Origin of the sequence: Pseudomonas sp. MWU15-20650 (assembly GCF_023242475.1) — a bacterium.
In the GTDB taxonomy this organism is placed as follows: domain Bacteria; phylum Pseudomonadota; class Gammaproteobacteria; order Pseudomonadales; family Pseudomonadaceae; genus Aquipseudomonas.
In genome coordinates this window covers 1-57,671 of the sequence record NZ_JALJFG010000042.1, presented here as the reverse complement: position 1 = coordinate 57,671, position 57,671 = coordinate 1, and the positions used below count along the sequence as shown (strand labels likewise).

Sequence of the window (57,671 nt, the reverse complement as noted above, 5' to 3'; positions counted from 1 at the left end):
CCTCGTGACAGTCTCCGTCGCCCTCGGCATGGTGGGCGGCCTGGCCATCACCCTGCTGCTGGCTACGATCAATAACGCCCTGCATTCGGCGGGCGGCATGACCCAGGGTGTCGTCCTGACCTTTGCCGCCTTGTGCGTGGTGGCGCTGGTCAGCTCGATCGTTTCAGACATCGGTACCAACTACGTCGGGCAACGGATCATTGCCGCCCTGCGCAAGGACCTGGGAGAGAAGGTCCTGTCGGCGCCCATCGGCCAGATCGAACGGTATCGCTCCCACCGCCTGATCCCCGTGCTGACCCATGATGTGGACACCATCAGCGACTTTTCCTTTGCCTTCACGCCGCTGGCTATCGCCGCCACCGTCACCCTCGGTTGCCTGGGCTACCTGGCCTACCTGTCGGTGCCCATGTTCCTGATGATGGTGGTGGCGATCATTATCGGCAGCGCCGTACAGTTCATTGCCGGTGGCAAAGGCATCCAGGGCTTTGACCTGGCGCGCAGCCATGAAGATGAGTTGCAGCGTTACTACAACGCGATCGCCTCCGGTGCCAAGGAGCTGCGCATGCACCGCCCACGGCGGTTTCGCATGAACACCCATCGCATCCAGGAAACCGCCGACCGCATCAGCGACATCCAGGTGCGTTCGGTCAATATTTATATCCTGGCCAAGACCTTTGGCTCGATGCTGTTCTTCGTGGTGATCGGCCTGGCCCTGGCGATGCAGGCGTACACCCCCAACCCCGACCCTACCGTGATGACCGGTTTCGTGCTGGTGCTGCTGTACATGAAAGGCCCGCTGGAACACCTGCTGGGTTACTTGCCCGTGGTCGGCAAGGCCAAGATCGCCTTTGACCGTATCAGCGAATTATCGGAACGCTTTTCTTCCCCTGAACCGCACCTGTTGATGGACGACAGCGAGGCACCGAAGCCGGTGGTCAACCGCCTCGAGTTGCGCGGCGTGAGCTACAGCCCACCCGCGATTGAAGGCAGCGAACCGTTTCACCTGGGGCCGATCAACCTGAGCATCGAGCAAGGCGATATCGTGTTCATCGTCGGCGAGAACGGCAGCGGCAAGACCACCCTGATCAAGCTGCTGCTGGGCCTTTACCCGCCCCAGGCCGGCGAGATCCGCCTCAACGGCGCAGCGGTGACCGACCCCGAGCGCGACGATTATCGCCAGCTGTTCACCACGGTATTTTCCGATTACTACCTGTTCGACGACCTGGTGCAGGGCAGCGCCACGCAGTCCCTGGACAGTGCCAGCAAGTACCTGGAGCGCCTGGAAATCGCGCACAAGGTCAGCGTCAAGGACGGTGTGTTCAGCACCACCGACCTGTCCACCGGGCAGCGCAAGCGCCTGGCGTTGGTCAACGCATGGCTGGAAGAACGCCCGGTGCTGGTGTTCGACGAATGGGCCGCCGACCAGGACCCGGCCTTCCGCCGGATCTTCTACACCGAGCTGCTGCCGGACCTCAAGCGACTGGGCAAGACCATCATCGTGATCAGCCACGACGACCGCTATTTCGACATCGCCGACCAACTGGTGCGCCTGCGTGCCGGCCAGGTGGTGCAAGCCCTTGAACCTGCATGAGCAACCGCCATGCATTTGTTTTCCGGTTTGCGCCGGGAGGAACGTCTCACTAGCAGTAATGAGAACTAACCTCAACTAATACCTAGAACTGCCCACTTAACACATAGAAGAGAAAGCATTCATGCCAGCACGACGTGGTCTCAGCCCCCTGAGTAAAGCGCGATCCATGCGCCGGGCCCTGAACATCAACCTCCTTGCGAGTGCCCTGGCCCTGGCCGTGTCGCTGCCGATTGCAGGCTATGTGCAAGCCCAGGAGATCGCGCTGGATATTCCTGCACAGCCGCTGGGGAGCGCGCTACAGGAGTTTGGCCGCCAGACCAATGTGCAAGTGCTGTACAGCCCAGGCGACGTGCAAGGCAAAAACAGCCGAGCCGTCAAAGGCAAGATGCAGCCACAGCAGGCCATCGACGCGTTGCTGGCCGGCAGTGAGACGACTCACAGCCTGAGCGGCAACACCTTGACGGTGGTCGCCGCCGGCAGCGGTGGCGGGTTGGAACTGAGCCCCACCCAAGTGACCGCCAACACCCTGGGCAACATCACCGAGGGCTCCGGTTCCTATACCCCGGGCACCATCGCCACAGCCACACGGCTGACCCTGACCCCACGGCAAACCCCGCAGTCGATCACCGTCATCACGCGCCAGCACATCGAAGATTTCGCCCTTAATAATGTGGATGACGTGATGCGCCACACCCCGGGCATCACCGTGTCGGCTTATGACACCGACCGTACCAACTACTATTCCCGTGGTTTCTCGGTCAACAGCTTCCAGTACGACGGGATCCCCTCCACCGTGCGTAACGTCGGCTATTCGGCAGGCAACACCCTGAGCGACATGGCCATCTACGACCGCATCGAGATCCTCAAGGGTGCCACCGGCCTACTCAACGGTGCCGGCTCCCTGGGGGCGACCATCAACCTGATTCGCAAGAAGCCCACGTCCGAATTCAAGGGCCATGTCACCCTGGGCGCAGGCTCCTGGGACAACTACCGCAGCGAAGTCGACGTCAGCGGCCCCTTGACGGACAGCGGCAATGTCCGTGGCCGTGCAGTGGCGGCGTACCAGGACAAGAAGTCCTTCATGGACCACTACTCACGCAAGACCGAAACCTACTACGGCATTACCGAATTCGACCTGTCCCCCGACACGATGCTGAGCGTGGGCTTCGACTATCAGGACAGCATTCCCAAAGGTTCCAGCTGGTCCGGTGCCTTCCCGTTGGTCAATTCCAACGGCAGCATCAACAAGATGCCACGCTCCTACAACAACGGCACTACCTGGAGTTCCTGGGAGCAAAACACCCGTACCGCGTTCGCCATGCTGGAACATGACCTGGGTGATGGCTGGGTGACCAAACTGCAGCTCGACCACAAGATCAACAGCTACCATGCTGACCTCGGTTCGATTCAATTCGTCCAGCCGGCAGCCGATGGCACTGCCGAGATCAATGGGCAGAAGTACACCGGCGAAACCAAGAGCACCTCGGCCGACCTCTACGCCACCGGGCCTTTCAGCCTGTTCGGCCGCGAACATGAATTGGTGGTCGGTGGTTCGATCGGCACCTCGCGCTGGCAAGGCAAGGGCTACTGGTCGCCGGAATGGCCAGGGGGTAACAAGGTCGATTTCTATAACTGGAACGGCCATCTCGCCAAGCCGATCTACGGCCCTGCCCAACAGTACATCGATGACACCATCCGTCAAACCGGCTATTACGTGACCACACGCTTGAACGTGATGGAGGACCTGAACGTGATCCTGGGCGGGCGCGTGGCCAACTATCACGTCACCGGTAACAACCCCTCCTACAAGGAAACCGGCCGGTTCATTCCTTACGCGGGCGTGATCTACGACCTCAACGACAACTTCTCGGCCTACGCCAGCTACACCGACATTTTCCAACCCCAGGAAAGCACTTATAAGGACCGCAACCAAAAGCTGCTGGACCCGGACGAAGGGCAAAACTACGAGCTGGGCCTCAAGGGCGAGTTCCTCGACGGTCGCCTCAATACCAGCATTGCTTACTTCGAAGTGCATGAGACCAACCGCCCGATTTCAGACGACGCCTACAACAACCAGACCCCAACCCCGCAGAACTACGCGTTCAAGAGTTCCAAGGCGGTCACCAAGGGCTACGAAGCGGAGATCTCCGGTGAGTTGAGCCCGGGCTGGCAAGTCCAGGGGGGTTATACCCACAAGATCGTGCGCGATGACAACGGCAAGAAGCTCTCCACCTTCGAACCCGAGCACCAGGTCAACCTGAACACCACTTACAAGCTCAAGGGCGACCTGGACAAATTCACCGTCGGCGGTGGCCTGCGCTGGCAGACCAAGGGCTGGAACGAGATCTGGAACGGGCCGCTCAACACCAACCAGGACATCACCCAGGAATCCTACTGGCTGGTGGACCTGATGACCCGCTACCAGGTCACCAAGAACCTGTCGGCCACGGTCAACTTCAACAACATCTTCGACAAGTCCTACTACACCAACGTGGGCTTCTATAACTCGGCCGCCTACGGTGAGCCACGCAACGTGATGGTCAGCACGCGCTGGGACTTCTGACCGAACGCCTTGATCGACCGAACGCCCGGTGAGTGTTGAACGCTCACCGGGCGTTTTTTTGTGCTGCAAAAAAATCGGATACAGGATCAATGCCAGTCAGTTAAGAAGGAACACTATCACTGTGGCGAGCGGGCTTGTTGTGGCGAGCGGGCTTGTCCCGCGTTGGGCTGCGTAGCGGCCCCAAAAGCTATCTGCGCGGAGTATCGGGTACACCGCATTCGTCCTTCTTTGGGGGCGCTACGCGCCCCAACGCGGGACAAGCCCGCTCGCCACCGGTTACCGGTTGCTCGTTCTAGCGCTTAACTGACTGGCATTGGGATACAGGATCCGGTTTTTTAGCGGTGCGTATCGGGTTACCTCATTGCCTCCACCAGGCTGTTGATGAACGCGGCACTGTCGATAATGCCGTCGTGATCGGTTTCGATCATCACCGAACGCTCAATGCGCCCTTGGCCAATCACAGCAGCCATGTGCCGCTCGATCAGGTCCTTGAAGTGCCCTGCCCGGCTCATGGAGGCCCACCAGCAACTGACAGGGGCCTTGATGGGCTTGAAGTCGGCCGCCTGCATCCGCTCACTCAGTGCCCGGTCAACGTCCCAGGCGATCTGCGCTTCATTGCCACGCAGCAATTGCTCCTTGATCACGGTAAAGGTCTCACCCAGGGTCTGTTCAGCCCAGGCCCCGAATGCTTGCCATTGCCCCGCCTCATCCTCGGCCTGCCGTTGGCAGTGCTGCCAGGCAACCTGGATCGCCTCGGCGAATTCAGGGAACATCACCCCCAGCAAGGCGGCGCGGCGCTCGTTGGCCGAGACCTCGCGAGCGTCCTCCACCACCACCGCGTCCCAGTAAGGCTTGAGCCACTGCGGTGGCGCAGAATCGATCCACCCCACAAACTCGACCTCACGCCCCGCTTGCTCCAGGCCGTAGGCCACTTCCATCGCCAGGTTGCCACCCAGCGACCAGCCGGCCAGGCGCAAGGTGCCGTGGGGCTGGGCCGCTAACAACTGCGCGGTGTAGTCGTCCACCATGGCCTGCCACTGCGGTACGGCGGCCCCCTCCTCGGCCAATGCCCGGCATATCACCCCGAACACCGGGCGTTGCTCGCGCAATGCCAGGGCAATCGCGGTGTAGCAATGCACTGAGCCGAAGCTTGGGTGGAACAGGAACAACGGTGTGCCTTCGGTCTGTTGGTTAAGCTTGACGATCAACGATGGCCGCATCTCGCCTTGCAGGCATTTGACCTGCCCGCTCACGGTCGGGTTAAGCATCAATTGGCTGACGGACACGTTGACGCCACTGACCTTCCTGATCCGCTCCTTGAGCATCAGCACGCGCAACGAATGGCCGCCCAGTTCGAAGAAGTTGTCGTTGAGCCCCACACGTTCCACCCCCAGCACTTCACTCCAGATCGCCGCTACCTGCTGCTCGATCCCGCTCTGGGGCGCCTGGTAGTGCTCGGCGCCGTGGGTCTCGGGTTTAGGCAGCGCCTTGCGATCCAACTTGCCATTGGGGCTCAACGGCATCTGCGCCAACAGCACCCACTGCGCGGGCACCATGTAGTCCGGCAACTGCGTGGCCAGGTGCGCAACCACCGCCGTTTTCCAATCCTCCCGTGGCTGTTGCAGCACCAGGTAACCCACCAGGTGCGTGCCGTCGACCGCCAGCACGGCGGCTTCACGGACAGTGTCGAGGGCCAACAGGCGCGCTTCGATTTCCCCCAGTTCGATACGCAGCCCACGCAGTTTTACCTGATGGTCAATGCGCCCGGCATATTCGATCACGCCATCGTCGCGATAACGCGCCAGGTCGCCCGTGCGATACAGGCGCTCGCCGCTGCCGAACGGGTCGGTCACAAAGCGCTCGGCGGTCAGCGCCGCACGGCGGTGATACCCCCGCGCCAGGCCGATGCCGCCCAGGTACAGCTCGCCCAGCACCCCGATCGGCGCCGGTTCCAGGTTGGCGTCCAGCACATAGCAACCCAGGTTGGCGATCGGCCGGCCAATCGGTACGGCGTCGCGGCCTTCTTCGACGCAAGTCCAGTGGGTGACGTCGATGGCCGCCTCGGTCGGGCCATACAAGTTGTACAACCCGGCATGGGGCAACTTGGCAAACACCTGTTGCTGGGTGTCGGCGGGCAATGCCTCACCGCTGCACACAATGCGTTGCAGGCTCTGGCACGAAACGACCGCCGCGTCCTGCAGGAAGGCTTGCAGCATGGACGGCACAAAATGCAGCGTGGTGATCTGTTCAGCATTGATCAAGCGGACCAGCCTGGCCGGGTCACGGTGGTCACCCGGCGCAGCCACCACCAGGCGCGCACCGGTCATCAATGGCCAGAAAAATTCCCACACCGACACGTCAAAGCTGAACGGGGTTTTCTGCAGCACGCTGTCGCGGGCTTGCAGGCCATACGCTTGTTGCATCCAGCACAACCGGTTGGTCAGCGCACCATGATGATTGCCGGCGCCCTTGGGCTGGCCGGTGGAACCGGAGGTGTAGATCACATAGGCGAGGTGCTCGCGGTGCACCGTGACGTCCGGGTTGTGGGCGTCGAAGGTGTCCAGCCAGGCATCACCGGGCTCCAGCACCAGGCTTTGCACAGCCACGGGAACCGGCAGTTGCGCAAGCAGATGCGCCTGGGTCAACAGCAGTTGCACACCGCTGTCTTGCAGCATGTAGGCCAGTCGATCACGCGGGTATTCCGGGTCCAGCGGCACATAAGCACCACCGGCCTTGAGTACCGCCAGCAAGCCGACCACCATTTCGATCGACCGCTCCACGGCCAACCCCACCAGCACATCCGGCCCGACGCCAGCGGCCATCAGTCGATGCGCCAGGCGGTTGGCCCGGGCGTTCAACGCGGTGTAACTCAAGGTTTGCCCGGCAAACACCAACGCGGGTGCAGCGGGCGTACGCAGCACTTGTGCCTCGATCAAGCGGTGTACCGGCGGGTGCAGCGGGTAATCCTCGGCCGTGGCATTCCACGCCTGCAACACGGTGTGGCGCTCGGCTTGCGCCAACGATGGCAGTGCGGCGAGGCACTGGGCCCCATCACTGGCCAGTGCCAGCAGCAACTGCTGGAAGTGTTCGCCCAGGCGCTGGATATGCGCCACGCTGAAGGCTTGGCGGTCGTAGTTGAACTCCAGGCCCAGGGTCTCGCCGATGGCCAGCAACACGGTCAACGGGTAGTGAGTCTGTTCCAGGCTCTGCACCGCACCAAAGCGCAGCCCTGAAGGTGCGCCTTGCTCCAGCGCCTCGGACACCGGGTAGTTTTCGAACACCAGGATACTGTCGAACAGCGCCTCGCCGCCCAACCCCGCCCAACGCTGGATCTCGAACAGCGGCGTGTGTTCCTGCTCACGCAGGCCCACGTTCTGCTGCTGGATCTGCTGCAACCATTGGCTGACCGACATCTGCGCCTGTGGCGTCGCCACCACCGGCAGTGTGTTGATGAACAAGCCGACCTGTTGCTCAATCCCACGCAGTTCTGCCGGGCGCCCCGCCACCGTGGCACCGAACGCGACGGTGGCCTGCCCGGTGTGGTGATGCAGCAGCAACAGCCACGCGCCCTGCACCAACGTATTGAGGGTCACTTTATGGCGTTGAGCGAACACTTTGAGGCGTTCGGTTTGCGCCGTATCAAGGCTCAAGCGATGCTCGCCGTTGACCGCCAGGGCCACATCCGCCTCAACCTGTACGCCACGGGCCAGGCGCGTGGGTTCCTGCAAGTTCACCAGTTGGTCTTTCCAGAACGCTTGGCTGACGGCTTTGTCTTGCGCCTGCAGCCAGGCGATGTAATCGCGATAACGCCCGGTCGGCGCCGGCAGCCGCTCACCGGCATAGTGCTGCAAGACCTCGCCGAACAACTGCGAACCACTCCAGCCATCCATCAGGATGTGGTGATGGGTGTAGATCACGTGATAGCTGGACGCCCCCGTACGGATCACCGTCAGGTTCAACAATGGTGCCTGTTCGAGGACAAATCCCTGGGCCCTTGCCGACTCGGCCAGGCTATCGAGCGCCTGGGTGCAGTCTTTACGCGTCTGCCAATCCAGCACCACAAACGGTAGGCGGGCCTGCTTGTAGACTACCTGCAAGGGTTGCTCAAGCTCGGCCTGCCAGACAAAACCGCTGCGCAGGATCTCATGGCGCTCGACCGCCGCCTGCCACGCCTGGCCGAAGCGCGCGACGTCCAAGCCCTGCACATCAACGCGCATCTGGTTGATGTAGTCACCCGTACCTTCACCGTACAGCGATTGGAACAACATGCCTTGTTGCATCGGCGACAGCGGATACACGTCTTCGACCTGGGCCGCGTCAAGCGCGAGGTCATCCAACTGCCCTTGGGACAAGCGCGCCAACGGGAAGTCCGACGGCGTTACGCCCTGGTAAGCCGACTCACAACAGTGGTCGATCAGCGCCTTGAGCTGCGAGGCGTACTCATCGGCCAGGCGTTGCACCGTCGCTTCGCCGAACATTGCCTGGCTGAAGCTCCAATTCAACTTCAGCTCGCCACCATAGACCTGGCCATTGATTTCCAGCCAGTTACCCAACGGCGCCTCCGGGCTTTGCTCGGCACCGCAGGCATCACCGGAAGGTGTGAACAGCCCTGCCTGTTCAGCGCTGTCGAAACTGGCGTCGAACTGCCCCAGGTAGTTGAAGGTAATGCGCGGACGCGGCAAGGCCGCAAGCGCCTGTTGTGCCTGGGCATTGCCCAGGTAACGCAGCGCGCCAAAGCCCAGGCCCTTGTCCGGCACTGCGCGCAATTGCTCTTTGACCTGTTTGAGGGAGCCGGCCAGAGAAGCGGCCGGCACCAGTTGCAACGGATAAAGGCTGGTGAACCAACCGACGGTGCGGGTCAGGTCGATCTCGTCGAACAGGTCTTCGCGGCCGTGGCCTTCGAGGCGGATCAACATCGAAGCCTCACCGCTCCAGCGTGTGATGACCCGCGCCAGGGCCGTCAGCAGCAGGTCATTGATCTGGGTGCGGTAGGCACTCGGTGCGTCTTGCAGCAAGCGCCGGGTATACCCGGCGTCCAGATGAGTGCTCACACTCAGCGCCAGTTGGTTGCTCAAGCTGGCCTGTGGGTCGGCGCCGGGCAAACCGACCGGGCTGCCCTGCAATTGCGTCTGCCACCAGACCAGCTCCTGCGTCAGTGCCGCGCTGCGGGCATAGGTTTGCAGCCGCTCAGCCCAGGCGCGGGTGGCGCTGGTCTTGGCCGGCAGTGTCACGCGGGCACCTTGGGCCAGTTGCTGGTAAGTGCTTTGCAGGTCTTCAAGCAGGATGCGCCAGGACACACCGTCTACCACCAAATGATGGATCACCAGCAACAGGCGTTGGGAGCCATCGGCCAATTGCGCCAGCACCGCACGCAATAAGGGGCCCGAACTCAGGTCGAGGCTGCGCTGGGCTTCTTCGCCCAAGGCATCCAGTTCTTCGACGCTGTTCAACGAGGTCTGCCACACCACCTGTTCGGCTTGATGCAGCCCGGGCTCACGGTAGACTGCGGTCCAGCCCGTCGGGCCTTGGACAAAAGTGGTACGCAAGGCATCGTGATGCACGATCAGCGCCTGTAGCGCGGCCACCAGCAGCGGCACCTGCAACGGTTGGTGCGGTTGCAGCACTACGGATTGGTTCCAGTGCTGACGCTGGGGAATGTCATCGGCGAAAAACGCTTGTTGCACCGGCAACAGCAATAACGCCCCGGTCAGGGCCGACTGATCCAGCCATACCGCGCCCTCACCTTCGCGCGCCACGGTCGCCAGGCTCTGCACGGTCTGGTGTTGGAACAGGTCTTTGGGCGTGAAGCGCACACCGGCCTGGCGGGCACGGCTGACCACCTGGATCGATATGATCGAGTCGCCACCCAACTCGAAAAAATTGTCATGCAAACCCACTTGCGGCAGGCGCAATACATCGGCCCAGATCGCGGCTATCTGCTGTTCCAGCTCGCTCCGGGGCGCCACATACACCTGCTGCATCTGGCTCACATCCGGCAGCGGCAAGCCCTTGCGGTCGAGCTTGCCGTTGGGGGTCAGCGGCATACGCTCGAGGAACATCAAGTGCGTCGGCACCATGTAGTCGGGCAAGCGGGTTTTCAACGCACGACGCAGCGCTTCACGGCCGTTCGACTGGGCCACGGCGTCGTCCAGCAGGCTCGGGTCCAGCGGCACCACATAGGCCACCAGTTGCTTGCCGCTCGGGCCTTCCTGGGCCACCACCACGGTTTCACCGACGCTGGCCTGTTCACGCAGGCGCGCTTCGATTTCACCCAGCTCAATACGGAAACCGCGGATCTTCACTTGATGGTCGACACGGCCCAGGTAATCCACCACACCGTCCGGCCGCCCGCGGGTCAGGTCGCCGCTGCGATACACGCGGCTGCCCGGCTTGCCGAATGGGTCCGGCACAAAACGCTCGGCGGTCAACGCCGGACGCTCCAGGTAACCCCGGGCCACGCCCTCGCCGCCCAGGTACAACTCGCCGGCCACGCCGATGGGTTGCAGGTTCAGTTGCGAATCGAGCACGTAGCCGCTGCGGTTGCCCAGCAACGTACCGATTGGGGCGTAGACCGCGCCGCACGGGTCGCCTTTGCGCGCCTTCCACAGCAGCGGCGTGACCACGGTTTCGGTCGGGCCGTAGCCGTTGAACAGGTAGGTCGGTTTCAAGGCGCGCCAGGCCAGGTCGTAGCTGGCTTGAGCGACCGCATCACCGCCAAAGCAGTACACGCGCACTGCCGGAGGGTTGCCGTCGCGTTCGGCATGCTCGGCCAATTGCTGCAAGTACACCGGCGGGAACACCGCCATTGTCACGTTGTGGCGGTGCATCTGCGCGTAGGTGTACGCCGGCAACCACAGGCTGTCGTCGCGAATCAGCACGCTGGCGCCGTTGATCAGCGGGTGCATCCAGCCTTCGTGGGAACCGTCGAAGGCGAACGACATGAAGTGCAGTTCGCAATCGGCCGGAGAGGTTTCATAGCGCTCGCCCGTGGCGATGATGTGCGCCACCAACGGCCCGTGGGACACCGCTACGCCCTTGGGCAAACCAGTGGAGCCGGAGGTGTAGATCACGTAGGCAAGGTTGTCACCGTGCAGTGCAACATGCGGCGCGGCATCGCTGCCGTCGGCCCAGGCTTGCACCTGATCCACCGCCAAGGCTTGCAAACCCTCCGGGATCGGCAGCCGGTGTTGCACCGCCGTATGGGTCAGCAGTAACCGGGCACGGCTGTCCTGCAGCATGTACAGCAAGCGGTCACGCGGGTATTCCACATCCAGCGGCACGTACACGCCACCCGACTTCAGCACGGCAAGGAACGCCACCATGATCTCGGCGCTGCGCGGCATGGCGATGGCCACGCGCACTTCCGGGCCGACGCCACGGGCGATCAGCGCGTGGGCCAGGCGGTTGGCCTGGCCGTCGAGCTCAGCGTAGGTCAGGGTTTGCGCGTCGAACTTCACCGCCACCGCATCGGGGGTTTCCTGGGCGCGGTCGGCGATCAATTCATGCACCAGGCGCTGGGCCGAGAAGCCGGAGGCCGTACCGTCCCACAGTTGCAGGATGTGCTGTTGCTCGGCCACATCCAGCAGGTTCAACTGGCTGAGCGGTTGCCGTGGGTTAGCGACCATGCCCTGCAACAGGTTCTGCCAGTGACGCGCCATGCGCTGCACAGTGCTCGCTTCGAACAGGTCCAGGGCATAACCCAACGTGGCCCAAATACCTTCGGTGGACTCCTGGATATCCAGGTCGAGGTCAAAGTGCGCGGTCTTGCTTTCCCACTCCAACCCTTCTACTCGCAAGGCCGGCAGTCGGTGCTGAACCTGGGCCTGGCCAATGTCGGTCTGGTGGTTGAACATCACCTGGAACAAAGGGTTGTGGCTCAGGCAGCGTTCCGGTTGCAGCGCTTCGACCAACTGTTCGAACGGCAGGTCCTGGTGGGCCTGGGCTTCCAGCGCCCGTTGCCGGGTCTGTTGCAGCAACTGCTCGACGCTCATCTGGCCATGCACATCGGCCTTGAGCACCTGGGTGTTGACGAAGAAACCGATCAGGCGCTCGGTCTCGCTGCGATTGCGGTTGGCGATGGGCACGCCGACGCGTATTTCTTCCTGGCCGCTGTAGCGGTGCAACAAGGTCTGGAAGGAGGCCAGCAGCAACATGAACACGGTCACGCCTTGCTGCTGGGCCAAGGCTTTCAGACCGTGGCTCAGCTCGGGCGCCAGCTCGAATGCCAGGCGCGCGCCCCGGTGGCTCTGCACCGCCGGGCGCAGGTGGTCGAACGGCAACTCCAGCACGCTGTGTTCACCGCCCAGCCTTTCACGCCAGTAAGCCAGTTGGCGCTGTTTCTCACCGGCATCCATCCAGTTACGCTGCCACACCGCGTAGTCGGCGTACTGGATCGGCAAGCCCGGCAATGCCACCTCCCGGCCCTGGCTGTAACCGGCGTACAGCTGCACCAGTTCCTCGACCACACACTGCATCGACCAGCCATCGGAGACGATGTGATGCTGCACCAGCACCAGTACATGTTCATCCTCGGCCAGGCGCAACAGGCTGACACGCAGCAACGGGCCTTGTTGCAGGTCGAACGGCTGGGCAATCAGCGCTTCGACCCGCGCCTGGAGTTGGGCCTCATTGACATCGGCCTGGCTGATCGGCAGCGACACCTGCGGTTCAATCACTTGCACCGCACCCTCCGGATCCTGGCGGATATGGGTTCGCAGGCTTTCATGACGGGCCAGCAGGCGATCAAAACTGCGTTGCAGCGCTGCGTGGTCCAACTGCCCTTTCAGGCGTAGCGCGCTGGGGATGTGATACGCCGCACTGTGGGGCTCCAGTTGCCAGAGAAACCACTGGCGTTCCTGAGCATAGGACAGCGGCAACGGCAGCTCGCGCCCCACCGGCAGCAACGCCGGCGCCGTTGGCTGGTCGCTGCCCTGGGCCTGTAATGCCGCGACAAACGCCTCCAGCCGCGGGTGCTCGAACACAGCCTTGAGGGGCACTTCCAGGTTCAGCGTCTGGCGAATGCGCGAGACCACTTGCATGGCCAGCAACGAATGCCCGCCCAGCTCGAAGAAGTGCTGGTTCAGGCCCACCGGCTCGGCACCGAGAATATCGGCCCAGATCGCCGCGACCTGTTGTTGCAGCGGCGTGGCCGGCGCCCGCCAGTCCTGTTGCACCGCGTTGGCATCGGGTTTGGGCAGTGCCTGGCGGTCCAGCTTGCCGTTGGGGTTCAGGGGCATGCGCTCAAGGAAAATCAGGTGCGCCGGCACCATGTAGTCCGGCAGGTGCTCGCGCAAGGTGGCCATCAACTGCTCGCCCGCCTCGGCGCGCTCGCTTTCAGCCAACGGCTGCGCAGGCACCAGGTAAGCCAAGAGTTGGTTGTCGGCGGCCAGCAACAGGGCTTCACGCACACTGTCCTGGGCCAGCAGCACGGCTTCGATCTCCCCCAGTTCAATGCGGAAACCACGGATCTTCACCTGATGGTCAACCCGCCCGACGTACTCCACCACCCCGTCGGCGCGATAACGCGCCAGGTCGCCCGTGCGATACAGGCGCTCGCCTGAGGTGCTGAACGGGTCGGCGACAAAGCGTTCGGCGGTCAGGCCCGGGCGCTGCAAATAAGCACGCGCCAAGCCACGGGCGCCGGCGATATAGAGTTCGCCCACGGCGCCCAGCGCCAGCAGGTTCAGGTCGCGATCCAGCACATACAGGCCACGCCCCGGCAACGCTCGGCCAATCGGGCTGGCACCGGCAGCGCTGACGGCACTCGCATCGGTGCAGTCCAGCACACTGGAGACCACCGTGGCCTCGGTGGGCCCGTAGGTATTGAGCAAGCGTACACGGCCAAGCCCTGCGCGTTGCCAGAGCAGCGGGCCGTCCAGCGGCATGGCTTCGCCACCGATGTGAACCTGGCGCAACGCCGCGTAAGGCCGCGAGCCGGCTGCCAGGCAATCTTGCAGGAACAGCTTCCAGTAGGCCGTGGGCAAGTCTGCCAGGGTAATGCCCTGGGCGATGATCTGCCGGTACAGCTCGGCACCGTCCCACAGTTGCGGGCCGCGCAGCACCACGGTCGCCCCGAGGGTCAAGGCTGGGTACAGCTGCTCGACGAAGCCGTCGAAGTTCAGGGTGGCGAACTGCAACACCCGGTCACTGGGGACCAACTGCGAGTAATCCGCCGCGATACCGGCGAACTCACTCAAGGCCCCATGGCTGATGGCAACGCCCTTGGGTTTACCGGTGGAGCCGGAGGTGTAGATCACATACGCCAGGCTCTGCGGCTCGAAATTCGTATCGGGGTTGTGCTCGGTACACTGCGCCAATTGGGCCTGGGCCAGATCGATGTCCACGACCACCACCGCAGCCGGCAACGGCAGGCGCGCGCGCAGGTGGGATTGGGTGAGCACCAGGCGCACGCCGCTGTCCTCGAGCATATGCACCAAGCGTTCGCGCGGGTACTGCGGGTCAAGCGGCACGTAGGCCGCCCCCGTCTTGAGCACCGCCAGCACGCTGATCACCATGGCAAAGGAGCGCTCCACGGCGATCCCGACCAGTCCTTGCGGGCCGACACCCTCGGCCAGCAGGTAATGCGCCAGGCGGTTGGCCTGACGGTTCAGCTCGCCATAGCTGAGGGCCTGGTCATCCAGGGCCAAGGCTTGACGTTCAGGGTGCTGCTCGGCCTGGGCCTCGAACAGACGGTGTACGGCGTGTGGTGCGGCGGCGCAGGCGGGTGCGTTCCAGTCCTGGAGCATCACCTGCTGTTCCTGGGCGCCCAGCATCGGCAACTCGCAGAGACGGCTGCGCGGTGCACTCACCACCGCCTGCAGCAGGTTTTGCCAGTGTTGCGCAAAACGCTCGATGGTCGCGGCGTCGAACAAATCGGTGGCGTAGGTCAGCGCCGCCCAGAGCCCTTCGGCGGATTCATGGGTGTCCAGGCTCAGGTCGAAATGGGTGGTCTGGCTGGCCCAGTCCAGTTCCACCACGCGCAGGCCCGGCAGCTGCTGACCACCGCGTGTGCCTTGGGCGTCAGTCTGGTGGTTGAACATCACCTGGAACAACGGGTTGTGGCTCAGGCTGCGCTCAGGCTGCAAGGCCACCACCAGTTGTTCGAACGGCAGGTCTTGGTGGGCCTGGGCCTCCAGGGCACGACGCTTGGTCTGTTGCAGCAACTGGGCAAAGCTCATCTGCCCGTCCAGGTCGGCCTTGAGCACCTGGGTGTTGACGAAAAAGCCGATCAACCGCTCGGTTTCGACGCGGTTACGGTTGGCGTTCGGCACGCCCACACGGATGTCTGCCTGCCCACTGTAGCGATACAGCAAGGTCTGGAACGACGCCAGCAAGAGCATGAACGCCGTTACCCCCTCTTGCTGAGCCAGCTGCTTGAGGCCGGCCACCAGCGCCGGTTGCAGATGTACCTGCACACTGGCGCCGCGGTGGCTTTGCTGGGCCGGGCGCGGACGGTCCAGCGGCAGCTCCAGCACCGGTTGTTCACCCCCCAACAGCGCCTGCCAGTAGGCCAACTGACGCGCCTTCTCCCCCGCCTCCATCCAGCCCCGTTGCCACAAGGCGTAGTCGGCGTACTGGATCGGCAACTCAGGCAGTTGCAGGTCATGGCCCTGACTGTAGGCCGCGTAGAGCTGCACCAGTTCTTCGACCATCACTTGCATCGACCAACCATCGGACACGATGTGGTGCTGCACCATCACCAGCACATGCTCATCGTCCGCCAGTTGCAACAGGGTCACGCGCAACAGCGGTGCCTGGTGCAAGTCGAAAGGCTGCGCGACCTGCGCTTCCACCCGCGCCATCAGGTGCGACTCATCGATACGCGCCGGGTGGATGTGCACCCGTGCCTGCGGCATCACTGCTTGCCACACGCGTTCGCCGTCCTCGACCAACTGCGTACGCAGGCTTTCGTGACGGGCCAGCAGGCTGTCGAAACTGCGCTGCAATGCCGCCAGGTCCAGGTGCCCATGCAAACGCAGGGCGCCGGGGATATGGTAAGTGGCGCTGTCGGGGTCCAGTTGCCAGAGAAACCATTGGCGCTCCTGGGCGTAGGACAGCGCGAGTGTGTCGCTATCGTGACGCGTGGGGGCAATCGGCAGTTGAGCGAAACTCATGCCCCGGCTTTGCAGGCGCTGATAAAACTGCTCGCGCTGCTCCAGAGGCAAGCGAAGGAAGCGCGACACCAGGTCGATGTTAGGGTTGGAAAGCATGGTTCAAATCGCCTCTAGTTCGCTCAAAAAGTCACGCAGGTCATCAAAATCTTCCACGCTGCCGACGTGGAAGGTGGCTGCGGCCTGCACGTAGGCACGCAGCGATTCGGTCTGGAACAGCTCCAGCAGCGGCACTTCCAGGCCCAGTTCGGTCTGGACCCGTGACGTGATCTGGATCGCCAACAGGGAATGGCCACCGACTTCAAAGAAGTTGTCGTTCAGGCCCACGTGCGGCACGTGCAGGATGTCGGCCCAGATCGCAGCGATCTGCTGCTCCAGCTCGGTTTGCGGGGCCACGTATTGCGGCTGCATCTGGCGGGCATCCGGCACCGGCAGGCCCTTGCGGTCGAGCTTGCCGTTGGGGGTCAACGGCATTTGCGCCAGGAACACGAAGTGGGCAGGCACCATGTAATCCGGCAAGTGGTTTTTCAGGGCACGCCGCAAGCCATCGCGGAGCTGGGCTTCGTTGGCCTGGGCGGCGTCAGTCGGGACGACGTACGCCACCAGCTGCTTACCGCTCGGGCCTTCCTGGGCCACTACCACGGTTTCACCGACGCTGGCCTGTTCACGCAGGCGCGCTTCGATTTCACCCAGCTCAATACGGAAACCGCGGATCTTCACTTGATGGTCGACCCGGCCCAGGTAATCCACCACACCGTCCGGCCGCCCGCGGGTCAGGTCGCCGCTGCGATACACGCGGCTGCCCGGCTTGCCGAATGGGTCCGGCACAAAACGCTCGGCGGTCAACGCCGGACGTTCCAGGTAACCCCGGGCCACGCCCTCGCCGCCCAGGTACAACTCGCCGGCCACGCCGATGGGTTGCAGGTTCAGTTGCGAATCCAACACATAGCCGCTGCGGTTGCCCAGCAACGTACCGATTGGGGCGTAGACCGCACCGCACGGGTCGCCTTTGCGCGCCTTCCACAGCAGCGGCGTGACCACGGTTTCGGTCGGGCCGTAGCCGTTGAACAGGTAGGTCGGTTTCAAGGCGCGCCAGGCCAGGTCGTAGCTGGCTTGAGCGACCGCATCGCCGCCAAAGCAGTACACGCGCACTGCCGGAGGGTTGCCGTCGCGTTCGGCATGCTCGGCCAATTGCTGCAAGTACACCGGCGGGAACACCGCCATTGTCACGTTGTGGCGGTGCATCTGCGCGTAGGTGTACTCCGGCAACCACAGGCTGTCGTCGCGAATCAGCACGCTGGCGCCGTTGATCAACGGGTGCATCCAGCCTTCGTGGGAACCGTCGAAGGCGAACGACATGAAGTGCAGTTCGCAATCGGCCGGAGAGGTTTCATAGCGCTCGCCCGTGGCGATGATGTGCGCCACCAACGGCCCGTGGGACACCGCTACGCCCTTGGGCAAACCAGTGGAGCCGGAGGTGTAGATCACGTAGGCAAGGTTGTCACCGTGCAGTGCAACATGCGGCGCGGCATCGCTGCCGTCGGCCCAGGCTTGCACCTGATCCACCGCCAAGGCTTGCAAACCCTCCGGGATCGGCAGCCGGTGTTGCACCGCCGTATGGGTCAGCAGTAACCGGGCACGGCTGTCCTGCAGCATGTACAGCAAGCGGTCACGCGGGTATTCCACATCCAGCGGCACGTACACGCCACCCGACTTCAGCACGGCAAGGAACGCCACCATGATCTCGGCGCTGCGCGGCATGGCGATGGCCACGCGCACTTCCGGGCCGACGCCACGGGCGATCAGCGCGTGGGCCAGGCGGTTGGCCTGGCCGTCGAGCTCAGCGTAGGTCAGGGTTTGCGCGTCGAACTTCACCGCCACCGCATCGGGGGTTTCCTGCGCGCGGTCGGCGATCAATTCATGCACCAGGCGCTGGGCCGAGAAGCCGGAGGCCGTACCGTCCCACAGTTGCAGGATGTGCTGTTGCTCGGCCACATCCAGCAGGTTCAACTGGCCGATGCTCTGCTGTTGATCGGCAACCATCGCCCGCAGCAGGTTCTGCCAATGCCCGGCCATGCGCTCGATGGTCGCCGGTGCAAACAAGTCGGTGGCGTAACTCAGGGATGCACGGAGCGCCGTGGGGCTTTCCTCCACGTCCAGCGCAAGGTCGAACTGGGCCATGTCTTCGTCCCAGCTCAACACTTCGACGTGCAGGTCGGTGAGGCGGCGCAGATGGCGGTCGGCGGCGCTCACGCGGTGGTTGAACAGCACCTGGAACAACGGGCTCAGGCTCAAGCTACGTTCCGGTTGCAACGCTTGCACCAGCTGTTCGAACGGCAGGTCCTGGTGGGCCTGGGCCTCCAGGGAACGCTGGCGTACCTGGCGCAGCAACTGCGCCACGCTCATCTGCCCGTGGATATCGGCCTTGAGTACCTGGGTGTTGACGAAGAAGCCAATCAACCCCTCGGTTTCGAGGCGGTTGCGGTTGGCAATCGGCACGCCGACACGCACATCCTCCTGGCCGCTGTAGCGGTGCAACAACGCTTGGTACGACGCCAGCAACACCATCGGCAGCGTGACCCCGGTGCTTTGTGCCAGAGTGCGCAAGCCATCCAACAAGTCGGGGGCCAGCTCGATGCCCAGGCGTGCGCCGCGATGGCTGGGCTGCGCCGGGCGCAGGTGATCGAACGGCAACGCCAGCACCGGTTGCTCGCCACCCAATTGCTCGCGCCAGTACATCAGTTGACGGGCCTGCTCGCCGGCCGCCATCCAGTCGCGCTGCCACACGGCGTAGTCGGCATACTGGATCGGCAAGGCCGGCAATGGCACGTCCTCGCCTTGGCTGTAACCGGCGTACAGCTGCACCAGTTCCTCAACCATCAGTTGCATCGACCAACCATCGGAGACGATGTGGTGCTGCACCAGCACGAGTACATGGTCGTCCTCGGCCAGGCGCAGCAATTTGACCCGCAGCAGCGGCCCGCGCAGCAGGTCGAATGGGTCGGCGATGGCCGCGGCGACGCGCGCCTTGAGGTCGGCGTAATCACTGTCGGCATGCTCGATGTCAACCCGGCCCACGGCTTCAATCACCTGCACCGTGCCCGCGGCGTCCTGGCGAAAATGGGTGCGCAGGCTTTCATGACGGGCCAGCAGGCGATCGAAACTGCGTTGCAGTGCGGCCAGGTCCAACGGGCCTTGCAAGCGCAGGGTGCTGGGGATGTGGTACGCGGCGCTGGTGGCGTCCAGTTGCCACAGGAACCACTGACGTTCCTGGGCGTAGGACAACGGTAACGGTTGCGTGCGGTCGGCCCTGAGCAACGCCGGTGCCTTGACGCCCTCCTCGCCCAGCGCCCGCACGAAATCACCGAGCAAGGGCTGTTCGAACAAGGTTTTGAGCGCGACTTCCAGCGCCAGGGCCTGGCGTACCCGTGACACCACCCGCGTGGCCAGCAACGAATGCCCGCCCAGCTCGAAGAAGTGGTCGTCGAGCCCCACTCGCGGCACCTCCAGCACCTCGGCCCAAATCGCCGCGACCTGTTGTTCGCGTGCGGTAATCGGCGCCACGTGGCCGTTGACTGACAGGCCAGCCTCCGGCTTGGGCAGCGCCTTGCGGTCGAGCTTGCCGTTAGGCGTCAGCGGCAGGCGGTCGAGGAACACCCAGTGCGCCGGCACCATGTAGTCCGGCAGGCGCTCGCGCAGCGCAGCTTTGTACTGCGCCGGCGCCTGCGGTGCAGCGGCCACCAGGTAAGCGATCAAGCGGTCGTTGTCGGCCAGCACCACCGCTTCACGCACACCTTCGTGCTCACGCAGGCAGGCTTCGATTTCGCCCAGTTCGATGCGGAAACCGCGGACCTTGACCTGGTGGTCGGCCCGGCCGATGTACTCCACCACGCCGTCGGCACGGTAGCGCGCCAGGTCGCCCGTGCGGTACAGGCGCTCGCCCGGCGCACCAAACGGGTTGGGCACGAAGCGTTCGGCGGTCAGCGCAGGCCGCGCGTGGTAACCCCGCGCCAGGCCGACCCCGCCGATCAGCAGCTCAGCAGCAGCCCCGACCGGGCATGGGCCCATATCGGTGTTGAGTATGAACAGCGTGGTATTGGCGATGGGCCGCCCGACAAAAGGTTGCGCCTCCAGCAGCCGATGGGCCGCCGACCAGATGGTGGTTTCGGTCGGGCCATAGAGGTTCCACAGCGAGCCTTGCAGGTCGAGCATGCGCCGGGCCAGGTCAGCCGGCAGCGCTTCACCGCCGCACAGGCACTTGACGCCACGCAGCAGCTGCGCCCGTGGGCTGTCGAGCAACATGCGCCAGGTCGACGGCGTGGCTTGCAGCACGCTGGCCGCTTGGCCGTGGGCCAGATCAAGGATGGCTTCCGGGTCGAGGGCCAGTTCCTGGGCACTCAGCAACACTGTGGCGCCAACGCTCAGCGGTACGTAGAGCTCCAGGGCGAAGATGTCGAATGAGAACGTGGTCAGCGACAACAGGCGCGCCTCGCGGCCGATGTCGAGGGTGGCGGCCATGCCCCACGTGAAGCTGCACAACGCTTGGTGGCGAACCATCACGCCTTTGGGCTGGCCGGTGGAACCGGAGGTGTAGATCACGTAGGCCAAGTGTTCCGGTGTCACCGTAACCTGCGGGTTGTGCGCGTCACCGCTGGCGTCATCCACCAGCAGCACCTGAAGACCCGCCGGCTGCGCAAGGCGATCACGCAAATGGGGCTGGGTCAGCAGCACCTGCGCGCGGCTGTCTTCGAGCATGAACGCCAGTCGATCCGCCGGGAATTGCGGATCGAGTGGCACGTAGGCGCCGCCGGCCTTGAGGGTCGCCAGCAGGCCGACCACCATGTCCAGCGAGCGCTCCATATGCACAGCCACCAGCACATCCGGACCGACACCCGCCGCGATCAGTCGATGGGCCAGACGATTGGCGCGGCGGTTGAGTGCGTCGTAGCTCAGGCGTTCTTCATCGAAGTGCAGCGCGACAGCATCCGGCTGTGACAGCGCTTGCGCCTCGAACAGCTGGTGGACACAACGCTCGCGTGGGTAATCGGTATCGCTGCGGTTCCAGTCATACGCCATTTGCTGCCATTGCGCTGCGCTGAGCATGGCCAACGGGTCCAGGGCCTGGGAAGCATCGCGCACCACCGCACGCAACAGGTTTTGCCAATGCCCGGCCAGGCGGTCTACGGTCGCCGGCTCGAACAGGTCGGTGGCGTAGGTCAGCGAAGCCCAGAGGCCATCGGCCGATTCTTCGGTTTCCAGGCTCAGGTCGAACTGGGTGCTGCCGGTGGCCCACTCCACCGGCTGCAACTCAAGGCCGGGCAACTGCACCGGGCCTGCGCGCAGGTTGTCCTGATGGTTGAACATCACCTGGAACAGCGGGTTGTGGCTCAGGCTGCGTTCCGGTTGCAAGGCTTCTACCAACTGTTCGAAGGGCAGGTCCTGATGGGCCTGGGCCTCCAGGGCGCGCCGCTTGACGTGGGCCAGCAACTGCTCGAAGGGCATTTGCCCGTGGAGGTCGGCTTGCAGCACTTGGGTATTGACGAAAAAGCCCACCAGCCGTTCGGTTTCGAGGCGATTACGGTTGGCGATCGGCGCGCCGACACGGATTTCGGACTGGCCGCTGTAGCGATGCAGCAGGGTCTGGAACGACGCCAGCAAGAGCATGAACAAGGTCACGTCCTGACGTTGGGCCAGGGCCTTGAGGTCGGCGACCAGCGCGCTGTCCAGCTGGACCTGCCGGCGCGCGCCGCGATGGCTTTGCACCGCAGGGCGCGGGTGGTCCAGGGGTAATTCCAGCAGCGGATGCTCATTGCCAAGGCTCGCGCGCCAGTAATCGAGTTGGCGCTGTTTTTCTCCGGCGGCCATCCAGCCTCGCTGCCACTGTGCATAGTCGGCGTACTGGATCGGCAACGCCGGCAACTGCGCGTCACCCTGGTAGAGCGCCACCAGTTCGTCGACCATCACCTGCATCGACCAGCCGTCGGAGATGATGTGGTGCTGGGTGACGACCAGCACATGGTGGTCAGGCGCGATCACCAGCAGTTTGACACGCATCAGCGGGCCATTGCGCAGGTCGAACGGGCGCTGGATCTCTTGCGTCACCGCCTGCTCGATGGCCCCGGCGTCGATGGCCTGGTGCTCGATCAGCACGGCCAGGCTTGGGTGGATCACTTGCAGGGTGTGCTCGCCCGCCTCCACAAAGGTGGTGCGCAGCGGTTCATGGCGCGCGACCAGGGCCTGGAAGGCGCGTTGCAAGGCCGCGCTATCCAGTTGGCCGCGCAAGTGCAAGGCGGTGGGCACGTGATAGGCCGCACTGGCAGGATCCAGCTGCCAGAGGAACCACTGGCGCTCCTGGGCAAAGGACAACGCCAATGGCTGATCACGCCCAACCGCCTGCATCACGGCTGCCGTATCGGCCTGCAAGCCTGCGCAAGTGGCCGCGAAGGCTGCCAGCGTCGGCTGTTCGAACAGGGCCCGCAACGGCACTTCCAACTTGAGGTCATGGCGTACCCGGGAGACTACTTGGGTTGCCAGCAACGAATGACCGCCACGCTCGAAGAAATGGTCATCCAGGCCCACGCGCTCAACCTGCAACACCGCCTGCCAGATCGCCGCCAGTTGAATGTGCAGCGGGCTGCGTGGCGCGACGTAGGTGGGTGCCTCCAGGCTCAGGTCCGGCGCCGGCAGCGCGCGGCGGTCGAGCTTGCCGTTAGGGTTCAACGGCAACGCGTCGAGCCTCAGCCAATGCCCCGGCACCATGTAGTCCGGCAAGGAATGGCGCAAGCGCGTCGCCAGCGCAAGCGCGTCCCATGCCTGGCCTTCGGCGGGCACCACGTACGCCACCAACTGCGTGCCGGTGGCGCTCGGCTGGGCGATCACCGCCGCTTCGCGCACCTGGGGCAAGGCTTGCAAGCTGGCTTCGATTTCGCCCATTTCGATACGCAAGCCGCGAATCTTCACTTGCTGGTCGATACGCCCGACGTACTCCAGCGCACCCGCTTCGTTGTAACGGGCCAAGTCGCCACTGCGATAGAGGCGCGCACCGGGCAGGCTGGAAAACGGGTCCGGCAGGAAGCGTTCGGCGGTGAGCGCCGGACGGTCGAAGTAGCGTTGCGCCAGACCGGCCTCGGCGCCGATGCACAACTCGCCGACGCCGTCGGTGACCAGCAGTTCGAAACCGCTGTCGAGCACGTAGAGCGAGCGCCCGGCAATCGCCTGCCCAATCGGCACACCCAACGCATCGCTGGCATCAGCCAGTTGGCAGTCGTGCACACTGGAGACCACGCTGGCCTCGGTCGGCCCGTAGGTGTTGACCAGGCGCACGCCGCCCAGCCCGGCGGCGTGCCAGGCGCGCAAGCCTTCCACCGACATGGCCTCCCCGCCCACATGCACCTGGCGCAGCTTGCCCAAGGGGCGACGGGCCACGGCACACTCTTTGGCCAGCAAATACCAATAGGCGGCCGGCAAGTCGGCCAGCGTCACGCCGTGCGCGACGATTTCCCGGGCCAGTTGGCCGGCATCCCAGAGTTCATCGCCGCGCATGATCAGCGCTGCGCCCACACACAACGGCGGGAAGCACTGCTCGACAAAGCCATCGAAACTGAAGGTGGCAAACTGCAACACACGGTCCTCTGCACACAACCGGCTGTACGCCACGGCGCTGTCGCAGAACTGGCCGAGGGCGGCATGGTCGATGGCCACGCCTTTGGGCTGGCCGGTGGAGCCGGAGGTGTAGATCACATAGACCAGATCAGCGGCAGCTGCGTGGTTGGGCGGATTGGTCGCCGGGTAGCCAGCCAGTTCCTCGCCGTCGGCGGTGAAATCCAGGCGGGTCAACCCAGCAGGCAACGGCAGGTCGACGAGCAAACCGGTTTCGCTGAGCAGCAGATCCAGACGGCTGTCGGCGAGCATGTAGGCCAGGCGGTCGACGGGGTATTTGGGGTCCAGCGGCACATAGGCCGCGCCGCTTTTAAGCACCGCCAGCAGGCTGACGATCAACTGCGGGCCACGCCGCGAAGCCAGGCCCACGCGTTGACCAGGGCCAACACCAAGCGCCAGCAGCCGATGGGCCAGGCGATTGGCCCGCGCGTTGAGCTGGGCGTAGCTCAAGCACTGGTCACCGGCCTGCACTGCGAGAGCCTCCGGCGTGGACTGGGCCTGGGCGGCGATGCGTTGATGCACGCGTTCGGCGCGCGGAGCCGCACCGGGTGAGTGGCTCAGGGCAAGCACGTCACGCTGCGCGCCGTGATCCAGCAGTTGCAGGTTGCCCAGCGCGACACCGGCGTGCGCCACCAGTTGTTGCAACAGGTGCTGCAGGTTGGCGCCAAGCCGCGCGACCTGTTGCGCGCTGAAGCGTGCCCGGTCATAGCTGAACTCCAGGCGCAGGCTGGCGCCCAACTCGATGCCCAGGGTCAAGGGGTAGTGAGTACGCTCATGGTTGTGCAGGCGGCCGAAGGTCAGGCCGGCCGGCGCGCCTTGCTTGAGGGCTTCGGCCACCGGGAAGTTTTCAAACACCAGCAAGGTATCGAACAGCGCACCTTGTTGACCGGCCCATCCCTGGATGTCATAGAGCGGCACATGCTCGTGGTCGCGCAGGCTGAGGTTGAACACTTGCAGCTCAGTGAGCCAGGCGGCGGCCGATTGGGCCGGTGAGGCTGCACTGATGATCGGCAAGGTGTTGATAAACAGGCCCAGCTGTTGCTCGATCCCCGGCAACGGTGCAGAACGCCCGGCCACGGTAGCACCGAACGCCACGCAATCCTGGCCGGTATAGCGTTGTAGCAACAGGCTCCAAGCGCCTTGCAGCACGGTATTAAGGGTGACTTTTTGCTGACGGGCAAACTCACCGAGGGTGCGAGTGAAATTGCTGCCCAGGCTCAGGTGGTGGTCGGCCATGCCGCTGTCGTCGACCGGCGTACGCAGTGCCTGGGCCAACAAGGTGGGCGCCGCCAACGGTGCCAGGGCGACTTTCCAGAACACCTCGCTCGAGGCTTGCTGTTGCAGCCAGCCCAGGTAATCGCGGAACTGCCCAAGCGGCGCGGGTACGGTCTGGCCCGCGTAGTGGGCAATGACCTCGGCGAGCAACTGGGCGTTACTCCAGCCATCCATCAGGATGTGGTGGCTGGTGAAGATCAGGTGCCAGGCCGCACCGGCACCGCGCACCAGCATCAGGCGAAACAACGGCGCGGTATTCAGTGCAAAGCCGCGCTCACGTTCGGCCTGGGCCAGCGCATCCAGATCGGCGTGCGGGTCTTCGATCACTTGCAGTTGCAGGTCGACCTGGCGCTGGATCACTTGGTGAGCGCTGTCCAGGCCCAGCCAGTGGAAGCTGCTGCGCAGGATCTGATGCCGGTCCAGCGCCGCTTGCCAGGCGCGCCCGAAGGTCGGCAGGTCGAGGCCCTCGATGTCCAGGCGCAGCTGGTTGATATACGCCTCGGCCTGCGGCTCCATCAGGCTATGGAACAGCATGCCCTGCTGCATCGGCGACAGTGGATAAACGTCAGCGATGGCCGGCCCGGCCATGGGTAGCGCGTCCAGTTGCTGCTGGCTGAGGCGGGCCAGCGGGAAGTCCGACGGCGTCACCTGCCCGGCCGGGGTGGCGCAGCAATGCTCGATCAGCGCCTTGAGTTCAGCGACGTACTCATCCGCCAGATGCTGGATGGTCGACGCCTGGAACATGGCGCGGCTGAAACCCCATTGCAGCGCCAACTCACCGCCATACACCTGCCCTTCCAGCGTCAGCCAGTTGGCCAACGGCGCCTCGGGGTCCTGGGCCTGGCCGCTGCCTTGGCTGGCCGGTACAAACAGCGCCGTCTCATCGAACTGGCGGTCGAACTGGCCCAGATAGTTGAAGGTGATACGCGGCGCGGCCAGGCCATTCAGGGCGTCACGGGCGTCGGGGCTACCCAGGTAACGCAACAGGCCAAAGCCCAGGCCCTTGTCGGGCACCGCGCGCAGTTGTTCCTTGACCGCCTTGATCGCCCCCGCCAACTCGCCGTCGGCGTGCAGGCGTACCGGGAACAGGCTGGTGAACCAGCCGACGGTGCGGGTCAGGTCGAGGCCCTCGAACAGGTCTTCGCGGCCATGGCCTTCGAGCTGGATCAGCGCGGCGGCGTGGCCACTCCAGCGGCTGACCACGCGTGCCAGGGCGGTGAGCAGCAGGTCGTTGACCTGGGTGCGATAGGCCGCTGGCGCATCCTGCAGCAGTCGTCGGGTGTGCTCGGCGTCAAGGCGTGTTTCGAGTTTGGCACCCAAACGGTTTTGCAGGCCGCCCTCGGGGTTATCGCACGGGAGTTCGGCGTCAACCGATTGCGCCTGCCAGTACGGCAGTTGATCGTTGAGCGTTTGCGCGTGGCTGTGCAGCTTGTGCGCCCAGTGCTGGTAGGCACTGGTTTTCGCTGGCAGCACCTGTTCGCGGTAAGCCTGTTGCAGGTCTTCGAGCAGGATACGCCAGGACACGCCATCGACCACCAGGTGGTGGATCACCAGCAGCAAGCGCTGGCTGCCATCGGCCAGGCTCACCCACACGGCGCGCAGCAGCGGGCCCTGCTCCAGATCGAGGCTGCGTTGGGCGTCATCACACAGCGCCGCCAACTCGGCGTCGGTGCCGGCATGGGACTGCCACAGCACCGATTCGGTGATCGGCGCAGCATGGACTTGCCGCCAGCCATCCGCGTGCTGCACATAGCGCAAGCGCAAGGCGTCGTGATGGTTGATCAATTGCAGCAAGGCCGCTTCAAGCCGTGCAGGCGCCAACGCCTCGCGCGGGGTCAGCAGCAATGACTGGTTCCAATGGTGACGCGCCGGGATCGCCTGGGCGAAAAAGCCCTGCTGTACGGGCGTCAGGATCACCTCGCCGCTGACGGGGCCTTGATCGATCACGCTCGCCTGATCGACGCTCGCCACCAGCGCCAGGCTGCGAATGCTCTGGTACTGGAACAGGTCGCGCGGGCTCAGGCGAATACCGGCCTGGCGCGCACGGCTAACCACTTGGATGGAGATGATCGAGTCGCCACCCCGTTCAAAGAAGTTGTCATCCAGGCCAATGTGCTCGACGCCCAGCACGTCGCTCCAAATCGCCGCCAAGGCTTTTTGCAGGGCACTTTGCGGGGCGACAAACGCCTGTTGCGGCGCAGCCTCCGGTACCGGCAACGCCTTGCGGTCAAGCTTGCCGTTGGCGGTGACCGGCAGCTTGGCCAAGGGGATCAGATGGGTCGGCACCATGTAGTCCGGCAGGCTGCCGAGCAGCCAGGCTTTGAGGTCGCTCGGCGCCTCGCCGTCCACTACCAGATAAGCCACCAGCTGTTTGCCGCCGTGCACCAACACCACCGCTTCGCGCACCTGCGGGTGCTGCATCAGGCGCGCTTCGATTTCGCCCAGTTCGATACGCAAGCCGCGCAGCTTGACCTGATGATCGAGACGGCCGAGGTATTCAATCACGCCATCGCCACGCTGGCGCACGCGGTCACCGGTGCGGTACAGGCGCTCGCCGGCCACGAATGGGCTTGGCACAAAACGCTCGGCGGTCAACGCCGGGCGCCGATGGTAACTGCGCGCCAGGCCGGTGCCGCCCAGGTACAACTCGCCGGATACGCCGGCCGGCACCGGGTTGAGCTGCGCGTCCAGCACGTAAGTGCCGAGGTTGGCGATCGGGCGGCCAATGGGCACGCTGTCGGCGCCTTCGTCGATGCAACGCCAGTGGGTCACATCGATGGCCGCTTCGGTCGGGCCATAGAGGTTGTACAGGCCGGCGTCCGGCAGCTTGGCGAAGACCTGGCGTTGAGCATCCAGCGCCAGTGCTTCGCCACTGCACACGATGCGTGTGAGGCTGGTGCACATCTGCACGCCGGGTTCATGGATGAACGCCTGCAACATCGACGGCACGAAGTGCACAGTGGTGATGGCGTGCCGGCCGATGGTTTCGATCAGGCGCGCCGGCTCGCGGTGTTCGCCGGGGGCCGCGATGACCAGGCGGGCGCCGGTCATCAGCGGCCAGAAGAACTCCCATACCGAGACGTCGAAGCTGAACGGGGTTTTCTGCAAGACCGCGTCGCCGGCTGTCAGGCCGTAGGCCTGTTGCATCCAGCACAGGCGGTTGACCAATGCCCGATGGCTGTTGCCGGCGCCCTTGGGTTTGCCGGTGGAGCCGGAGGTGTAGATCACGTAGGCCAGGTTGAGTGCGTGGATCGCCACGGCGGGCGATTCGCTGCTGTAACCGTCGAGCCACAGCGCAGGCTGATCCAGGGCAACCACCCGAATACCTGCGGCGGGCAGCGACGCCAGCAGGCTCTGCTGGCTGAGCAGCAGTTGAATGCCGCTGTCTTCGATCATGTAGGCCAGGCGTTCCTCAGGATACTCAGGGTCGAGTGGAACGTAGGCGCCACCCGCCTTGAGAATCGCCAACAGACCGATCACCATCTCCAGGGAGCGCTCGACGCAGATCCCCACCAGCACGTCGGGGCCTACGCCCTGCTCGCGCAAAGCATGGGCCAGCGCGTTGGCACGGGCGTCGAGCTGGGCGTAGGTCAACGTGGTCGCGCCGAACACCAGCGCCGGCGCATTCGGGGTGCGTTGCACCTGGTCTTCGATCAGATGATGAATGGCGCGTTCGGTCGGGTACGACTCGGCGGTCTGGTTCCAGGTGTGAACCAGCCGCTGCTGCTCGTCAGCGTCAAGCATCGGCAATTCGCCGATACGCTGTTCGCCGTCCGCGACGATCGCTTGCAGCAGGCTGATCCAGTGCTGGGCCATGCGCGTAATGGAGGGTGCATCGAACAGGTCATTGGCGTAGGTCAGCGCGGCATGCAGGGTTCCGGACTGTTCATAGGTGTCCAGGGTCAGGTCGAACTGGGTGGTGCGGCCTTGCCATTCCACCAGTGCCAGTTCCAGACCTGAAGCGGTGCTGACCGAGGCGATGTCCGCGACGACCGGCTGGTGGTTGTACATCACCTGGAACAGCGGCGTATGACTCAGGCTGCGTTCGATTTTCAAGGCTTCTACCAGGCGCTCGAAGGGCAGCTCCTGATGGGCTTGGGCGCCGAGGGCGTGCTCCTTGATGCCTTGCAGCAACGCTGTAATAGAAGTTTGCCCGGTCAGTTCAGTGCGCATGACCTGGGTGTTGACGAAGAAGCCGATCAGCCCCTCGACTTCCGTGCGGTTGCGGTTGGCAATTGGCACACCGACGCGAATATCGCCCTGCCCGGTGTAACGGTGCAGCAGCACATTGAAAGCACCCAGCAGCAGCATGAACAGCGTGACAGTGTGTTTTTGCGCGCAGCTGCGCAGTTGCGCGGCCAGTGCCTCATCAACCGCGAAGTGATGGCGTGTACCTTGGTAGCTGGGCATGGCCGGACGCGGACGGTCGACCGGCAGCTCCAACACCGGGTGCTCATCGCCCAGGCGGGCCTGCCAGTATTCCAACTGGCGCGCCTGCTCGCCCGCCTCCAGCCAGCGACGCTGCCACAGGGCGTAGTCGCTGTACTGGATCGGCAGCGCCGGCAGTTGTGGCGCTTCGTTACGCTCATGGGCGTCATAGCAACGGATGAACTCGTCGATCAGCACGTTCATCGACCAACCGTCGGAGACGATGTGGTGCAACGTCAGCAGCAGTACGTGCTCCTGCTCACCCAGCCTGAGCAGTTGTACGCGCAGCAGCGGGCCGTTTTCCAGGTCGAATGGCAACAGCGACTGAGCGGTGGCGGCGTCGTTGACAGCCTGTTCGCGGTCGGCGGCAGCCAGGGTGCTGAGGTCAATCTGCTCGACCACCACCGCAGGCTCTACCGCGACTTGCGCCAGACGCTCATCGGCCTGGCGCTGGAACACCGGACGCAGGGTTTCGTGGCGCTCCACCAGACGGGTAAACGCTTGCTTCATCGCCTCCAGGCTCAGCGCACCTTTCAAGCGCACGGCGCCCGGCAAGTTGTAGGCGCCACTGGCCGGGTCCAATTGCCAGAGAAACCACATGCGTTGCTGCGCGTAGGACAACGCCTGGCGATCCTCCACGTCCACGCCTGCCGGAATCGGAAACCGGGAAAAGTCCACGCCCTCTTTGTGCAACGCCTGCAGGAACAGTTGGCGTTTTTCCAGGGGCAGCCCAATAAACCGGCGAGCAAGTTTCAGGGAGTCTTCAGCATTCATTTCTTGGAATCCGGGGCAATAGGCAGGAAGCACAAAGGCACGTCGTCCCTATAAAACGAACCGGAAGGGGAAAAATTAGCGGGGATGGGTGGCTGTTGCCCGCGAGAAATGCGGGCTGCCGGGAAGGGTCCGACGAAAAACCAGTACGCTTATGAAGGCATAGGTATCGACACAACTCTGGGGACAGCGCTCGCCACAGGTTACCGGTTGCTCGTTCTAGCGCTTAACTGACGGGTATTGAGCCTAGCCGCCGGTAACCCAACACCGCCGAGCCCAATACCACCGCCCCCGCCGTCAGCGCCACCCAGAACCCGCTGGTGGCGCCGAAGTGGTCGATCAGCCAACCGGAACTGGCGGCCCCCATGGCCACGCCGATGCTCAGGCCGGTGATCAGCCAGGTCATGCCTTCTGTCAGGCGGCTGGGCGGGACGATCTGCTCCACCAGAGCCATGGAGACGATCAAGGTCGGCGCGAAGAACAGGCCGGAGATAAAGATGGCGGTGGCCAGGCCGGGAATATCGGTCACCAGCAGCAATGGCAAGGTGGTCACCGCCGTGGCCACGCCGCAGCACAGAAACTGGCGAGGCAACGGTGCCTTGAGCTTGAGGGCGCCAAAGGCCAGCCCGGCCAGGCACGAACCAATGGCATACACCGACAACACGATACTCGCGGCCGCCGGCTGGCCCTGATGCTGAGCGAACGCCACGCTGACCACATCCACCACGCCGACAATCACACCCATGGCCAGCAGCAGGATCATCAGGATCAGTACCGAAGGCGAAGCAATCAGCCAGCGGCCGTGCGCATCGTGGTGTTCATGTACGGGAGGTTCGGTTTGCCGTTGCAGTACAAAGGTGGTGACGCCCACCGCCAGCAACAGCGCCGCGACCAGGGGCCCGGCTTCAGGAAACAGCACCACACTCAGGCCCACCGAAATGGGCGGCCCGATGATGAAGCACACCTCATCCAGTACCGACTCCAAGGCGAATGCCGTTTGCAGCTTGGGCTGGCCCCGGTACAACTCGGTCCAGCGCGCTCGCACCATGGCGGACATATTGGGCATGCAACCGGCCAAGGCGGCGAACAGGAACAGTGTCCAGTTCGGCGCCTGCACACGGGTGCACAGCAGCAACAAGAGCAGCGCCCCACCGCCGATCGACGCGGCAATCGGCAGCACCCTGCCCTGGCTGTAGCGGTCCACCCAACGTGACACCTGCGGCGCACAAAATGCCGTGGCCAGGGCAAACACCGCCGCCACCGAACCGGCCAGGCCATAGCCGCCATGCACCTGCGAGAGCATGGTGATCAAGCCGATGCCCGTCATCGATATCGGCATGCGCGCCAACATCCCCGCCAGTACAAACGCCCGAGCGCCAGGGGCCTGGAATAACTCGGCATACGGGTTTGCCATGACTTAAACGCCTTTTAGCCTTAAATTGCGCAACGTTTTATCACACCAGTCGCGTGATCTGTTTATGCCGCCACACCCGTCGGTAATAGGCGGTCTGCAACGCCAGCATCGCCAGGTAAGTCACCGGAAACGCCATCCACACCCCTTCCAGCCCGAAGTGAGCGTTAAACAGGTACGCCATCGGCAGCTCGACACACAACACGCAGAAGATCGAGATCGCCACCGGCATCAGCACCACGCCACTGGCACGCATGATGCCCCCCACCACCGCCTGGAAACCGAACACCAGGATGCTCCAGAGCATGATGTGCAGCAGGTGTTCGGCCTTGGCCCGAGCGACGTCATCGGTGATGAACAGGCCCAGCAACCAGTGCGACAACCCATAACCCAGCACAATCAGGCCACCGGTGAGGCACGTATTGATCAACAGCCCGGTGCGCAGAATCGGCCCGATCCGCTCCAGGCGCCCGGCGCCAATCGCCTGGGCGCCGAGGATCGACGCGGTGATGGCAATCGACAGTGCCGGAAACTGCACGTAGTTGACGATCTGCGTCACCGCGCCATAGGCCGCTGTCGCCTGGGAACCATGACCATTGACCAAGGCCAGGATGACCAATTCCGACAGCGACAACACCACCATCTGCAAGCCCGTCGGCAGGCCGATGCGCAGGACTTTGCCGAGGATGGCACGGTCCAGGCGCAAGGCCGCGAGCAGTTCGCGGTCCGGCGCCATCACGTGGTTTTTGTGCCGCAGGCGCAGGATCAGGAACAGCATCGCCAAGGCGTTCCCCAGCAGCCCGGCGTACACCGCACTCTGGATGCCCATGGCCGGCAGGCCGACCCAGCCGCGAATCAATGCCGGGGTCAGCAGCAAGCCCACCAGGGTCGATACCATCAGCGCCAACAGCGGCGAAACCGTGTCGCTGACGCCGCGCAACAGTTGGGTATAGAGGATGAATACCAGCAACAGCGGCATGATCAACATCATCATCTGGGCATAGCCCACCGCATCGTCGAGGACGTCCACGGGCGTGCCCAACGCCTGCAATGCCGGGCGGGCAAACAGGCTGCCCAGCACGGCGGCGACCAGGCCCACCAGCGCCCCCAGGGTCAGGGTGGCGCCCGTAATCACCTTGACCAACCCGGTCTCCTGGGCGCCCCATGCCTGGCCGATCAACACCGAAGCACCCGCCCCCAAACCGATCACCAGGGCGATAAAGAAAAACACGATGGGGAACATCCCCGACACCGCCGCCAGCGCCTGGGTGCCGAGCATTTGCCCGACATAGATGCCATTGAGGGTGCCGGAAAAACTTTGCAGAAAGTTGGACAGCACCATGGGTGCCAAGAAGATCAAGTAGATCTGCCACAACGGTCGTTGCTGGGTAACGTCCATGAGGGTTCGAGTCCCGGAATAAGTATCAGGCTGGGAAGGCGTTGCGCGACAACCAGGCCAGGTACGTCTGCACGTCCACCGGCCAGTGCGCGATCGTGCCGGCAAAGTGCGCCGCATCCTGGGAAAACAGCGCTCGCGAGGCGTCTTCGAAACCCGGCAAGTCACCGCCGATAGCACTCATGAAACGATAGCTGGCTTCCTTGGCGTGACGCATCTGATCACGGGCGGCATGGGCATTGCGAGCTTCATCCACCAACCGGCGCAAGGCCGCCGAAGCGCCACCGCGCTGTTGACCCAACCACTCCCAGTGCCGGGGCAGCAAAGTGACTTCTCGCGCCACCACACCCAGGCGCGGCCGACCGACTGCGGGCGTTGTCGAGGGCTCTTCGTCCATCACCACTGGCGTAGCGTGTTCAGGCGCATAACCGGCCGGCCACGGGTAATCCACTTGGGTACCGGTGACATCGTCGAACACCAGGAAACTGCCGGCGGGCAGGTCCAGACCTGCCAGGGCCTGGGCTACGTCGGCATAAGCACCGGCCACCAGACGTTGGTGGCCAGTGAAGGCCGTACAGCAAGTGGAATGTTGTGTGCTCATTGTTTTACCCGGGCAATATATGTTTTACCCGGGTGATATTAACCAAAAATTTCTATTGCGCAAGCCTGTTGCAGTGAAACCACGAATTATTCGCCGCTTCGGCATCGGTGGCGGCTGCGCAGGCAGTGGGCAGCCGCCTTATCCTACCAACCCGCCGATGCGCTCATACGGCCAGCAGATACGTTCGCAAAGACTTCGCTTTTCGGGGCAGTCCGTTTTTTAGCGAGCATATAGTCGATATTCTCCCTATCGAACCGACCGTCTTCCGCACCTGGCCCGTTATCGCCAATGCCAATATCCAACTCTTGGAGAAGGCCCGGACGATTGAAAAGTTCAGTGGCTAATTTCGTCGCTTCCGGATTGAACACACGATTCGAAGGTATTTTCCCTGCGGCTTCTTCTAATTCTTTGCGGTTGATGAAACGATCATTCGGACCAGTCGTGAATTGCCGGAAGTTGTTTTTAATACCTTGTAGCAGCGTGTGATCACTCATGTCCTTATAGCCATCCGACGTATCCCCTACGTCTTGCCTGGTGAAAGCTCCGTTCAACTCGCCGGTACGGCCTTGATCAAGTTCCTTGAACAAACCACCTCGATTCAACAGTTCCTGGGCGATATCTCTCGTTTCCTGAGAGACAGGCTGACCATCCAGGCTATGGCCCGAGGCAATCGCGATGAGCGACTTGTCGGTGACCGTACCCGGGCGGCTTGGATCTTCCAGAGCACCGAAATGGGACAATAGCTGGTTGCAAAAGTCGCTCTTGCTCATATTGGCATACGGTGTGTTACCGGACAGCTGGGTTGGCGAACCATAGTTGGGTTGCTGCGGTATGCAAGCTCGCTCGAATACCGGCGACGGCCCTGAATACTGAGGAACATATTGCTGATTGACGCGTTGCTGCTGCATAGCGCCGTTATAACGCCCGGGGTAGTCCTGCCCGCGCGGCGGTTGGTTGCTGGACGCTTCTTGCGCTTCATAGTAATCGATGACCTTGCTGACATCGCCATGGCTGATAAGCCCATCTTCATGGCCATTTTGGGTGATTGCATCGAGCAGGTGTTCCATTTCCGGGCGTTTGAGAATGGTTTCGGCCAACATGATCTTACGATCATAATCGCGGTTTCCCGTGAATGGGCGACCGGCCATATTCTCAATCGAGCCCCGCGAAACAAAATCCGTTCGGCTGTCTCTGAAGACATCAAAATCTTTTGAAAAGGCTCGCGCTACTTGTGAATTTGGAACGTCGGCGTAGACATTTCGAGGATAACTCGGAGCACTTTTGCCTACATCCATCTCAGCATAGGGACGGGCTTGAAAATCACATAATTGACGCAAACTAAGTTCAGCCATGCAACACCTCAGGTCAGGGATTCAATAACGGTCAACCCAAGCAAACCGTACGCCGGATCAACGCCCTTCTGTGGCCGCAAAGTATGGGACGGTTCCCAAAAAATAAAGAAAATAGACAGTTACGTGCAGGAATATCACGACTGTATCGCGAGCACTAACCCATACAACAACGCGAAAAAGAACCGCAAAAATGTAGGACGGATTCTGAAAAAGCCGACTGCCCCCTCTTTTGATCGCAAGCCCGACAGAAACGGATTAGCCACCAACGGTGTGCGAAGGCCGACGCAATCTCGGATCAAATGGGTTGATCCTCGGCCCAATGGCTGCTGCCTCATGTGTTAACAACTCGACCCCCATCGGTAGTTGATCAACCGGGGGCAATCGGCACGCTAGGTGTTCTTCTGCGGTTCACTGTCGGAAGGCCGCGGCAATGACGCAATGATCTGCGTACGGCAAGTCTCCAGTATTTCATCCGCAAGTGGCGAGTCATCCGGACACGCCCGTGACAGCATCACTGCGCCGATTGCGTGGGCCAGCAGGTCGATCATTTTCGCGCGGGCCTCTTGCTGGGTCACATCCAGACTCGCGGTGTACTTTTCTTCGAGTGCCGCCAGCGTATTTTCAACGCCACCGGCAAAGGTCGCCTTCAAATCATCTGACTGACGGGCGGCATCACCACACAGGGCTGCCATGGTGCACCCCGTTGCCCTGCCGTCTCGATGATTCCTGGACACGTACAGATTTACAAATTCAGGCACGTCGAGATTGCAGGTGCTCGAGAGGGATTTCGAAAGGCTATTTTCGGCGGCTTCGGCCATCAGATCGGCCTTGGAACCGAAGTGCTTGTAGAAACCGCCCTGGGTAAAACCAGCCGTCGCCATGAGTTCTGCCACACCCACACCCTCATAGCCTCGCTCACGAAACAGCTCCGACGCCGTCTCTACGATATGAGCCCGGTTGGTGAGTGATTGCGTCTTGGTGATCTTCATTGCGCGTTCCTGTGCCTGTTACACAACGCCCACAGCATACTCTGATGTCGACCATAATCAAAATAATTGACATCTTTGATTATGATCGACATCATAAAACCACGGCCACATTTCTCTACGGCTATACCGCGCAGATCGCCGTCTCTGATCAACGTGTATGGCGGCGGAGCAGCGGGCTACATCGACTACCCGACGCTTGCCAAGTCCAGCTTCGCGCAGGGTTGAGCCGTCGAGAGACTCAGTCGCCTATCAGCATCCATTAAGAGCATCCCATTATGAGCCTCACTGAAACCGTACTGATTACCGGCGCCTCAACAGGCATTGGCGCGACTTACGCCGAGCGTTTTGCCCAGCGTGGGCACAACCTGGTGCTGGTCGCCCGCGATAAAAACCGGTTAGACGCCCTGTCCTCACGGCTGCGTGAGAAACACGCTGTTTGCATTGACGTGATCCAGGCTGACCTGACTCAAACCAGTGACTTGACCACCGTCGAAGCTCGCCTGCGTGATGACACCCGTATTGGCATCCTTGTGAATAATGCGGGCGCCGCCCAATCCGGCAGCTTCGTCGAGCAATCCACAGACAGCGTTAGCAACCTGGTCACGCTCAACACCACGGCACTGGTGCGACTGGCCAGCGCAATCGCTCCACGTCTGGCACAGGCGGGTAATGGCGCGATTATCAACATTGGCTCGGTCGTGGGGCTGGCCCCAGAGTTCGGGATGACCGTCTACGGTGCGACCAAGGCGTTTGTGCTGTTTCTATCGCAAGGGCTGAGCCTTGAGCTCTCGCCTAAAGGCGTCTACGTGCAAGCGGTTCTCCCAGCGGCCACCCGCACAGAAATCTGGGAACGTGCAGGCATCGACATAAACACTTTGAGCGAAATCATGGACGTGGGCGATTTGGTCGATGCTGCGCTGGTGGGTTTTGATCGTCGCGAGCCGGTGACCATTCCGCCGTTACAAGACGCCGCTCGTTGGGATGCTCTGCAGGCTGCCCGCCAAGGTTTGCTGTCAGAGATTCGCCAATCGGTCGTCGCCGAGCGCTATCAAGCCAAGGCGTGATTGCTACGCTGCCGTTGTTCTTGTATTCACTCATCCGCCCCTCACCCGGCACGGTGTACACATGATCGTTGAAGCCACAAATCGTGACCCTGTATCGCCAGCGCAGTTCGTCTGCGCCGCGAACCTGCGGGTGACTGTCGCAGGAACAGCATTTGCCTACCGAGACTTGGGGCCCAGGGACGGGTTACCGCTCGTTCTGTTGAATCATTGGGGCGCAGTCCTGGATAACTTCGACCCACGCATCCTCGACGGGCTGGCCCGCACCCGGCGCGTCATTGCCATGGACTATCGGGGAATTGGCGCATCCGGTGGAACCGCGCCGTTGACCGTCGGGGAGATGGCAGACGATGCCATCGCCGTGATCCGCGCCCTTGGATTCAAACAAGTCGACCTGTTGGGGTTTTCATTGGGTGGGTTCGTTGCACAGGACATTGTGCTCAGGGCCCCAGAGCGGGTGCGCAGACTTATTCTGACCGGTACCGGGCCGGCGGGCGGCCAAGGTATAGATAAGGTGTGGTCAGTGTCGTGGCCATTGATGCTCAAGGGTCTACTGACAAGGCGCGACCCGAAGTTTTACCTTTTTTTCACCGCGACGACCAATGGGCGAAAAGCGGCCAAGGATTTCTTGAATCGCCTGAAGGAGCGCGAGACCGACCGGGACAAAAATCCAACGCCTGGTGCCTTCATGCGACAACTGAAAGCGATTCACGCCTGGGGCCGGCAACCGCCACAGGATCTCAGCCGCATCCAGATACCCACGCTCATCGTAAACGGTGATAACGACATCATGGTTCCCACGGTGAACTCTGCCGAGTTGGCTGACCGTATTCCAAACTCGCAACTGATCCTTTACCCAGACGCAGGTCATGGCGGGATCTTCCAATATCACACCGACTTCGTGACGCGCGCGACGGCTTTTTTGAATGCCTGAAGACCTTTGGCTAGCCTTACAGCAGCACACGGGCGTGGGCATGCTGCCATTCCATTGAACCATGAGAACTGAAACATGAAAGCCTTCCTGATCGACCGTTACGGCAAGCACCAGGGACGTATTGGCGAGGTTCCGGAGCCGGAACCGGGAGTCAATGACGTCCTTGTCAAGGTGTATGCCAGCAGTGTCAACCTGCTGGATTCGAAGATCAGCACAGGTGAATTCAAACTGATCCTGCCGTACACATTCCCGCTGATCATGGGTAACGACTTAGCCGGCGTCGTCGTTCGCGTGGGATCAGGCGTACGTAACTTCAAGCCCGGCGATGAGGTCTATGCCCGCCCGCCCCAGGCGCGCATCGGCGGCTTTGCCGAGCTGATCGCGATTGATGAAAGTGCCCTCGCACTGAAACCCGGAAACACCACCATGGAAGAAGCCGCGTCCCTCCCATTGGTTGCGCTCACTGCCTGGCAGGTGTTGGTTGAAACGGCACGGTTGCAGAAAGGGCAAAAAGTCTTTATCCACGCAGGCTCAGGTGGCGTCGGCACCGTTGCCATCCAGCTTGCAAAACATCTGGGCGCTTACGTTGCGACGACGACCAGCACCAGTAACGTGGAGTGGGTCAAGGCGTTGGGAGCAGACGTCGTCATCGACTATAAGCAGCAAAACTTCGAAGACGTCTTGCGCGACTACGATGTTGTATTGAACAGCCTCGGCCCTGTCGAGCTGGAAAAATCACTCGGTATTCTCAAGCCGGGTGGTCAGCTTATCTCCATCTCTGGGCCACCGACGGCAGCGTTCGCGAAGGAACAGAAGCTGTTCTGGGGGCTGGGCTGGGTAATGCGTCTGTTAAGTAGCGGCATACGCAGAAAAGCTCGCAAGCAAGGCATCCACTATGCGTTCGTATTCATGCGTGCGAGCGGTGATCAATTGAAGAAGATTACTGCGCTTGTCGAGTCCGGCGTTATCACACCGGTCATCGACCGGACCTTCCCTTTCGAGTCAACGGCTGAGGCCTTGCGTTATGTGGAACAGGGCAGAGCCAAAGGCAAGGTAATCGTCAAGCTCATATGACGACAACGTACACCCGATAACTGACCTGGGGTTGGTCCAGTCTTCACCGTTCAATGGCCCTGCCCCATGTGCCTGTCTGGCGGGTGTTCTCACGCGCCGCCCAACACAATGGGCGCGTGAGTTTGCTAAAGTGACTAGGGCATCAAACCATGGGGTTAAAGGGAGTTAACGATGGAAATAGACCACATTTTTATCTGTGTGAAGGATGAGGCACGAGGCGCTGAGGCGCTCAAAGCCCTGGGGCTCACCGAAGGGACGCCAAACGTACACCCTGGCCAAGGCACTGCCAATAGAAGGTTCTTCTTCAGAAATGCTTTCATTGAGCTTTTACACCTTACCGATGAGTCAGAAGCACAAAGTCAGTTAACAGCGCCGACCCAACTCTTTGAGCGCCTCAACGGTACAGATGGCGTCGCCTCGCCGTTTGGAATTTGCTTCAGACCCTCCACCGCAGGCGAGAAGCCAATATTTCCAGTCTGGGAGTATCGACCGGTTTACTTACCCACGACCCTGAAAGTCGACGTGGGACATGCGCCTGTATCCGAACCGATGTGGTTTTTTCTTGCGTTTGCCAAGCGACCCGATGAGGCTCCGATTGAGCGAGCGCAGCCGTTTGAACATCCCAACGGCTTTCGCGACATGACCTCTGTGCGAGTGACCACTCCCAGCCACCAAGCTTTTTCTACCCCCGCCAACGGCGCAAACCTGCTGAACGGATTTGAAATTGTTCACGGTGATGAGCATCTGGTCGAATTGGACGTAGATCGTGGCGCAAGCGGCCAGACATACGATTTGCGTCCAGCGTTGCCGATGATGATGCACGTGTGATGCTTCGGCCTAACCCTTCAGCCAACATCTCGTTCCGACCCCAACGCTGGGGGCGCGTATTCATCCGGCCGACGTCCAACGTCCAAAAGCACTCACTCCAGGATCCTGGCTTGTCAGCTCGTTGCAATATTGCTAGTGTCGATCCATGACTACCTATTGCCTCACCTCGACTACCACCACCACGACCGCTGAAGGCGGAGCGTGCGAGGTGTCGTGAGCCAACAGCAGACGAACTTCAAAGGCCCGCCAGCGATGGACAGGGCCTTTTTTATGCCCTTGTGTCGCTGGCTCAAACGCAAGGAGATGCACCCATGTACGCCCTGTTGATACTCGATATACAAGTCGGACTTGTTCACGGCCCGGAAAAACCATGGCGCTGCGAAGCGTTGTTGGAAACACTCAATACTCTGATGGACAAGGCACGCAGCGCAGGCGCTCCGATTTTCCTCGCGCGGCACATCGGGCCTGCTGGTTCTCCAATCGAACCAGGCAGCCCGCTTACGATGGTTGCACAGGAACTGACGCTGCTGGGTGGAGAAGTGGTGTTCGAAAAACGGCGGCCTAACGCCTTCGAAATGACCGACCTGGCAGACAATTTGCGCTCTCGCGGCGCTACCGGCGTGGTAATCACTGGCATGAAAACTCAATACTGCGTCGACAGCACCTGCCGTGCTGCTCGTGATCTTGGCTTCGATGCAGTACTCATCGCCGAAGGCCATACCTGTTCAGACACGCCAGTGATGAAAGCTAAGGACATCGTCGCTCATCACAATGCAACTCTTGACGGGCCGTTCTGCCAGCTAGTTCGGGCTGAGGAGTGGAGCTTCTAGCGGAGCCCGAAAGATGTATTGCCGGAACGCCTACGGGGGAGCTGCGCAAGTGCTGCCGCCTAGATGGAAATAGGCTCAGTGCCACAGCGTGTTTTTTGGCTCCGTGCGTGCGGTGGCGTAAGATAACAACCTCACTCATTTGGATAGAGAGCGATGTGAATGGAAGCATTAGCCACTTTTACGACCAAGAATTTCAAACCCACAGACCTGAGCCCGTCCCCCGAGATTACTACCGCCTTACCGGTGTCTATCAGCACCATGGAGAAGTACTACTCGGGCGCTATCGACGGTGTGTCCTCTACCGTTTTTACGGCGGCGTTCGATCAGACGACCAGGACAGGCAGCTACATCGCGATTGAGAGTTTCAAAGGTGCGGTGAATGGAAAAGAAGGCACCTTCAATTTCATCCACTCTGCCTCCACCACCGGTACTGATCGGGCAGATGAATTTTTCTGCATCGTCGCCGGCAGTGGTACAGGTGACTTGAGAGGGATATCGGGATCAGGCGGGATCAAGATCGACACCGATGGTACGCACCAGATCTGGATGGATTACCAACTCGGATAGGTTAGAAACAGGACACCCATTGCCCCCTGTTGCGTCAAGGGGGCTTCAACTCCATCGACTGTTAGTCGGGGTCTTTGCTGAAAAAACCGGTTGTTTGAGCAAACTCAACAAACCGGTTGTTTGCGACGGACAGGCCTGTGCCGGTTTGAATGGAATACAGCAGCGTAGAGGCCCGCATTCCATCCAGTACGTGTTGGCCGAACACGCTCAAAGATTAAAACCATGTCTCCATTTGTACACCGTATTGCCATACGCCCCCAGCGCGGAAGTCCGTCATGCCAAAGGCGTCGGAGGTACTGTATCGGTCCAGGTCCGAAGACCAGTTCATGAAGCTTGCGAACACGCGCAACTCCGGGCGTGTGAGAAGATCTCCAACGTCAAGTTTGAATGTCGGAGCGACAGTGAATTTCCAGAAGTTACCGTCGACCGCATTACGTTGTAGATAGCCCTTGGGGTCGAGCTTCATGGTTTGCCAGCTCATTTCGTAGGCCATCTCGAAGTTGCTGTTGATTTGGTTAGCCAATCGCACGTTGAGGGTTAGCCAGCGGTAGTCGTCACCCTTGACGTATCTGTCCTTGCTCTGTTCGGCCAGCAAACTGGGCCCGATGCGCCAGTCAGGCGCAATAGGCGTCTCACCGTAAAGTGCAAGACGCAGAGCGCGGGCGTCGTCAATCAGTTCACCGTCCGAGCCAACGTTCTTGACCTCGGCCCCCAGGCCTTGCCCATAGAGCAGCGCGGTTTTGAAGAAGCCTTCTCTGCCGAAAAAGTTTTTCTGGTGATTGGCCAACATGGTGTGCAAGCCGGAATTCGCAGGCGTCAAGCCCGCCTTATTGGTGCGGGTACCGAAATCGTTTTTCTTTGCACCGATGGCGTTGTACATCCACTGCCATTGACCCTCCTCGAAGAACTGGTTGGAGGTCAGGATGTAGCTTTCCACATTGGCATTAATACCGCCCTGACTGAAATCCCCGTAGCTACGCCCAATCAAGGAGTAATTGGAGCGCCAATTCTTGTTCATCTGCACATCGTAAATACCACCGCCGGTGCCGGCCAGGTAGACGACGTCCGAGTCCAGCCAGTGGATATCGAAATTATCTCTATCAAATCGCTTGCCTGCCCACAGCGTGGCGTTCTCGAACACTGAATTCCCTTTGAACGCCGCCACATGGTCGAGCGCTGTGAACACCTGGCGTACGTTCAGTTTGCTCTCGTCGGCCGTCCAGTCATTGGAGCTTTCCACCCCGTCGGCGATGGAGACCGTGAATTTGGAACGGGTACCGTTTTGCGCATAGATTTCTTTCGACAGGTCTATGCGCATGTAGGTGTCGTCCTCGTTACCGAGTCGCCCGACTGCGCCACCGACCGAGCCGGCCGGCGTTGTATAAGGGCCACCACGGCCACCACCAAGCCCTTCGTCGACCAGCAATCCAGAGCGGGCATAGCCGTGGAAGCTGAACCCATCCGTGAGGTGTCCGGTATTGCCCTCTTTCTCCAGGCTTTGCTGACGAGCTTCGAGCTTCGCCACCCGGGTGTCCAAAGCAGGTTCCGCAATGACTGCCGCTGTAGACGCGGCGGGCTGCAAGGGAGGTGTGGCGAGTTTGATCTGCTGCAGTTCCCTGGCAAGTGCTTGGGTCTGCTGTTCAGCCGCGGCTGCACGCTGTTCTGCTGCGCTGGCACGGGCTTCAAACGCGGCCATGCGCTCTTCCAGAGTCATGGCCTGAGAGGTTGCCGCCGATGTGCCGAGCACACCTGCAAGTAGCCAGCTTGATCCTTTCCGCATGGTGGATTTCCTATTTTTTTTATTGTTTGTTCCCGCGACCGGGCTTTTTTTGCGTGAGTTGCGAGTTGTTCCAATCGACGAAAAAAGGATGCCTTATCGCAAATACGCTGATACATTTGGCCGTGTTAACGTTAACTTCTCTAAAAACAAAAATAAAGGGTGATCAATGAAACATCTGAAATCTCTTCTTCCTGCCGCACTGTTCACCCTCTGTGTCGGACTTGCATCCGTCTCGAACGCAGCCGATTTGACGATCTCGTGCGGCGCGGTGGGTGCGGAGCTGCAACTCTGCAAAGAGGCAGTCGAGGCATGGTCCAAACAGACCGGCCACAACGTCCAAGTGGTTTCCACGCCTAACTCGGCGACCGAGAGGTTGTCGTTCTACCAACAAATTCTCAGCGCGCAGTCCACTGACATCGACATCATTCAAATCGATATGGTGTGGCCCGGGATGCTGGCCAAACATCTGTTGGATTTGCGCGACGTGCTGCCCGCCGATGCGACGCAAGGCTACTTCCAGGCACAGGTGGATAACGCGACGGTGAATGGGCGGCTAGTGACGATGCCGTGGTTCACCGACTCGGGCCTGCTGTATTACCGCAAGGACTTGCTCGAGAAGTACAACAAGCAGGTTCCCCAGACCTGGGAGGAAATGACCACTACCGCCAGGGAGGTTCAACAGGCTGAACGCAACGCCGGGAACGCCAATGCGTGGGGTTATATCTTCCAGGGACGCGCTTACGAGGGGCTGACGTGTAATGCGCTGGAGTGGATCAGCAGCCAACCGGAAGGCGGGCTGGTCAATCCACGCGGAGAGATCGTGGTCAACAGTCAGGCCTCAAGAACTGCTTTGGCCCTGGCGAAAAGCTGGGTAGGCGACATCTCCCCACGCGGCGTACTCAACTACACCGAGGAAGAAGGACGTGGCGTATTCCAGTCGGGAAACGCGTTGTTCATGCGTAACTGGCCTTATGTCTGGGCCCTGGTGCAAAGCCAGGACAGTGTCGTCAAGGACAAGGTTGGGGTTGCTCCCCTGCCCCGAGGTGGCATGACCGGTAGCCATGCGTCCACGCTCGGCGGCTGGGGCCTGGCGGTATCCCGTTACAGCGCTCATCCCAAACTCGCGGCAGAGTTGGTGAGCTACCTCACCAGTGCTCAAGAGCAAAAACACCGTGCCCTGATCGGCGCCTATAACCCGGTTATCGAGTCGCTGTATCAAGACCCCGAATTGCTCGCGTCAATGCCTTATTACAGTCAGCTCCACAGCATTCTCAGCGACGGGGTCATGCGCCCCGCCTCAATCACCGCCGAGCGTTACCCACGGGTCTCCAATGCGTTCTTCGATCGAGTGCATGGCGTGCTGGCGGGCGAGTTGCCTGTCGATCAGGCGCTGGCCGAACTGGAAAGCGAACTCACGCGCATCAAACGCAAGAACTGGTAAGCCACAAGGAAGAAAATCACCATGCCTGCCTCTATTACCCATGCCTGCCCTGATGAGCGCCTGCTCATCAGGGAAACCCCCATAGAGCGTCGCCGAATACGCGCTGCCTGGCTGTTTCTGACACCGATGTTGCTGTGTCTGGCCCTGGTGGCCGCCTGGCCGCTGCTACGGACATTCTGGTTCAGCCTGACCGACGCCGACCTGGCGGACACCGGTGGCGGATCCTTCGTGGGCTTGAGCAATTATCTGTCCCGCGACGGCGCCAACTGGTCGGGCATCCTGGTGGATCCACAATGGTGGAACGCCGTGCGCAACACGTTGCATTTCACCGTGGTGTCGGTGGGACTGGAAGTCGTCCTGGGGCTGCTGGTGGCGTTGCTGCTGAACACCAAGTTCACCGGCCGCTCCCTGGTGCGCGCGCTGATTCTGATTCCGTGGGCGATTCCTACCATTGTCTCGGCGAAGATCTGGTCATGGATGCTCAACGACCAATTCGGCATCATCAATCACATGATGCTGAGCGTCGGCCTGATTGATGCGCCCCTGGCCTGGACAGCAGATGCGGATCTGTCGATGTGGGCGGTCATCATCGTCGACGTCTGGAAGACGGTGCCTTTTGTCACGCTACTGATGCTGGCTGCCTTGCAGATGTTGCCGAGCGATTGTTACGAAGCCGCCAAGGTCGATGGTATTCATCCGCTGAAAGTGTTCTGGCGCGTTACGCTTCCGCTGTTGATGCCAGCCTTGTTGGTGGCCGCGATCTTCCGCATCCTCGATTCCCTGCGGGTATTCGACGTCATCTATGTGCTGACCTCAAACTCTTCCAGCACCATGAGCATGTCGGTCTATGCCCGCCAACACTTGGTGGAGTTCCAGGATGTTGGCTATGGCAGCGCGGCCTCGACTCTGCTGTTTCTGGTCGTTGCGGTAATCGCCATGCTTTACCTCTACCTCGGACGCCGTCAAATGGAGGTTCGAGCATGAGCCTGCGCTTACTCAAAAAAGCGCTGTTGCGCTTCGGGTTCTGGTGCCTGATCGGGGTTTTGTTGCTGTATGCGGTCTTCCCTTTCTATTACGCCATCGTGACGTCACTAAAGCCGTCCAGCGCTTTGTTCGAGGTCAGTTACTGGGTCGACAATCCCGACTTTTCCAACTATGCGACGGTACTCCACCAAGCCTCATTCCTGCGGGCTATCGGTAATTCGCTGACGGTCGCGCTTTGCGTGGTGACGCTGGCGCTGTTCCTCAGTGTGACTGCCGCCTATGCCTTGGGAAGAGTGAAATTCCGTGGGCGTGGCACGGTATTGATGATGGTGCTGGGCGTGTCGATGTTTCCCCAGGTCGCGGTGCTGTCGGGGCTGTTCGAAGTGATCCGCGCTCTGGGCCTGTACAACACGTCTTGGGCGTTGATCCTGAGCTACACCATTTTCACCCTGCCCTTCACCGTCTGGGTGCTGACCACGTTCATGGGTCAACTCCCTCATGAACTGGAAGAAGCGGCAATCATGGATGGCGCTTCGCCCTGGGTCACGCTTACCCGGGTGCTGTTGCCACTGCTATGGCCCGCACTGGTCACCACCGGTTTGTTGGCCTTTATCGCCGCGTGGAACGAGTTCCTGTTCGCCTTGACCTTCACCCTTACAGACTCACAACGCACGGTGCCTGTCGCCATCGCCTTGATTTCCGGCGGGAGCCCCCATGAGCTGCCTTGGGGGCTGTTGATGGCCGCATCGGTACTGGTCACCGTCCCATTGGTGGTCCTGGTGCTGATCTTCCAGCGTCGAATCGTTTCCGGCCTCACTGCGGGCGCGCTAAAGGGTTGATGCCCAACAACTACAAGGAACAGCATCGTGATCAAATTGAAGCTAGATAATGTGAACAAACAATTGGGCGGCGCACGGATTCTTCGCGACGTCAGCCTGGAGATTGCTGCGGGTGAATTCGTGGTCTTCGTTGGCCCTTCGGGTTGCGGAAAGTCGACCCTGCTGCGACTGATCGCCGGGCTGGATTCCATCTGCGGCGGCGACTTGTTGATCGACGGGCGAAGGGTCAACGACCTGGAACCGCGCGAGCGTGGCGTCGGCATGGTGTTTCAGTCTTATGCGCTGTACCCGCATATGAGCGTCTACGACAACATCAGCTTTGGTCTCAAACTGGCCAAGACTGAAAAGACCAGCCTGCGCGAGCGCGTGCTGAAAACTGCGCAAATCCTGCAGTTGGACAAACTGCTGCAACGCAAGCCAAAGGAACTGTCTGGCGGGCAGCGTCAGCGTGTGGCGATGGGTAGGGCCATGGCGCGCGAACCGGACATTTTGTTGTTCGATGAGCCGCTCTCCAATCTGGATGCATCCTTGCGGGTGCAGATGCGCAACGAAATCGCCCGGCTGCATGATCGACTTGGCTCGACAATGGTCTACGTCACCCACGATCAGGTGGAGGCGATGACCCTGGCGGATAAAATTGTTGTGCTCAACGGCGGTCGCGTAGAGCAGGTCGGCTCACCGCGCGAACTCTATGAGCGTCCAGCAAGCCGCTTTGTCGCCGGTTTCCTCGGTTCGCCCAAAATGAATTTTCTGGCGGCACGCCTGCAGGCCCCGGGAGCCACCAGCCTGGTCGACGCCCCCGTGTTGGGCATGACCACCCTGCCCTTCGAGAGCGCCGACCTGGCGGCGGGTACGCTGCTGACCCTGGGGGTTCGCCCCGAGCACATTTCGCTCAAAGCGGCAGAGGCAGACGCCGGAATCGTCGTGACCGGGGTCGAATACCTTGGCAGCGAAACGTATGTGCACCTCGAAACAGGTCATGACGAGCCACTGATCTGTCGTTGTGAGGTCAGCGCCGGCTGGCAGGCTGGCGATCGGGTCGAGCTGCAGCTGGACATCGGCAACCTGCACCTGTTCGGCGAGGACGGCACTGCCTTGAAGCGCCCCCCCCACACCGTTGAAAACCCGCGCAGTGATGCCTCCCTGCACGCAGTCCGAGTACAGGCCCTATGACCATGCCGTCAAATAACATCAGCGATCCAATGTCTTCTTGCCTCGACCTTGCGCAGCGTGCACTGACTGATGGCCTGTCTCGCGTCATCCAGGATTATCGACCCGATTATCATATCGCCCCCCCGGCAGGCTGGATGAATGACCCTAACGGGGTCGTGTACTTTCGTGGCGAATACCACGTGTTCTATCAACATTACCCCTTCGAAGCCAAATGGGGCCCTATGTATTGGGGGCACGCCAAGAGTGCCGACCTGGTTCATTGGCAGCACCTGCCCATCGCGCTGGCACCTGGCGAGGACTTCGACCGTGACGGTTGTTTTTCCGGTAGTGCCGTGGTGTGTGGAGAGACCTTGGCCCTGATCTACACCGGCCACACCTGGCTGGGAGAAGTGGGGGATGAACGCTTGATCCGTCAAGTTCAGTGCCTGGCCACCAGCACTGACGGCATCCAGTTCGTCAAGCATGGTGCCGTCATCGAGACCCCACCGCAAGACACCATCATGCACTTTCGTGACCCCAAGGTATGGAAGGAAAATGGCTGCTGGTACCTCATTGTCGGCGCACGCCTGGGCGATACGCCGCTGCTGCCGTTGTACCGTTCCACCGATCTGCACGCCTGGGAGTTTCTCGACTATGTGGCAAGCGGCAGCGAGGGTGATGGCTATATGTGGGAATGCCCGGACCTGTTTCGGCTAAACGGACACGATGTACTGCTGTACTCCCCTCAAGGTATGCAGTCCGAAGGTTACGAACGGCTCAACAAGTACCAGACGGGTTACCGCGTGGGCCGACTCGACAACGAGTGGCACTTCACTGGCGGGCCGTTTATCGAGCTGGATAATGGCCACGACTTCTATGCCGCACAAACGCTATTGGCCCCCGATGGTCGGCGCCTCGTGTGGGCGTGGCTCGACATGTGGGAAAGCCCGATGCCAAGCCAGGCCCATCATTGGTGCGGCATGCTCGGGTTGCCACGCGAGCTTGAACTCAGCGCAGATCGCCTGTGCATGTTTCCGGCACGGGAGCTCACCGCTCTGCGCCAGGCGGCGTTGCCGAGTACGCCCTGGTGGGATGAGTCGGGAACCCGGGACGTGCCGCACGTGAATGGCGATAGGCTGGAAATCCATGTGCACCTGGATGTGCTCGGCTGCACCGATGGGCACTTGGGGATCGCCTTGCGCTGTAGCGACGATGGCCATGAACAGACCCTGCTCTACTACGATGCAGTGTTGCAGCGCCTGGTACTTGACCGCAGCCACTCAGGCGCACAAGTCACCGGTCAGCGCAGCGTGGCGATAGACCCGACACAAGGGGGGCTGGCACTGCGGGTGTTCCTCGATCGTTCGTCCATTGAGGTGTTCGACGAAAACGGGCGCTTCAGCCTCAGCAGTCGCCTCTACCCACAGCCCGATAGTCTGGGTGTGAAGCTTCTTGCAAGCGGGAGTGGCGGGCGCGTCTCGATTCCCAGGGCCTGGTCTCTCGCCTCGGGATGGTTATGAGCCGCGTCATTCAAGTCGCGAGAAGCGCGAGTCATGTGGCATGATTCTGCCTCAATCTGACCGGTTTCGCCTCGCATGACTTCAGTGAAAGACGTTGCACAGCTGGCGGGCGTGTCCCTGATGACGGTTTCTCGAGCGCTCAGCAATCCGGAAAAGTTGAGCCCCGAAACCTATCAACGGGTGCGTCGTGCCATTGACGAATTGCAATTCGTGCCGAGCATGTCGGCACGAAAGATTCGTGGCGACAACCTCCAGAGTCGGACCATCGGTGTGTTCGCACTGGACACCGCGACAACGCCGTTCGCCGTTGAGTTGCTGCTGTCCATCGAACAGACCGCGCAGCAAGCTGGCTGGAATGTCTTTATCCTCAACCTGCTCAGCAACCCGCCCACCGACCAGAATATCGACCTGATGCTATCGCACCGTCCCGACGGGCTGATCTTCAGCGCCATGGGGTTACGCCAGGTGTGCATTCCTGAACGATTGAAGAGTAAGCCCCTGATACTCGCCAATTGCGTGGCGGATGACAGTCAGCTGGTCAGCTATGTGCCAGACGACGAAATGGGGCAGTACCGGGCGGTACACCACGCACTGAACCAAGGTTATAGGCGCCCTCTGTTTATCAATCTGCCAAAACAGAGCCTGGCCTGGCGCCTGCGACAAAAAGGCATGCAGCGCGCCTGCCAGGCGTTCGGACTGGCGCCTGACGCGCTCCTGCAATACGACCTGTCAGATCACGACGCCTATGGTGAAACCGCAGCCATCCTCGACCGGCACATCATTGATGGTCGCCCCCAATTCGACATCCTGGTCTGTGGCAACGACCGTATTGCCTTTTGTGCCTATCAGTTGTTGTTGGGCCGTGGCCTGAAAATTCCAGACGATGTCGCGGTGCTCGGCTACGACAACATGATCGGTATCGCCGAACTGTTCATCCCGCCACTGACCACGGTGCAACTGCCTTACTATGAGATAGGTCGCAAGGCTGCCCAGCACCTGATCGAGACCCTTGAGCTATCGGGAACTCAGCCAGTTGATTGTCCATTGGTGGTCAGGACATCTCTATAATGACATCTACTTTTAGGCGCATGCCGGACTTTCCATAAGGTAGAAACTTGAAACGTGATACCCACCTGGTTTTGCTTTTGCTTTTGGTCATCGGTTTCTCCCTGGCGTCGCTTACCGTGTGGAAGGTGTGGGCCTCTCGAGAGCAATCACTGGAGGATGTGAATGTCCATGCCTTGAACCTTACCCAAGCACTTTCCACCTATTCTGAAGGTATTGTCCGTCAAAGCTCACTGCTTTTGCTCGGGCTCGTCGAGCGCTTGGAAACCGAAGGTAGTGGCCCCGCACATATCCAGCGCTTGCAGACGCTGGTCAAACACCAGGAGCCATTAATGCCACAGCTGCGTGGCATTACTGTCTACGATAATCAGGGCCGCGGGCTCATGTCTTCAAGTCGGCTAATCCCCGCCAGTGCAAACAGCAGCGATCGCGCCTATTTCATTCATCATCGTGACGATCCCTCTCGTGAAACCTTTATCGGCCCCCCCATCCAGAGTCACTCCAATCAAGAGTGGGTCATTACCCTGAGCCGCCGTTTCAACGACGCTCAAGGTGGGTTTGCCGGGGTTGTGTCACTCACTTTGGGGATAGAAACCTTTCTGCAACTTTTTGGAAAAATCGACGTTGGGCAGGACGGTGCTATCGGACTCTCCTACACCGATGGCACGTTGCTTGTTCGTTATCCCTTCCGCGAACAGGATATGGGGCACAACTTTTCGAAGTCTCCGATTTATGCAAAGTATCTGGTTGATCGGTCCGTTGGCACAGCGTCCTTTACCTCCAGCTTGGACGGCGTGGAACGGCTCTACGCGTTCCGAAAAAGTGACCGCTTGCCGCTGATCACGACCGTTGCGCTGGGCAAGCGAGAGTCGCTGGCCGCTTGGCGTACCGAGGCACTGCTTTCTGCAGTGGTGGTGACAGGGCTGCTGAGCCTAACCGGCCTCATCGGCAGGTTGCTGATCCTGGATATCCGCCGGCGAACCGAGGTAGAAGGCCAACTGCGCCAGACCCAGCAACAATTACTCTCTTCGAACCAGCAGCTTGAGTCGCTCGCAATGAAGGACGCCTTGACCGGTTTAGCAAACCGGCGCTGTTTCGATGAGCGTCTCGCCGTCGAAACGCGACGAGCAAAACGTCAATCTACTTCGCTAACATTGCTCATGGTTGATATCGACTATTTTAAGCTGTTTAACGATTCATTCGGGCATCTCGCCGGAGACGCATGCCTGCAGAAAGTTGGCAACATTTTGGAATCGTGTGCACGGCGACCGTCAGACTTGGTTGCACGATATGGTGGGGAAGAGATCGCAATCATCATGCCTGACACCGACAGTAGCGGTGCCGTCGTGGTGGCGCGGCTTATCCTCGACCGCCTGAGGAAGGAGAACATCCCACATACCGCCAGTTCGTTCGGATATGTGAGCGTGAGCATTGGCATTGCTACGGCCACGGGCCCCGAACTTGGCAACTCGCAAAGTTTGATCGAGGTGGCGGACAAAGCGCTTTATAAGGCCAAGGCATTAGGACGGAATCAGTGTGTGAGGGGGGCTTGATCCGGGCCCTTTGCACTCAAATCAAAATCGCTTTTTCAGCCAAGACTCTACGGCCTCAGCGCCGCGCTCTGCTTGCCGTTCCTTCAGCGTGTCTAACGCGTGGCCATCGTGGCCAGTTCTTCGCGGGTGCGGCTGATGACAGCACCGGCGTTGAGCAACTCATCAACCGCCTGTACACCGCCCTCCTCACTGATGCCTCGGCATGCCGGCAGATGCAGCACCACCTCGAACCCGGCCTTGAGCAGTTGCAACGCGGTGGTCTTGACGCAGTAGTCCAGCGCCAGGCCGCCGACGATCACGCGGGTCACGCCCTGGGCCTTGAGGTACTCGATCACGCCGGTTGACAGTTTGTCGTGCAGGTCGTGATAGCAGGCGCCGTAGGGATGCAGGTCAGGTTCGACGCCTTTCCAGATGAAGTAGTCATAGTCGTAGGGCGTGGGCAGCTCGTCCAGCAACGTGAAACCCTCGGTGCCGGGCACGCAGTGGCTCACCCAGGTGACATCGGCGTGGGCCAGGCCGGTGGGTTGCAGCATGTCACTGTGTTGCGCAACCACCCAAGGCGCCCGCGGGGTGTGAGCATCCTTGCTGCCGACACGGTGCCCGGCGAGGCTGGCCATGTAGTTGAGCTCAGGGCCGATCTGGTCGCCGCCGGCCACAGGTAACTCATTGGGGCACAACGGGGTAAAGCTCTTTTGGGCGTCTACGTCGAATGAAGCAATGGCGGTTTTCGTGAGAGTCATGAGGGTGCTCCTGCGGCCTGTAAACAAAGTATGCATCATGTGCTTGCGTTGAAGCTGCTGCTGAATGAGCGCGATGCTGAACCGTTCTCTGGGCATTAGACGCTGCCCGGCGTGGCGGTGAAGGCGGCAGGCCCCAGGCAACGGTGGAGAACCTGAAGCCCGAGGCGATTGACTATTTTGATCGCAGCTTTGCCGAATGAGGGCGCAGGCTTAGCTCATCCAGTTGCCGCCATCGACGTTATAGGTCTGGGCAACCACGTAGTCGGCGTCTTTCGACGCCAGAAAGATAGCCATCCCGGTCAGGTCCTCAGCCGTGCCCATCCGCCCAAAGGGTACCTCGGCCCCTGCCCGCTGCTTTTTCTCACCTGGCGCCAACCCTTCATACTTTGCGAAGAGCGCATCCACCCCGTCCCAGTGTTCACCGTCCACCACCCCCGGCGCGATGGCATTGACGTTGATGCCCTGCTTGATCAGGTCCAGCCCCGCCGATTGCGTGAGGCTGATCACCGCGGCCTTGGTCGCGCAGTAGATCGTCACCAACGGCTCGCCGCGCCGACCGGCCTGGCTGGCCATGTTGATAATCTTGCCACCATGGCCCTGGCGGATCATCTGCCGGGCCGCTGCCTGTAGGGTGAACAGCGTACCGGCGACGTTGATCGCGAACAGCCGCTCGAAGCTTTCGCGGGTGATATCAACGATGGGCGCCAGGTCGAACAGCGCAGCATTGTTGATCAGAATATCCAGCTTGCCCGCATGGGCCACCACGGTGGCAATGGCCTCGCCGATGGACGCTTGGTCGGTGACGTCCAGCGCCACGGCGTAAGCCCGGGGGCCCAGTTCGGCGGCGGTTTCGCGGGCCCGTTGCAGGTTGATATCGGCAATGGCAACGGTTGCGCCTTCTTCGATATAGGCCAGGGCAAAGGCTCGGCCAATCCCACGCGCCGATCCGGTGATCAGCGCGCTCTTACCTTCGAGTCGTTTCATGAAGAGGTCCTGTGGAAATCACTTCGGCTGATTACAGCAGCTTGGCCAGGCCCTCACAAACGAATGGCGGCTGCTCGACCGATACTTTTTTAACCGGCGCCCGGGGATCAAAAAAGTATCAGTGACGAACAAAACCAAGGGTAGCGCCGCACCTGCCGACCCGCGTATTTTGGCGTGACCCAACGCACAAGAGGCAGCATCATGCCCGTCAGCCGCGCCACCCTGTTCGAGCACCGCCCCGCAGAGCTTGAAGTGATCCTGCCCGAACCGGAGCACTGCTTGCGCTGGTTCGAACATGACTATCCCTATGCACTGGCGCGCTGGAACCATCACCCCGAGTTTGAAATCCACCTGATCCGCCACGGCAGCGGCAAGCTGGTGGCGGGTGACTATATCGGTGCATTCAGCGCCGGGCATGTCGCGTTGATCGGGCCAGACCTGCCCCACGACTGGATCGGCGACCTGGCCCCCGGCGAATACTTGACCGGTCGCGACGTGGTACTGCAATTCGACGGCGCCGCCCTCCTCGCGCTGCGCAAGACCCTGCCGGAACTCGGTGATTTGCAGCAACTGTTCGAGCGCGCCCGACGCGGCCTGGCATTCAGCGCCGGCACCGCCACGCAAGCCGCACAGTTAATGGAAGCCATCGGCACCGCCCGCGGCCTGCAACGGCTCATCCTGTTCCTGCAATTGCTCGATACCCTGAAAAACGCCCCGCCACCGCACGTCAAGGCCCTGGCCAGTGCCTGCTACGCACCGACCCTGGACGCGCGCAGTGCCGAGCGTATCAGCAAGGCGTTCGACTATTTGATGCGCGAACTGACCGGTGACGTGCGCCTGTCGGTCATCGCTCAACAGCTGAACATGAGCGAACCGGGCTTCTCACGGTTCTTCAAACGCAACACCGGCCATGGTTTTATCGACCTGATGCGCAAGTTCCGCGTGCAACGCGCCTGCCGGCTGCTGCTGCAAAGCGACATGTCGGTGGCCGACATCTGCTTCGAAGTGGGCTATGCCAACCTGTCCAATTTCAACCGGCACTTTCGGATCGAAATGAACCGGACACCCAGCGAGTATCGACGGGAAACCGCGATGCATGCGCTCGACCGCAACGTCGATCACCCCTCACCCTATGCCATCGGCCATTGAGCCAAAGCCCGCTGTGCCAGGCGAACCACCTCAAGATTGATGTTTGCGCGCTGCCGCTCTCCATCTTCAAGAAACCAGGCGGCCGACAACCCGGCATGCGCTACGACCCATTGCAACAGGCGCGGGTGCGAGAGATTGGCAGCCTGGGCAATGACATCGAGCTGGCGCTTGAAACGCACCGGGTCGTTACAGGTGGGCAGGTCTGGATTACAGAGGAGATTGGCGTAGTCGTAACCGCGATCGCCCATCACCCGCTTTGGATCAATCGCCAGCCAGCCTCGCGCGCCGAAATCGAGAATATTGTCGTGGTGTATATCGCCGTGCAGAACCACGATGTCCTGTTGCCCCGTCAGCAGCGCACGGGCCGTCGCGGCGCAGTCGAGTAACACGCCGCCTTCGTGCTCGGCGGCCGCCCATAGCGACTGGAACGCACTCTGCAGCGACAGTAAGCCTTCCGGCGGCGATCGGCGGGGTGCGTGCAGCCGGGCAACCGCGGCGCAGGCGATCCGGCTGGCCTCGTCATCCTGCCCATTGAGGGCCATGTGCCTCAAAGAACCGGAGCCGGTGGCCCGCTCCATTAACACTGCGGACTCGTCATGAGCGTAAACCCGCGCCGCGCCTTCGCCCGCCCACCCACTCATCAGTCGCCCGCCGAGTTGCTCCTCTTCGGTGTGGGCGATCTTCAACATCGCCGGCAGACCTTGCCAGCGCACGGGCAACAGGTCACTGCCGGGCGTGGTAATCGGGTCGCCATCGGCGCTCAGCTTCCAGGCGTGCAAATAGCGATCGAACATTCAGGGAGGCCTCATTTAGGTCGGTAAAAATGACACCCAGTCATTTTTGATCAAAAGGTCGACTAATGCCGATTTTTTCCATGTTGTTCAAGTCATTGAACAAAGTTGGTACGCCAAGTGCAAACGTTTGCGTAACGGACTTGGGCACCCAGTTCGCCTCTACCCGAAGAATCGGGCCAAACCGCTTACGAATAGGGATTTTCAATGCACCCCACCTTAAAGCCGCGTGCTTGCCTTGGTGTTTCTTTGCTACTGACGGCCGTTACGGGACTACTCAGCGCGCCCATTTTGGCGCAGGAAAAGCCCGTCGATGATTCAGCACAGGGCGAAACCCTTAGCCCTGACACCAAGAACCCGGAAGCCAACCCGACGAAAAAAGGCGTGTACCTGTCGGACTGGTTTAACCAGGACCTGACACTGATCGGCAGCAAAGACATCAGCTTCGGCCCCAAGCCGCAGGATGACGTGTACCTGGAATACGAGTACTTCGGGCGTAAAGGGCCGTTCGAACTGTACGGCTATATCGACGTACCGAAGATCCTCGGCATCGGTAACAGTAATGACAAAGGCGCATGGGATCATGGTTCGCCGGTGTTCATGGAACACGAACCGCGTATCTCCATCGACTACCTGGCGGGGCGCAGCCTGGCAATCGGCCCGTTCAAGGAATGGTACGTCGCCTTTGACTGGATCTACGACCACGGCAGCAACCCGTCAAACCGCGCCAACACGCTATACAGCGGCCTGGGCACCGATATCGACACCCACTCACGGGTCAACCTGTCGGCCAACTTCTATGGGCGCTACCAGTGGGAAAACTACGGTGCCAGCAATGAGTATTCATGGGATGGCTATCGCGCGCAAATGAAGTACATCGTGCCTATCAGCAGTTTCGACAACGGCGCTTCGCTGACTTACATCGGCTTCACCAACTATGATTTCGGTTCGGACCTGCACAAAGACAACCCGGCGCGTACCGCCAACGCCCTCGTGGCGACCAATGTGCTGCTGTATTCCTTTACCCACCTGCGGTTTACCCTGGTCGGCCGTTACTTTCACAACGGCGGCAACTGGGAAGATGGCAGCGAGTTGAATTTCGGCGAAGGCAACTTCCGCGCCCGCTCCGAGGGCTGGGGTTACTACGCCGGCGTGGGCTACCAATTCTGATCAAGGAGCTGTAGATGAACGTATTGACCCGTCTCTCGATGGCCGTCGGCCTTGCCCTGCTGCCCCACCTGGTGCTGGCGGACAGCCCTGCGCCGATCAAGCCCAAGGTGATGCTGATCACCATGTTCGCCCCCGAGGCGCAAACCTGGATCGATCGCCTGGAACTCAAGCAGGAAGTGCGCGTACCCGGGCTATCCGCCGAGTACCCGGTAATCCGCTGCAACACCCAGGACGTGTGCCTGCTGGTCACCGGCATGGGCCAGACCAACGCTGCCGCTTCCACCTTGGCGCTCGCGTTGTCGCCCAAGTTCGACCTGCGCCAGAGCTATTTCCTGATCGCCGGGATCGCCGGCATCAGCCCCAAGCACGGCACCATCGGGACGGCCGCCTGGGCACATTACCTGGTGGAATTCGGCACCCAGTGGGAGCTGGATTCACGCGACGCGCCCAAGGATTGGCCGACAGGTTACATCGGCATCAACACCAAGGGGCCCAACGAGAAACCTCCGCTGGACTACAAGACCGAAGTGTTTGAACTCAACCCCAAGCTGCAAGCCAAGGCATTTGCCTTGTCGCACAAGGTGGAGCTGAGTGAAAGCAAGGAATCCAGCGCCTGGCGCAAACATTACCCTGCCGCACCGGCCAATCAGCCGCCGCAAGTCACCCGCTGCGACACCGTGGCGGGCAACACCTGGTTCTCCGGCACACGCCTGAGCGAGCGTGCCGAGGTCTGGACCAAACTGCTCACGGACAACAAAGGCGAGTACTGCACCACCCAGCAGGAAGACAACTCCACCTATGAAGCCCTGCTGCGCGCCAGTCGTGAAGGGTTGGTAGACATGCAGCGCCTGGCCGTGGTGCGCGCAGGTTCCGATTTCGACCGCCCTTACCCCGGCTACAGCGAAGTGGACAACCTGCTGAAATATGCAGACCAGGGCGGGTTTGTGCCGGCACTGGAGAACCTGTATCGCACTGGGAATCCGCTGGTACAAGCGATTCTGAAGAACTGGTCGGCATTGGAAAAAGGCGTTCCAGACGCCTGATAGCGATCAACAGTGTGCAA

Annotated in this window: 29 protein-coding genes and 1 pseudogene (1 of these 30 running past the window's edge); 18 read left to right on the top strand and 12 right to left on the bottom strand. The window is 61.3% G+C overall.

Features of this window, described 5'->3' with window-relative positions; all coding sequences use genetic code 11:
* Positions 1–1,591 carry the 3' portion of a cyclic peptide export ABC transporter gene (locus M5B43_RS24150; RefSeq protein WP_248752420.1) on the top strand. It extends 62 nt beyond the left edge of the window, so 1,591 of the gene's 1,653 nt are visible here — the last part of the coding sequence; its start codon lies off the left edge, out of view; the stop codon is at positions 1,589–1,591.
* Positions 1,592–1,712: 121 nt separating this feature from the next.
* On the top strand, positions 1,713–4,154 hold the full coding sequence (locus tag M5B43_RS24145; protein ID WP_248752419.1) for a TonB-dependent siderophore receptor: 2,442 nt from the start codon (positions 1,713–1,715) through the stop codon (positions 4,152–4,154).
* Positions 4,155–4,507: 353 nt separating this feature from the next.
* On the opposite strand, the gene M5B43_RS24140 is transcribed toward M5B43_RS24145, so the two are convergent.
* The 8 genes and pseudogenes from M5B43_RS24140 to M5B43_RS24105 all read right to left on the bottom strand — a co-directional run bounded on the left by M5B43_RS24140 (position 4,508) and on the right by M5B43_RS24105 (position 36,146).
* Complete coding sequence (locus M5B43_RS24140) at positions 4,508–16,363, bottom strand: non-ribosomal peptide synthase/polyketide synthase (protein ID WP_248752418.1); 11,856 nt, start codon at positions 16,361–16,363, stop codon at positions 4,508–4,510.
* Between the two features lie 3 nt (positions 16,364–16,366).
* On the bottom strand, positions 16,367–30,400 hold the full coding sequence (locus tag M5B43_RS24135) for a non-ribosomal peptide synthase/polyketide synthase (protein WP_248752417.1): 14,034 nt from the start codon (positions 30,398–30,400) through the stop codon (positions 16,367–16,369).
* A 223-nt stretch (positions 30,401–30,623) separates the two neighbouring features.
* Positions 30,624–31,811 (bottom strand): MFS transporter, encoded by a 1,188-nt coding sequence (locus M5B43_RS24130; protein WP_248752416.1) that lies wholly within the window; start codon positions 31,809–31,811, stop codon positions 30,624–30,626.
* Positions 31,812–31,851: 40 nt separating this feature from the next.
* Positions 31,852–33,207: an MATE family efflux transporter gene (locus M5B43_RS24125; RefSeq protein WP_248752415.1), complete on the bottom strand. Its 1,356-nt coding sequence runs from the start codon at positions 33,205–33,207 to the stop codon at positions 31,852–31,854.
* A gap of 25 nt (positions 33,208–33,232) precedes the next feature.
* Positions 33,233–33,805, bottom strand: a complete 573-nt coding sequence (locus M5B43_RS24120; protein WP_248752414.1) for a DUF2239 family protein — start codon at positions 33,803–33,805, stop codon at positions 33,233–33,235.
* Between the two features lie 143 nt (positions 33,806–33,948).
* Positions 33,949–35,157: a hypothetical protein gene (locus tag M5B43_RS24115; RefSeq protein WP_248752413.1), complete on the bottom strand. Its 1,209-nt coding sequence runs from the start codon at positions 35,155–35,157 to the stop codon at positions 33,949–33,951.
* Positions 35,158–35,412: 255 nt separating this feature from the next.
* A pseudogene (locus M5B43_RS24110) lies at positions 35,413–35,541 on the bottom strand (IclR family transcriptional regulator); the annotation flags it as partial.
* Positions 35,542–35,546: 5 nt separating this feature from the next.
* On the bottom strand, positions 35,547–36,146 hold the full coding sequence (locus tag M5B43_RS24105) for a TetR/AcrR family transcriptional regulator (RefSeq protein ID WP_248752412.1): 600 nt from the start codon (positions 36,144–36,146) through the stop codon (positions 35,547–35,549).
* Between the two features lie 275 nt (positions 36,147–36,421).
* Between M5B43_RS24105 and M5B43_RS24100 the strand changes: the two genes are divergently transcribed.
* The 6 genes from M5B43_RS24100 to M5B43_RS24075 all read left to right on the top strand — a co-directional run bounded on the left by M5B43_RS24100 (position 36,422) and on the right by M5B43_RS24075 (position 41,440).
* Positions 36,422–37,210, top strand: coding sequence for an SDR family oxidoreductase (locus tag M5B43_RS24100; RefSeq protein ID WP_248752411.1), 789 nt, complete (start codon positions 36,422–36,424; stop codon positions 37,208–37,210).
* 61 nt (positions 37,211–37,271) lie between these two features.
* Positions 37,272–38,141: an alpha/beta hydrolase gene (locus tag M5B43_RS24095; protein WP_248752410.1), complete on the top strand. Its 870-nt coding sequence runs from the start codon at positions 37,272–37,274 to the stop codon at positions 38,139–38,141.
* Between the two features lie 75 nt (positions 38,142–38,216).
* On the top strand, positions 38,217–39,215 hold the full coding sequence (locus M5B43_RS24090) for an NADP-dependent oxidoreductase (RefSeq protein ID WP_248752409.1): 999 nt from the start codon (positions 38,217–38,219) through the stop codon (positions 39,213–39,215).
* 171 nt (positions 39,216–39,386) lie between these two features.
* Entirely contained in the window at positions 39,387–40,043 is a 657-nt protein-coding gene (locus M5B43_RS24085) for a VOC family protein (protein ID WP_248752408.1), read from the top strand.
* Between the two features lie 311 nt (positions 40,044–40,354).
* Complete coding sequence (locus tag M5B43_RS24080) at positions 40,355–40,873, top strand: cysteine hydrolase family protein (RefSeq protein WP_248752407.1); 519 nt, start codon at positions 40,355–40,357, stop codon at positions 40,871–40,873.
* A gap of 159 nt (positions 40,874–41,032) precedes the next feature.
* Complete coding sequence (locus tag M5B43_RS24075) at positions 41,033–41,440, top strand: DUF3224 domain-containing protein (protein ID WP_248752406.1); 408 nt, start codon at positions 41,033–41,035, stop codon at positions 41,438–41,440.
* A gap of 214 nt (positions 41,441–41,654) precedes the next feature.
* On the opposite strand, the gene M5B43_RS24070 is transcribed toward M5B43_RS24075, so the two are convergent.
* Positions 41,655–43,220 (bottom strand): carbohydrate porin, encoded by a 1,566-nt coding sequence (locus M5B43_RS24070; protein ID WP_248752405.1) that lies wholly within the window; start codon positions 43,218–43,220, stop codon positions 41,655–41,657.
* A 166-nt stretch (positions 43,221–43,386) separates the two neighbouring features.
* On the opposite strand from M5B43_RS24070, the gene M5B43_RS24065 reads away from it, so the two are divergent.
* The 7 genes from M5B43_RS24065 (at position 43,387) to M5B43_RS24035 (ending at position 51,774) form a co-directional block, all read left to right on the top strand.
* Entirely contained in the window at positions 43,387–44,661 is a 1,275-nt protein-coding gene (locus M5B43_RS24065; RefSeq protein WP_248752404.1) for an ABC transporter substrate-binding protein, read from the top strand.
* A gap of 21 nt (positions 44,662–44,682) precedes the next feature.
* Positions 44,683–45,645, top strand: coding sequence for a sugar ABC transporter permease (locus M5B43_RS24060; RefSeq protein WP_099547696.1), 963 nt, complete (start codon positions 44,683–44,685; stop codon positions 45,643–45,645).
* Positions 45,642–46,484, top strand: a complete 843-nt coding sequence (locus M5B43_RS24055; RefSeq protein WP_017139038.1) for a carbohydrate ABC transporter permease — start codon at positions 45,642–45,644, stop codon at positions 46,482–46,484. Before M5B43_RS24060 ends, M5B43_RS24055 begins: the two co-directional genes overlap by 4 nt.
* 27 nt (positions 46,485–46,511) lie before the next feature.
* Positions 46,512–47,657: a sn-glycerol-3-phosphate ABC transporter ATP-binding protein UgpC gene (gene ugpC / locus M5B43_RS24050; protein WP_248752403.1), complete on the top strand. Its 1,146-nt coding sequence runs from the start codon at positions 46,512–46,514 to the stop codon at positions 47,655–47,657.
* Positions 47,654–49,156 carry a sucrose-6-phosphate hydrolase gene (locus tag M5B43_RS24045; protein WP_248752402.1) on the top strand — a complete coding sequence of 501 codons (1,503 nt, stop codon included), beginning with the start codon at positions 47,654–47,656 and terminating at the stop codon, positions 49,154–49,156. Before ugpC ends, M5B43_RS24045 begins: the two co-directional genes overlap by 4 nt.
* A gap of 75 nt (positions 49,157–49,231) precedes the next feature.
* Positions 49,232–50,224 (top strand): LacI family DNA-binding transcriptional regulator, encoded by a 993-nt coding sequence (locus tag M5B43_RS24040; RefSeq protein WP_248752401.1) that lies wholly within the window; start codon positions 49,232–49,234, stop codon positions 50,222–50,224.
* Positions 50,225–50,271: 47 nt separating this feature from the next.
* Entirely contained in the window at positions 50,272–51,774 is a 1,503-nt protein-coding gene (locus tag M5B43_RS24035; RefSeq protein WP_248752400.1) for a diguanylate cyclase, read from the top strand.
* A gap of 92 nt (positions 51,775–51,866) precedes the next feature.
* Here M5B43_RS24035 and M5B43_RS24030 read toward each other — a convergent pair whose 3' ends face one another.
* A complete protein-coding gene (locus M5B43_RS24030; protein ID WP_248752399.1) occupies positions 51,867–52,514 on the bottom strand; it encodes a nicotinamidase in 648 nt (215 codons plus the stop codon).
* Positions 52,515–52,724: 210 nt separating this feature from the next.
* Positions 52,725–53,498: an L-iditol 2-dehydrogenase gene (locus tag M5B43_RS24025; RefSeq protein WP_248752398.1), complete on the bottom strand. Its 774-nt coding sequence runs from the start codon at positions 53,496–53,498 to the stop codon at positions 52,725–52,727.
* Between the two features lie 201 nt (positions 53,499–53,699).
* On the opposite strand from M5B43_RS24025, the gene M5B43_RS24020 reads away from it, so the two are divergent.
* Positions 53,700–54,647, top strand: coding sequence for an AraC family transcriptional regulator (locus M5B43_RS24020; RefSeq protein ID WP_248752397.1), 948 nt, complete (start codon positions 53,700–53,702; stop codon positions 54,645–54,647).
* Here M5B43_RS24020 and M5B43_RS24015 read toward each other — a convergent pair.
* The gene (locus M5B43_RS24015; protein ID WP_248752396.1) at positions 54,629–55,441 is read right to left on the bottom strand and encodes an aminoglycoside phosphotransferase family protein; all 813 of its coding nucleotides are present in this window, start codon (positions 55,439–55,441) and stop codon (positions 54,629–54,631) included. The genes M5B43_RS24020 and M5B43_RS24015 overlap by 19 nt on opposite strands.
* Before the next feature lie 204 nt (positions 55,442–55,645).
* On the opposite strand from M5B43_RS24015, the gene M5B43_RS24010 reads away from it, so the two are divergent.
* Both M5B43_RS24010 and M5B43_RS24005 read left to right on the top strand, forming a co-directional pair.
* On the top strand, positions 55,646–56,608 hold the full coding sequence (locus tag M5B43_RS24010) for a nucleoside-specific channel-forming protein Tsx (RefSeq protein WP_248752395.1): 963 nt from the start codon (positions 55,646–55,648) through the stop codon (positions 56,606–56,608).
* 14 nt (positions 56,609–56,622) lie between these two features.
* A complete protein-coding gene (locus M5B43_RS24005) occupies positions 56,623–57,651 on the top strand; it encodes a purine nucleoside permease (RefSeq protein ID WP_248752394.1) in 1,029 nt (342 codons plus the stop codon).
* Positions 57,652–57,671: the final 20 nt, after the last annotated feature.

Coding starts and splice junctions, on each gene's coding strand:
- M5B43_RS24145 (WP_248752419.1), top strand. CDS start 1,713: ATGCCAGCACGACGTGGTCTCAGCCCCCTGAGTAAAGCGCGATCCATG.
- M5B43_RS24140 (WP_248752418.1), bottom strand. CDS start 16,363: ATGCTTTCCAACCCTAACATCGACCTGGTGTCGCGCTTCCTTCGCTTG.
- M5B43_RS24135 (WP_248752417.1), bottom strand. CDS start 30,400: ATGAATGCTGAAGACTCCCTGAAACTTGCTCGCCGGTTTATTGGGCTG.
- M5B43_RS24130 (WP_248752416.1), bottom strand. CDS start 31,811: ATGGCAAACCCGTATGCCGAGTTATTCCAGGCCCCTGGCGCTCGGGCG.
- M5B43_RS24125 (WP_248752415.1), bottom strand. CDS start 33,207: ATGGACGTTACCCAGCAACGACCGTTGTGGCAGATCTACTTGATCTTC.
- M5B43_RS24120 (WP_248752414.1), bottom strand. CDS start 33,805: ATGAGCACACAACATTCCACTTGCTGTACGGCCTTCACTGGCCACCAA.
- M5B43_RS24115 (WP_248752413.1), bottom strand. CDS start 35,157: ATGGCTGAACTTAGTTTGCGTCAATTATGTGATTTTCAAGCCCGTCCC.
- M5B43_RS24105 (WP_248752412.1), bottom strand. CDS start 36,146: ATGAAGATCACCAAGACGCAATCACTCACCAACCGGGCTCATATCGTA.
- M5B43_RS24100 (WP_248752411.1), top strand. CDS start 36,422: ATGAGCCTCACTGAAACCGTACTGATTACCGGCGCCTCAACAGGCATT.
- M5B43_RS24095 (WP_248752410.1), top strand. CDS start 37,272: ATGATCGTTGAAGCCACAAATCGTGACCCTGTATCGCCAGCGCAGTTC.
- M5B43_RS24090 (WP_248752409.1), top strand. CDS start 38,217: ATGAAAGCCTTCCTGATCGACCGTTACGGCAAGCACCAGGGACGTATT.
- M5B43_RS24085 (WP_248752408.1), top strand. CDS start 39,387: ATGGAAATAGACCACATTTTTATCTGTGTGAAGGATGAGGCACGAGGC.
- M5B43_RS24080 (WP_248752407.1), top strand. CDS start 40,355: ATGTACGCCCTGTTGATACTCGATATACAAGTCGGACTTGTTCACGGC.
- M5B43_RS24075 (WP_248752406.1), top strand. CDS start 41,033: ATGGAAGCATTAGCCACTTTTACGACCAAGAATTTCAAACCCACAGAC.
- M5B43_RS24070 (WP_248752405.1), bottom strand. CDS start 43,220: ATGCGGAAAGGATCAAGCTGGCTACTTGCAGGTGTGCTCGGCACATCG.
- M5B43_RS24065 (WP_248752404.1), top strand. CDS start 43,387: ATGAAACATCTGAAATCTCTTCTTCCTGCCGCACTGTTCACCCTCTGT.
- M5B43_RS24060 (WP_099547696.1), top strand. CDS start 44,683: ATGCCTGCCTCTATTACCCATGCCTGCCCTGATGAGCGCCTGCTCATC.
- M5B43_RS24055 (WP_017139038.1), top strand. CDS start 45,642: ATGAGCCTGCGCTTACTCAAAAAAGCGCTGTTGCGCTTCGGGTTCTGG.
- M5B43_RS24045 (WP_248752402.1), top strand. CDS start 47,654: ATGACCATGCCGTCAAATAACATCAGCGATCCAATGTCTTCTTGCCTC.
- M5B43_RS24040 (WP_248752401.1), top strand. CDS start 49,232: ATGACTTCAGTGAAAGACGTTGCACAGCTGGCGGGCGTGTCCCTGATG.
- M5B43_RS24030 (WP_248752399.1), bottom strand. CDS start 52,514: ATGACTCTCACGAAAACCGCCATTGCTTCATTCGACGTAGACGCCCAA.
- M5B43_RS24025 (WP_248752398.1), bottom strand. CDS start 53,498: ATGAAACGACTCGAAGGTAAGAGCGCGCTGATCACCGGATCGGCGCGT.
- M5B43_RS24020 (WP_248752397.1), top strand. CDS start 53,700: ATGCCCGTCAGCCGCGCCACCCTGTTCGAGCACCGCCCCGCAGAGCTT.
- M5B43_RS24015 (WP_248752396.1), bottom strand. CDS start 55,441: ATGTTCGATCGCTATTTGCACGCCTGGAAGCTGAGCGCCGATGGCGAC.
- M5B43_RS24010 (WP_248752395.1), top strand. CDS start 55,646: ATGCACCCCACCTTAAAGCCGCGTGCTTGCCTTGGTGTTTCTTTGCTA.
- M5B43_RS24005 (WP_248752394.1), top strand. CDS start 56,623: ATGAACGTATTGACCCGTCTCTCGATGGCCGTCGGCCTTGCCCTGCTG.